General features: G+C 49.1%; 52 protein-coding genes and 1 other RNA gene (2 of these 53 cut by a window edge). 28 read left to right on the top strand and 25 right to left on the bottom strand.

Annotation, left to right across the window (positions count from 1 at the left end; translation table 11 throughout):
- The 4 genes from cyoB to EDF88_RS08435 form a co-directional block, all read right to left on the bottom strand.
- Positions 1-1,276, bottom strand: the 5' portion of a protein-coding gene (gene cyoB / locus EDF88_RS08450) for a cytochrome o ubiquinol oxidase subunit I (RefSeq protein WP_064516625.1). Its footprint begins 716 nt before the window's first position; only the first 1,276 of its 1,992 coding nucleotides appear in the window; its start codon is at positions 1,274-1,276; its stop codon lies off the left edge, out of view.
- A 19-nt stretch (positions 1,277-1,295) separates the two neighbouring features.
- Complete coding sequence (gene cyoA / locus EDF88_RS08445; RefSeq protein WP_134184044.1) at positions 1,296-2,243, bottom strand: cytochrome o ubiquinol oxidase subunit II; 948 nt, start codon at positions 2,241-2,243, stop codon at positions 1,296-1,298.
- A 474-nt stretch (positions 2,244-2,717) separates the two neighbouring features.
- Positions 2,718-4,193, bottom strand: a complete 1,476-nt coding sequence (gene ampG / locus EDF88_RS08440) for a muropeptide MFS transporter AmpG (RefSeq protein WP_064516629.1) — start codon at positions 4,191-4,193, stop codon at positions 2,718-2,720.
- Between the two features lie 48 nt (positions 4,194-4,241).
- Positions 4,242-4,820, bottom strand: a complete 579-nt coding sequence (locus tag EDF88_RS08435) for a lipoprotein (protein ID WP_034457986.1) — start codon at positions 4,818-4,820, stop codon at positions 4,242-4,244.
- A gap of 305 nt (positions 4,821-5,125) precedes the next feature.
- Here EDF88_RS08435 and bolA point away from each other — a divergent pair, with 305 nt between their 5' ends.
- The 9 genes from bolA to EDF88_RS08385 all read left to right on the top strand — a co-directional run bounded on the left by bolA (position 5,126) and on the right by EDF88_RS08385 (position 15,826).
- Positions 5,126-5,443 carry a transcriptional regulator BolA gene (gene bolA / locus EDF88_RS08430; RefSeq protein WP_064516631.1) on the top strand — a complete coding sequence of 106 codons (318 nt, stop codon included), beginning with the start codon at positions 5,126-5,128 and terminating at the stop codon, positions 5,441-5,443.
- A gap of 356 nt (positions 5,444-5,799) precedes the next feature.
- On the top strand, positions 5,800-7,098 hold the full coding sequence (tig, locus tag EDF88_RS08425) for a trigger factor (protein WP_064516633.1): 1,299 nt from the start codon (positions 5,800-5,802) through the stop codon (positions 7,096-7,098).
- A 320-nt stretch (positions 7,099-7,418) separates the two neighbouring features.
- Positions 7,419-8,042: an ATP-dependent Clp endopeptidase proteolytic subunit ClpP gene (gene clpP / locus EDF88_RS08420; RefSeq protein WP_064516635.1), complete on the top strand. Its 624-nt coding sequence runs from the start codon at positions 7,419-7,421 to the stop codon at positions 8,040-8,042.
- Between the two features lie 133 nt (positions 8,043-8,175).
- The gene (gene clpX, locus EDF88_RS08415) at positions 8,176-9,450 is read left to right on the top strand and encodes an ATP-dependent protease ATP-binding subunit ClpX (RefSeq protein WP_034457994.1); all 1,275 of its coding nucleotides are present in this window, start codon (positions 8,176-8,178) and stop codon (positions 9,448-9,450) included.
- Between the two features lie 251 nt (positions 9,451-9,701).
- Positions 9,702-12,056, top strand: a complete 2,355-nt coding sequence (gene lon, locus EDF88_RS08410; protein ID WP_064516637.1) for an endopeptidase La — start codon at positions 9,702-9,704, stop codon at positions 12,054-12,056.
- A gap of 210 nt (positions 12,057-12,266) precedes the next feature.
- Positions 12,267-12,539: a nucleoid-associated protein HU-beta gene (gene hupB, locus EDF88_RS08405; protein ID WP_034457998.1), complete on the top strand. Its 273-nt coding sequence runs from the start codon at positions 12,267-12,269 to the stop codon at positions 12,537-12,539.
- Between the two features lie 357 nt (positions 12,540-12,896).
- A complete protein-coding gene (ppiD, locus tag EDF88_RS08400; RefSeq protein WP_134184042.1) occupies positions 12,897-14,768 on the top strand; it encodes a peptidylprolyl isomerase in 1,872 nt (623 codons plus the stop codon).
- A gap of 163 nt (positions 14,769-14,931) precedes the next feature.
- Complete coding sequence (locus tag EDF88_RS08390) at positions 14,932-15,303, top strand: helix-hairpin-helix domain-containing protein (protein WP_134184207.1); 372 nt, start codon at positions 14,932-14,934, stop codon at positions 15,301-15,303.
- 124 nt (positions 15,304-15,427) lie between these two features.
- The gene (locus EDF88_RS08385; protein ID WP_134184038.1) at positions 15,428-15,826 is read left to right on the top strand and encodes a YbgC/FadM family acyl-CoA thioesterase; all 399 of its coding nucleotides are present in this window, start codon (positions 15,428-15,430) and stop codon (positions 15,824-15,826) included.
- A gap of 50 nt (positions 15,827-15,876) precedes the next feature.
- Here EDF88_RS08385 and queC read toward each other — a convergent pair whose 3' ends face one another.
- Both queC and EDF88_RS08375 read right to left on the bottom strand, forming a co-directional pair.
- Positions 15,877-16,572, bottom strand: a complete 696-nt coding sequence (gene queC / locus EDF88_RS08380; RefSeq protein WP_134184036.1) for a 7-cyano-7-deazaguanine synthase QueC — start codon at positions 16,570-16,572, stop codon at positions 15,877-15,879.
- A gap of 64 nt (positions 16,573-16,636) precedes the next feature.
- Positions 16,637-18,340 carry an SgrR family transcriptional regulator gene (locus tag EDF88_RS08375; RefSeq protein ID WP_134184034.1) on the bottom strand — a complete coding sequence of 568 codons (1,704 nt, stop codon included), beginning with the start codon at positions 18,338-18,340 and terminating at the stop codon, positions 16,637-16,639.
- 103 nt (positions 18,341-18,443) lie between these two features.
- On the opposite strand from EDF88_RS08375, the gene cof reads away from it, so the two are divergent.
- A complete protein-coding gene (gene cof / locus EDF88_RS08370) occupies positions 18,444-19,265 on the top strand; it encodes an HMP-PP phosphatase (protein ID WP_134184032.1) in 822 nt (273 codons plus the stop codon).
- Between the two features lie 42 nt (positions 19,266-19,307).
- Here the strand turns inward: cof and EDF88_RS08365 are convergent, their stop codons facing one another.
- Positions 19,308-20,357, bottom strand: coding sequence for a PLP-dependent cysteine synthase family protein (locus EDF88_RS08365; protein ID WP_134184030.1), 1,050 nt, complete (start codon positions 20,355-20,357; stop codon positions 19,308-19,310).
- A gap of 114 nt (positions 20,358-20,471) precedes the next feature.
- Between EDF88_RS08365 and EDF88_RS08360 the strand changes: the two genes are divergently transcribed.
- The 5 genes from EDF88_RS08360 (at position 20,472) to amtB (ending at position 26,459) form a co-directional block, all read left to right on the top strand.
- The gene (locus tag EDF88_RS08360) at positions 20,472-20,933 is read left to right on the top strand and encodes an Lrp/AsnC family transcriptional regulator (protein ID WP_064516763.1); all 462 of its coding nucleotides are present in this window, start codon (positions 20,472-20,474) and stop codon (positions 20,931-20,933) included.
- Positions 20,934-20,999: 66 nt separating this feature from the next.
- A complete protein-coding gene (locus EDF88_RS08355; RefSeq protein WP_134184028.1) occupies positions 21,000-22,778 on the top strand; it encodes a SmdA family multidrug ABC transporter permease/ATP-binding protein in 1,779 nt (592 codons plus the stop codon).
- Positions 22,771-24,549, top strand: a complete 1,779-nt coding sequence (locus EDF88_RS08350) for a SmdB family multidrug efflux ABC transporter permease/ATP-binding protein (protein WP_134184026.1) — start codon at positions 22,771-22,773, stop codon at positions 24,547-24,549. The genes EDF88_RS08355 and EDF88_RS08350 overlap by 8 nt, the downstream gene beginning before the upstream one ends.
- 253 nt (positions 24,550-24,802) lie before the next feature.
- Positions 24,803-25,141, top strand: a complete 339-nt coding sequence (gene glnK / locus EDF88_RS08345) for a P-II family nitrogen regulator (RefSeq protein WP_034458018.1) — start codon at positions 24,803-24,805, stop codon at positions 25,139-25,141.
- A 31-nt stretch (positions 25,142-25,172) separates the two neighbouring features.
- Positions 25,173-26,459: an ammonium transporter AmtB gene (gene amtB, locus EDF88_RS08340; RefSeq protein WP_064516657.1), complete on the top strand. Its 1,287-nt coding sequence runs from the start codon at positions 25,173-25,175 to the stop codon at positions 26,457-26,459.
- Positions 26,460-26,569: 110 nt separating this feature from the next.
- On the opposite strand, the gene tesB is transcribed toward amtB, so the two are convergent.
- Positions 26,570-27,430, bottom strand: coding sequence for an acyl-CoA thioesterase II (gene tesB / locus EDF88_RS08335; RefSeq protein ID WP_064516659.1), 861 nt, complete (start codon positions 27,428-27,430; stop codon positions 26,570-26,572).
- Between the two features lie 214 nt (positions 27,431-27,644).
- Here tesB and EDF88_RS08330 point away from each other — a divergent pair, with 214 nt between their 5' ends.
- Positions 27,645-28,220 (top strand): YbaY family lipoprotein, encoded by a 576-nt coding sequence (locus EDF88_RS08330; protein WP_064516661.1) that lies wholly within the window; start codon positions 27,645-27,647, stop codon positions 28,218-28,220.
- Positions 28,221-28,254: 34 nt separating this feature from the next.
- Here EDF88_RS08330 and EDF88_RS08325 read toward each other — a convergent pair whose 3' ends face one another.
- Entirely contained in the window at positions 28,255-28,563 is a 309-nt protein-coding gene (locus EDF88_RS08325; RefSeq protein WP_064516663.1) for an MGMT family protein, read from the bottom strand.
- Positions 28,564-28,734: 171 nt separating this feature from the next.
- Between EDF88_RS08325 and ffs the strand changes: the two genes are divergently transcribed.
- Positions 28,735-28,831: signal recognition particle sRNA small type (gene ffs, locus EDF88_RS08320), an RNA gene on the top strand.
- A 148-nt stretch (positions 28,832-28,979) separates the two neighbouring features.
- On the opposite strand, the gene EDF88_RS08315 is transcribed toward ffs, so the two are convergent.
- Complete coding sequence (locus tag EDF88_RS08315) at positions 28,980-30,956, bottom strand: alkyl sulfatase dimerization domain-containing protein (protein ID WP_134184024.1); 1,977 nt, start codon at positions 30,954-30,956, stop codon at positions 28,980-28,982.
- Positions 30,957-31,190: 234 nt separating this feature from the next.
- On the opposite strand from EDF88_RS08315, the gene EDF88_RS08310 reads away from it, so the two are divergent.
- Positions 31,191-31,829 carry a helix-turn-helix domain-containing protein gene (locus tag EDF88_RS08310; protein WP_064516667.1) on the top strand — a complete coding sequence of 213 codons (639 nt, stop codon included), beginning with the start codon at positions 31,191-31,193 and terminating at the stop codon, positions 31,827-31,829.
- 59 nt (positions 31,830-31,888) lie between these two features.
- Here the strand turns inward: EDF88_RS08310 and EDF88_RS08305 are convergent, their stop codons facing one another.
- On the bottom strand, positions 31,889-33,319 hold the full coding sequence (locus EDF88_RS08305) for a PLP-dependent aminotransferase family protein (RefSeq protein WP_134184022.1): 1,431 nt from the start codon (positions 33,317-33,319) through the stop codon (positions 31,889-31,891).
- Positions 33,320-33,409: 90 nt separating this feature from the next.
- Between EDF88_RS08305 and EDF88_RS08300 the strand changes: the two genes are divergently transcribed.
- From EDF88_RS08300 to EDF88_RS08290, 3 genes are all read left to right on the top strand, one after another.
- Positions 33,410-34,024, top strand: a complete 615-nt coding sequence (locus EDF88_RS08300) for a hypothetical protein (RefSeq protein ID WP_134184205.1) — start codon at positions 33,410-33,412, stop codon at positions 34,022-34,024.
- 34 nt (positions 34,025-34,058) lie between these two features.
- Complete coding sequence (locus EDF88_RS08295; RefSeq protein ID WP_134184019.1) at positions 34,059-34,877, top strand: GNAT family N-acetyltransferase; 819 nt, start codon at positions 34,059-34,061, stop codon at positions 34,875-34,877.
- Positions 34,878-34,973: 96 nt separating this feature from the next.
- Positions 34,974-35,327: a DUF1428 family protein gene (locus tag EDF88_RS08290; RefSeq protein ID WP_134184016.1), complete on the top strand. Its 354-nt coding sequence runs from the start codon at positions 34,974-34,976 to the stop codon at positions 35,325-35,327.
- Between the two features lie 53 nt (positions 35,328-35,380).
- Here EDF88_RS08290 and norW read toward each other — a convergent pair whose 3' ends face one another.
- Positions 35,381-36,514, bottom strand: a complete 1,134-nt coding sequence (gene norW / locus EDF88_RS08285) for an NADH:flavorubredoxin reductase NorW (protein ID WP_134184014.1) — start codon at positions 36,512-36,514, stop codon at positions 35,381-35,383.
- Complete coding sequence (gene norV / locus EDF88_RS08280; protein ID WP_134184012.1) at positions 36,511-37,950, bottom strand: anaerobic nitric oxide reductase flavorubredoxin; 1,440 nt, start codon at positions 37,948-37,950, stop codon at positions 36,511-36,513. Before norV ends, norW begins: the two co-directional genes overlap by 4 nt.
- A 218-nt stretch (positions 37,951-38,168) precedes the next feature.
- Here norV and norR point away from each other — a divergent pair, with 218 nt between their 5' ends.
- Positions 38,169-39,683 (top strand): nitric oxide reductase transcriptional regulator NorR, encoded by a 1,515-nt coding sequence (norR, locus tag EDF88_RS08275; RefSeq protein WP_064516679.1) that lies wholly within the window; start codon positions 38,169-38,171, stop codon positions 39,681-39,683.
- Between the two features lie 5 nt (positions 39,684-39,688).
- Here norR and EDF88_RS08270 read toward each other — a convergent pair whose 3' ends face one another.
- A complete protein-coding gene (locus tag EDF88_RS08270; protein ID WP_134184010.1) occupies positions 39,689-41,260 on the bottom strand; it encodes an EAL domain-containing protein in 1,572 nt (523 codons plus the stop codon).
- A 142-nt stretch (positions 41,261-41,402) separates the two neighbouring features.
- On the opposite strand from EDF88_RS08270, the gene EDF88_RS08265 reads away from it, so the two are divergent.
- A complete protein-coding gene (locus tag EDF88_RS08265; RefSeq protein ID WP_134184008.1) occupies positions 41,403-42,125 on the top strand; it encodes a GntR family transcriptional regulator in 723 nt (240 codons plus the stop codon).
- On the opposite strand, the gene EDF88_RS08260 is transcribed toward EDF88_RS08265, so the two are convergent.
- On the bottom strand, positions 42,113-43,312 hold the full coding sequence (locus tag EDF88_RS08260) for an enolase C-terminal domain-like protein (protein ID WP_134184006.1): 1,200 nt from the start codon (positions 43,310-43,312) through the stop codon (positions 42,113-42,115). The two genes, EDF88_RS08265 and EDF88_RS08260, sit on opposite strands and share 13 nt — an antisense overlap.
- Positions 43,313-43,616: 304 nt before the next feature.
- Between EDF88_RS08260 and EDF88_RS08255 the strand changes: the two genes are divergently transcribed.
- Positions 43,617-44,987: a PTS transporter subunit EIIC gene (locus tag EDF88_RS08255; protein ID WP_134184004.1), complete on the top strand. Its 1,371-nt coding sequence runs from the start codon at positions 43,617-43,619 to the stop codon at positions 44,985-44,987.
- Positions 44,988-45,076: 89 nt separating this feature from the next.
- Here EDF88_RS08255 and EDF88_RS08250 read toward each other — a convergent pair whose 3' ends face one another.
- Genes EDF88_RS08250 through EDF88_RS08235 form a run of 4 tightly spaced genes read right to left on the bottom strand, consistent with a single transcriptional unit; the run spans position 45,077 to position 48,386 of the window.
- Positions 45,077-45,748: a methionine ABC transporter permease gene (locus EDF88_RS08250; RefSeq protein WP_134184002.1), complete on the bottom strand. Its 672-nt coding sequence runs from the start codon at positions 45,746-45,748 to the stop codon at positions 45,077-45,079.
- A complete protein-coding gene (locus tag EDF88_RS08245; protein ID WP_134184000.1) occupies positions 45,733-46,524 on the bottom strand; it encodes an ATP-binding cassette domain-containing protein in 792 nt (263 codons plus the stop codon). The genes EDF88_RS08250 and EDF88_RS08245 overlap by 16 nt, the downstream gene beginning before the upstream one ends.
- Positions 46,521-47,330 carry a MetQ/NlpA family ABC transporter substrate-binding protein gene (locus tag EDF88_RS08240; protein ID WP_034458056.1) on the bottom strand — a complete coding sequence of 270 codons (810 nt, stop codon included), beginning with the start codon at positions 47,328-47,330 and terminating at the stop codon, positions 46,521-46,523. Before EDF88_RS08240 ends, EDF88_RS08245 begins: the two co-directional genes overlap by 4 nt.
- 18 nt (positions 47,331-47,348) lie before the next feature.
- Positions 47,349-48,386: an isopenicillin N synthase family oxygenase gene (locus EDF88_RS08235; RefSeq protein ID WP_134183998.1), complete on the bottom strand. Its 1,038-nt coding sequence runs from the start codon at positions 48,384-48,386 to the stop codon at positions 47,349-47,351.
- A gap of 312 nt (positions 48,387-48,698) precedes the next feature.
- Between EDF88_RS08235 and EDF88_RS08230 the strand changes: the two genes are divergently transcribed.
- Positions 48,699-48,956, top strand: a complete 258-nt coding sequence (locus tag EDF88_RS08230; protein WP_064516693.1) for a type B 50S ribosomal protein L31 — start codon at positions 48,699-48,701, stop codon at positions 48,954-48,956.
- Between the two features lie 3 nt (positions 48,957-48,959).
- Positions 48,960-49,100 (top strand): type B 50S ribosomal protein L36, encoded by a 141-nt coding sequence (ykgO, locus tag EDF88_RS08225; protein WP_034458060.1) that lies wholly within the window; start codon positions 48,960-48,962, stop codon positions 49,098-49,100.
- Positions 49,101-49,143: 43 nt separating this feature from the next.
- Here the strand turns inward: ykgO and EDF88_RS08220 are convergent, their stop codons facing one another.
- From EDF88_RS08220 to acrA, 6 genes are all read right to left on the bottom strand, one after another.
- Positions 49,144-49,602 carry a YlaC family protein gene (locus EDF88_RS08220; RefSeq protein ID WP_134183996.1) on the bottom strand — a complete coding sequence of 153 codons (459 nt, stop codon included), beginning with the start codon at positions 49,600-49,602 and terminating at the stop codon, positions 49,144-49,146.
- Positions 49,603-49,703: 101 nt separating this feature from the next.
- Complete coding sequence (gene maa / locus EDF88_RS08215; RefSeq protein WP_064516698.1) at positions 49,704-50,270, bottom strand: maltose O-acetyltransferase; 567 nt, start codon at positions 50,268-50,270, stop codon at positions 49,704-49,706.
- 322 nt (positions 50,271-50,592) lie between these two features.
- Positions 50,593-50,811, bottom strand: coding sequence for an HHA domain-containing protein (locus EDF88_RS08210; RefSeq protein ID WP_034458066.1), 219 nt, complete (start codon positions 50,809-50,811; stop codon positions 50,593-50,595).
- 30 nt (positions 50,812-50,841) lie between these two features.
- Entirely contained in the window at positions 50,842-51,216 is a 375-nt protein-coding gene (tomB, locus tag EDF88_RS08205) for an Hha toxicity modulator TomB (protein WP_034458068.1), read from the bottom strand.
- 553 nt (positions 51,217-51,769) lie between these two features.
- The gene (acrB, locus tag EDF88_RS08200; RefSeq protein ID WP_134183994.1) at positions 51,770-54,919 is read right to left on the bottom strand and encodes a multidrug efflux RND transporter permease subunit AcrB; all 3,150 of its coding nucleotides are present in this window, start codon (positions 54,917-54,919) and stop codon (positions 51,770-51,772) included.
- A gap of 22 nt (positions 54,920-54,941) precedes the next feature.
- Positions 54,942-56,141 (bottom strand): multidrug efflux RND transporter periplasmic adaptor subunit AcrA, encoded by a 1,200-nt coding sequence (gene acrA, locus EDF88_RS08195; RefSeq protein WP_134183992.1) that lies wholly within the window; start codon positions 56,139-56,141, stop codon positions 54,942-54,944.
- Positions 56,142-56,284: 143 nt separating this feature from the next.
- On the opposite strand from acrA, the gene acrR reads away from it, so the two are divergent.
- Positions 56,285-56,926, top strand: a complete 642-nt coding sequence (gene acrR / locus EDF88_RS08190) for a multidrug efflux transporter transcriptional repressor AcrR (protein WP_064516704.1) — start codon at positions 56,285-56,287, stop codon at positions 56,924-56,926.
- 129 nt (positions 56,927-57,055) lie between these two features.
- On the top strand, positions 57,056-57,671 hold the beginning of the coding sequence (gene mscK / locus EDF88_RS08185; RefSeq protein ID WP_064516706.1) for a mechanosensitive channel MscK. The gene runs 2,765 nt beyond the window's last position; the window shows 616 of its 3,381 coding nt (coding positions 1-616); its start codon is at positions 57,056-57,058; the stop codon falls past the right edge of the window.

The following is a 57,671-nucleotide window of genomic DNA, read 5'->3' as shown; positions in this document are numbered from 1 at the left end:
CGATAATCACGTTATGGAAGTGAGCAATCAGGAACAGGCTGTTGTGCAGTACGAAGTCAGCACCCGGAACCGCTAACAGAACACCGGTCATGCCACCGATAGAGAAGGTGACAACGAAGCCAATAGTCCACAGCATCGCGGAGTTGAACACGATACGGCCTTGATACATGGTGAACAGCCAGTTGAAGATCTTCACCCCAGTCGGGATGGCGATAATCATGGTGGCGATACCGAAGAAGGCGTTTACGTTCGCGCCGCTTCCCATGGTAAAGAAGTGGTGCAGCCAAACGATGAACGACAGTACCGTAATCGCGATGGTCGCCCACACCAGAGAGGTGTAACCGAACAGGCGTTTTTTCGAGAATGTTGCAACCACTTCTGAGAACACACCAAACACCGGCAGCACCAGGATATAAACTTCCGGGTGGCCCCATGCCCAGATGAGGTTGATATACATCATCATGTTGCCACCCATATCATTGGTAAAGAAATGGGTGCCAAGGTAGCGGTCAAGGGTTAACAGTGCGACGGTCACGGTGAAGATTGGGAATGCCGCGATAATCAGTACGTTGGTGCATAGTGAAGCCCAGGTAAATACCGGCATTTTGAACATAGTCATGCCAGGTGTACGCATGTTCAGGATAGTAACGAAGAAGTTAATACCCGTTAATGTCGTACCGATACCTGAGAGCTGTAGTGCCCATATCCAGTAGTCGACGCCGACCCCCGGACTGTACTCTATGCCCGATAGCGGCGGATAAGCCACCCAACCGGTTTGCGCGAATTCACCAACCCCAAGAGACAGGTTAACCAGCACCACACCCACAACGGTGAACCAGAAGCTCAGGTTGTTCAGGAATGGGAAGGCTACGTCACGCGCACCAATCTGCAACGGCACGACAACGTTCATCAGGCCGATAACAAATGGCATCGCCACGAAGAAGATCATAATTACGCCGTGGGCGGTAAAGATCTGGTCGTAGTGATGAGGTGGCAGGAAGCCTGCTTCTCCGGCGGAGGCCAGAACTTGCTGGCTACGCATCATGATGGCGTCTGCAAAGCCACGCAGAAGCATGACGATTGCGACAATCACGTACATTATGCCGAGGCGTTTGTGGTCAACCGAAGTGAACCACTCTTTCCATAAATATTCCCACTTACCGAAGTAAGTGATAGCTGCAACTAGCGCCAGTCCCCCGACGAGAATTGCTGCCACCGTAACCATGATAATGGGTTCATGGTATGGGACTGCATCCAGTGTAAGTTTTCCGAACATCGTATTATTCCTCGGCCCCTTAGTGAGAGGTTTCCGCGTGACTCATGTCCATGCCTTCCATTCCTTCATGCGTTGCGTGCTCGCCTTCCGGTTGGGTCATGTCCATGCTCTTCCCGTGTCCCATGAATTTGTTAATAACGTCTTTAAACAAATCTGGCTTAACAGCGGAGAAGTATTCGACTTTGTTGTATTCGCTAGGCTGCGCCAGTTTCTCGTAAGTCGCCATATCGTTCATGACTTCTGGAGATTGTTTAGCTTTAGCAACCCATTGGTTAAAGGTGTCCATATCTGGGGTGGCGATTGCCTTGAACTTCATCCCAGAGAAACCTTTACCGCTGTAGTTAGACGAAATACCGTCGTAGGTGCCTGCTTCATCAGCAATCAGGTGCAATTTGGTCTGCATACCTGCCATTGCGTAGATTTGGCTGCCCAGGCGCGGAATAAAGAAGGAGTTCATCACTGAGTTAGACGTGATTTTGAATTCCACCGGGGTGTTGGCTGGGAAGGCGATTTCATTCACCGTAGCAATACCTTGCTCTGGATAGATGAAGAACCATTTCCAGTCCATGGCGATAACTTCGATGGTCACCGGCTTCGCATCATGAACAAGCGGTTTGCTTGGCTCAAGAGCGTGTGTGGTTTTCCAGGTTAGTACCGCGAGGAAGATGACGATAAGGATAGGAATCGTCCAGACCACAGCTTCAACTTTGTTCGAGTGCGACCAGTTGGGGCTGTATTTGGCGTTTGTGTTTGAAGCACGATACTTCCAGGCAAAACCGATAGCCATTGCGATAGCGGGTATTACTACTATCAACATCAGCCCGATAGCTGTCAGTATCAATGAACGTTGTTCCAGTCCAATTTGTCCTTTGGGGTCCAGAAGTGCAGAATCACAGCCACTCAGTAAAAAAGTGCCTGTAATTAATGCCATCCATCCCAAACTTTTATTGTATTTCCTGAGTCTCATTTAACGACCTCAATTCCGGGGAGCTCTAATTGTCGTTTAAAGTGTGAAGGCATTTTACGGGAAGGTTACATTACTGTAAACATGAATGGCGTAGTGTCAGTGTGGTGTTACCGGGTTCTGCCGACAATGTCACATAGAATGCAACAAACTGTAAAATATCGAGATAGCCCGCAACCCTGCTGGGTTATAACGAAAACCTATGTTGCTATAAATAGTACAGGTTAATTGGTATAACCAATCATTTTACTAAACATAAATTTAACAAAATAGCATCAATTAACAAACGAAATGAGCTGCAAATTATTTGACCGGCTCGCTGAATCGGTTAAAGGTGCGAAGAAAATAATTTTCCTGCTAATAATGCAAAAAAACTGGCTTGCTTTCGCCAATTAATTCATCACATCAATATTTGCGTGTTAATCGAACGATATAGTTACTAAGCGAAATTTATTATTTTTATTAATCTGACGAATTTTACACTAAAGCTGATTTTCGCAACGCCAGATAATCAAGTATCCCTCCGAGTAAAATCCCACCAACTGCAAACAACGCTCCCCACTCCAGGAACTGAATGTTGAACGCCCAGTTTGTCAGGCCTGTCGCATTGGTAATTAATACCACCAGCCATACAGCTAAGAGGGCACAACCTAACATCAATGCCTGAAGCGCTATACGATAAGCGGAAGAAAATTCGCTTCGCGGAATGAAACTATCGTTATTCTGGGTGTATTCCAGCGTTGTTTTGCAAACCAACAGCAACAGAATGCCTGGAACAGCGGCAATAACAGAGAATAAATAAAAAGTAGGCCAACCTTGCGCTTCAACAAACCAACCGGCAATCGGGCCAACATAAACGCGGCCTACTGCGGATAATGCTGAAAGCAGCGCAAACTGAGTGGCTGAAAACGATTTATTGCACAGTGTCATCAACAGCGCGACAAATGCCGCTGTACCCATGCCACCGCAGAGGTTTTCGAAGAAGACGGCTGCTGCCATGCTGAACATATTCTTATCGGTAATCGAAAGAAGCCAGTAACCAGCATTAGAGACACCCTGCAAAATGCCAAAGATCAGCAATGCGCGGAACAGTGACAGGCGCTGCATTAAAATGCCGCCGTAGAGTGCGCCAATGATTGTGGCAATCAAACCCAGTGTTTTATTCACCATACCGACTTCACCGGCATCAAAACCTACGCCGCGGATCAAAAATGTGGTCGTCAAACTCATGGCGAACGCATCCCCGAGTTTGTACAATACAATCAGCAGCAGAATGAGCCACGCATTGTTGCGGCCAAAGAAATCACGCAGTGGAGCGACCACAGCTTGTTCAAGGCTTTTTGGGACCGGAATGGCATCGGTGGGCTCTGGAGCTAGCAATGTAGCGATGATACAAGGCAGCATCAATGCGGCCATCAACCAGTACATGCCTTGCCAGCCAAGGTATCTATCCGCAAGCCAGAGCGCTAAACCACCCGATACCAGCATTGCCAGGCGATAACCCAACACACTGATTGCTGCACCCGTGCCGCGTTCCTCAGCCGGAAGAACATCCGTTTTCCACGCATCAAAGACGATATCTTGAGATGCCGAGCAGAAAGCAATGACAACAGCCAATGCTGCCATCCAGCGTAACTGCGAGCCGGGTTCAAGGAAACCCATACCTGCAATAGCAACCAGCAACAGAATTTGGGTGATCAGCAACCAACCACGACGACGCCCAAGCAGCGGCGGCGTGTATCTGTCCATAATCGGCGACCACAGAAACTTAAATACATAGGCTTGCCCGACAAGCGAGAAGAAACCAATGGTTTTAAGATCAATGTTCTCGACCGTCATCCATGCTTGTAGCGTGCCGGAGGTGAGGGCGAGTGGAAGACCGGATGCAAAACCTAAAATCAAAAGGATGGCTGACTTAGGTTGTTGGAAGAGACGCAGATAGTGATTGGGCATACTTTGCTCTACAGCCAGCCCGCATGACGCGGGCTGGTGGGGTATTGATTAACGAGCGTTCTGCTTAATAAAGTCGTGAACGCTGGTGTCCTGAGCCATATCAGCAATGGTATCAGTCAATACGGAGTTCACCGCGTTGGCGATATTCTTGTTGGTGGCCTGGAACGCCCCTTCTACGTTATAGCTAGAACGGTAGTTTTTGGTCATCTTGTTGCCATTTTTCGCTGTCGCAATGATCACGATGTCAGCTTTAGTGGCGATGTTGTAGCGCACGCTGCCCTGAGACACGTCAGCAAACAACTGGTTTACGATGATTTGCAGATCAACCGGGCTGTTTGGTCCAACCATGTAACCACGAGCAGTCATCTGTTTTTCCAGCACTTCTTGCAGCAAGAAGCGCAGGTCACGAGATGGAGTCAATGTAACCAGTTGGTTATCACGAGTGACTTTAGCCAGAGCCTGGTCTTTACGTTGATCTGCACCGTTGATGCTGACAGTCACACCCATCAAGCTTGGGTCTTGCTGTGGCAAGCTAATGGTTGGAGAAACATCAATGGTAGTAGGTGGTGTTGCACAGCTGGCCAGCATAAATACGGCGACCAACGGGAATAATAGTTTTTTTAACATGTTCGCTATCTCAATGTACTCAAGGGGCAGGCAGATAAAAAATCACGCCATCATAACACTGCGGTTGCCCAGGGGAAGTAGTTAACGCACGTAATTTCATCGCGTTGCGCTTTTTCTGAGCGGTTGCAAAGCTATCTGACCACTTTGCCCTCGATTAGTGCCGTAATCACATTAATCTACAGGGGCTTGGCTTAGAAAATCAGACGAAAGCTAAATAATTGTTGTAATTCCGTTATTAAAACGGCTAAAAGCGGCTAACATTTAAAGGGATGAGTGGCATCTCTACGTAGTCGAGGAGAAAGTTCATGATGATGCGCGAGCAAATAGAATCAAAATTAAGGGCAGCGTTTGAACCCGTGATCCTGGAAGTTGCGGATGAAAGCTATCGTCACAATGTCCCGGCAGGTTCAGAGAGTCATTTCAAAGTGGTTCTGGTCAGCGACCGTTTTGTGGGTGAGCGTTTTTTAAATCGTCATCGTATGATTTATGGCACTTTGAGTGCAGAACTCTCGTCAACTGTGCATGCGCTGGCACTGCATACCTACACCATTAAGGAATGGGAGGGGTTGCATGACACTCTTCTTGCCTCCCCACCTTGCCGTGGAGCAGGGTCAATCGCCTGAAGTTAACCTTCAGACTTGCAACTGAGGGAACTTTTCCTTTATGTTGCGGTATATGAATCGTGTTTTATAAAACGGCCTGCGGGCCGTTTTGTTTTGTCTGAAATAGCCCTCGTTATTCCAGGGTTTGGGCAAAAAATCCAAAAGAACTGTGAAAAGGGCCGCAGCAACACTGTGTTGCCGTTCTCGACTCACCTTGGTGATGCCGCTATAATGCTGCGTCTTATTTTTCGGAATGTCTTCGGGACGATTCTGACGACAGGGAATGTGATTCTGATACAGAAGGCATCCCGGTTCTGCGGAGTGCAAATGAGCGCTTCCAGAGTTGACCGAGCACTGTGATTTTTTGAGGTAACAAGATGCAAGTTTCAGTTGAAACCACTCAGGGCCTTGGCCGCCGTCTCACGATTACTATCGCTGCAGACAGCATCGAAACCGCTGTAAAAAGCGAGCTGGTCAACGTGGCAAAGAAAGCCCGTATCGACGGTTTCCGTAAAGGAAAAGTGCCGATGACTGTTATCGCACAACGCTATGGCGCTTCTGTTCGCCAGGACGTGTTGGGCGAATTGATGAGCCGCAACTTTGTTGAAGCGATCATCAAAGAAAAAATCAATCCAGCTGGCGCACCGAACTACGTTCCAGGCGAATACAAACTGGGCGAAGACTTTACCTACGCGGTTGAGTTTGAAGTGTACCCAGAAGTTGAGCTGCAGGGTCTGGAAGCAATCGAAGTTGAAAAACCGGTTGTTGAAGTGACTGACGAAGACGTTGATGCAATGCTGGACACCCTGCGTAAGCAACAGGCGACCTGGAAAGATTCAGACGCTGCTGCAACTGCAGAAGACCGCGTAACTATCGATTTCACCGGTTCTGTAGACGGCGAAGTATTCGAAGGCGGCAAAGCATCTGACTTCGTGCTGGCAATGGGCCAGGGTCGTATGATCCCAGGTTTTGAAGACGGTCTGGTTGGTCACAAAGCTGGCGAGGAATTCACTATCGAAGTGACCTTCCCAGAAGATTACCATGCTGAAAACCTGAAAGGTAAAGCGGCTAAGTTCGACATCGTTCTGAAGAAAGTAGAAGAGCGTGAACTGCCAGAATTTACTGAAGAATTCATCAAGCGTTTCGGCGTTGAAGATGGTTCTGTAGCTGGTCTGCGTACCGAAGTTCGTAAAAACATGGATCGTGAGCTGAAAGGCGCAGTGCGTAACCGCATCAAGTCTCAAGCAATCGACGGTCTGGTTAATGCGAACAACATCGACGTTCCAGCAGCACTGATCGACAGCGAAATCGACGTTCTGCGTCGCCAGGCTGCTCAGCGTTTTGGTGGCAACGAGAAACAAGCGCTGGAACTGCCACGTGAACTGTTCGAAGAACAAGCTAAACGTCGTGTAGTTGTTGGCCTGCTGCTGGGCGAAGTAATTCGTACCCATGAGCTGAAAGCTGACGAAGAACGCGTTAAAGGTCTGATCGAAGAAATGGCTTCTGCCTACGAAGATCCGACTGAAGTTGTAGAATTCTACGGCAAAAACAAAGAACTGATGGACAACATGCGTAATGTTGCTCTGGAAGAACAAGCTGTTGAAGCTGTTCTGTCTAAAGCGAAAGTGACTGAGAAAGCCACTAACTTTAGCGAACTGATGAACCAGCAAGCGTAAGCATAATTTTTGGCATCATCGCCAAAATATTGCTGCATCAAGCCCGTCACCTACTGGTGGCGGGCTTTTTTTATCAGTGACTCCCTGAAAACCCATCAATAAAACGCAGTTTCAGGGTTAGCGTAACAAGAAAAGGTTGTTATGCTTGAAACAGGGCAAGCTTATCCCCATAAATAAGGGCATGGCTCGAAAATGGATCCCTGACTGATAATCCGTCCGAATAAGGTAATAGGTGTAAGCAGGAGCGTAGTCTTCTTCTGGCACCTCAAGTAGAATCAGTGCTGCAGGTATCGAAGGCTTAATTATTCCAGGAGACGGAAATGTCATACAGTGGCGAAAGAGATCAATTTGCACCCCATATGGCCCTGGTGCCGATGGTTGTTGAACAGACATCGCGTGGCGAGCGTTCATACGATATCTATTCCCGTCTGCTCAAGGAACGTGTCATCTTTATGACGGGCCAGGTCGAAGACCATATGGCTAACCTGATCGTAGCGCAGATGTTGTTCCTGGAAGCAGAAAACCCAGAAAAAGACATCTATCTCTACATTAACTCACCAGGTGGTGTGATTACCGCTGGTATGTCTATCTACGATACGATGCAATTTATTAAACCAGATGTCAGCACCATCTGTATGGGACAAGCCTGTTCTATGGGTGCATTCCTGCTGACCGCTGGGGCGAAGGGTAAGCGCTTCTGCTTACCGAACTCACGAGTGATGATTCACCAGCCGCTGGGCGGTTATCAGGGCCAGGCTACGGATATTGAAATCCATGCCCGCGAAATCCTGAAAGTGAAAGCTCGTATGAACGAACTTATGGCGCAACACACGGGCAAATCTCTTGAAGAAATAGAGAGAGACACCGAGCGTGACCGTTTCCTCGCAGCAAATGAAGCTGTAGAGTATGGCTTAGTTGACTCAATCCTGACTCACCGTAGCTAACGCCCGAAAATAGTGAGCCGTATACTATTATTGTTATAGCAACGGCTCATAGCGCGCTTACGATTGGCTGCGCCGTAGAATGGCACTTGCGCCGTCCTGTTCGGTGCACAGAAACAAAAAAGAGGTTTTACCGATGACAGATAAGCGCAAAGACGGTTCAGGCAAACTGCTGTACTGCTCTTTTTGCGGCAAAAGCCAGCATGAAGTGCGTAAACTGATTGCCGGGCCGTCAGTGTATATCTGCGATGAGTGTGTCGACTTATGTAACGACATTATTCGCGAAGAGATTAAAGAAGTCGCTCCGCACCGCGAACGTAGTGCGTTGCCGACTCCGCATGAAATCCGTCACCATCTCGATGATTACGTCATCGGTCAGGAACAGGCTAAAAAAGTCCTGGCGGTTGCGGTTTACAACCACTACAAACGTCTGCGTAACGGCGACAGCACCAACGGCATCGAGCTGGGCAAAAGTAACATTCTGCTCATCGGGCCGACGGGTAGCGGGAAAACCCTGCTGGCTGAAACCCTGGCACGTTTACTGGATGTTCCATTCACCATGGCTGATGCCACAACGTTAACCGAAGCCGGTTACGTGGGTGAAGATGTCGAAAACATCATCCAGAAACTGCTGCAGAAATGTGATTACGATGTGCAGAAAGCACAGCGCGGTATCGTGTATATCGATGAGATCGACAAAATCTCCCGCAAATCTGATAACCCGTCCATCACGCGTGATGTGTCTGGTGAAGGTGTGCAGCAGGCGTTGCTGAAACTTATCGAAGGTACTGTTGCGGCGGTTCCACCTCAGGGTGGCCGTAAGCATCCACAGCAAGAGTTCTTGCAGGTTGATACCTCCAAGATTCTGTTTATCTGTGGCGGTGCATTCGCAGGCCTTGATAAAGTTATTGCTAACCGCGTTGAAACCGGTTCAGGCATTGGCTTTGGCGCGACCGTAAAAGGTAAATCTCAGAAGGCGACCGAAGGGCAGTTGTTAGGTCAGGTTGAGCCGGAGGATTTGATCAAATTTGGTCTGATTCCTGAGTTTATCGGCCGTCTGCCAGTCGTTGCTACGCTGACTGAACTGAGCGAAGAAGCTCTGATTCAAATCCTGAAAGAGCCGAAAAACGCCCTGACCAAGCAGTATCAGGCGTTGTTCAATCTGGAAGGTGTGGATCTAGAATTCCGTGACGAAGCGCTGGATGCAATTGCCAAGAAAGCAATGGCACGTAAAACCGGGGCTCGTGGTTTGCGCTCCATCGTAGAAGGCGCATTGCTGGATACCATGTACGATCTTCCTTCTATGGAAGACGTCGAAAAAGTGGTGATTGACGAATCAGTCATCGACGGTCAAAGCAAGCCATTATTAATTTATGGCAAGCCGGAAGCGCAACAAGCATCCGGTGAATAATTCGCCAAAATAACCAGTCAGTTAGTCTAAAAAGGGGGATTTATATCCCCCTTTTGCTTTTCCTTCATTCCTGGCATTGAATGCTCGGGAAACATCCCCATATACTGAATTACTTGTTGGTGATGCCATGATTCCTGTCATCCTTCAAGTGCAGGTGCGTTGTTGACGCCTTCCTGCAAATTGAAAGATTTAAGGTATAAACAGAGGACATCGCCCCATCACCAGGCGGACCTTAACTAAGAGAGAGCTCTATGAATCCTGAGCGTTCTGAACGCATTGAAATCCCCGTATTGCCATTGCGCGATGTGGTGGTTTATCCGCACATGGTAATTCCACTGTTTGTCGGGCGAGAAAAATCCATTCGTTGCCTGGAAGCGGCCATGGATCATGATAAAAAAATCATGCTGGTGGCGCAGAAAGAAGCCTCGACAGATGAGCCAGGTGTAAATGACCTGTTCTCAGTGGGAACCGTCGCATCCATTTTGCAAATGCTGAAACTGCCAGACGGCACGGTAAAAGTGCTGGTTGAGGGTTTACAGCGTGCGCGTATCACCACGCTTTCTGACAACGGTGACCATTTCTCAGCTCAGGCTGAGTACCTGAATTCGCCAGCCATCGAAGAGCGCGAACAGGAAGTGCTGGTGCGCACCGCAATTGGTCAGTTTGAAGGCTATATCAAACTGAACAAAAAAATCCCGCCAGAAGTGCTGACATCGCTGAACAGCATTGACGATCCTGCTCGTCTGGCTGACACCATCGCTGCACATATGCCATTGAAACTGACTGATAAACAGTCCGTTCTTGAGATGTCCGATATTAACGAACGTCTTGAATATCTGATGGCCATGATGGAGTCAGAAATCGATCTGCTGCAGGTTGAGAAACGTATTCGCAACCGCGTTAAAAAGCAGATGGAAAAGAGCCAGCGTGAGTACTATCTGAACGAGCAAATGAAAGCCATTCAGAAAGAACTCGGCGAAATGGACGACACGCCAGATGAAAACGAAGCGCTAAAACGCAAAATCGACGCGGCTAAAATGCCGAAAGAAGCGCGTGAAAAAACCGAAGCGGAACTGCAAAAACTGAAAATGATGTCGCCAATGTCTGCGGAAGCAACCGTGGTTCGTGGCTACATCGATTGGATGGTGCAGGTGCCGTGGAATGCGCGCAGCAAAGTGAAAAAAGATCTGCGTCAGGCGCAGGAAGTCCTCGATACCGATCATTACGGCCTTGAGCGCGTGAAAGATCGTATCCTGGAATACCTCGCAGTCCAGAGCCGCGTTAACAAGCTCAAAGGGCCAATCCTGTGCCTGGTCGGGCCTCCTGGTGTAGGTAAAACTTCACTGGGTCAGTCCATCGCTCGTGCGACCGGACGTAAATATGTGCGCATGGCTTTGGGTGGCGTACGTGATGAAGCGGAAATTCGCGGTCACCGTCGTACTTATATCGGTTCTATGCCAGGTAAACTGATTCAGAAAATGGCGAAAGTGGGCGTTAAAAACCCATTATTCCTGTTGGATGAAATCGACAAAATGTCTTCGGACATGCGTGGCGATCCGGCATCTGCTCTTCTGGAAGTCCTTGATCCAGAACAGAACGTGGCGTTTAACGACCACTATCTGGAAGTGGATTACGATCTGAGCGACGTGATGTTTGTTGCTACGTCTAACTCCATGAACATTCCGGCACCGCTGCTGGACCGTATGGAAGTTATTCGTCTTTCCGGATACACCGAAGACGAGAAGCTGAACATTGCTAAACAGCACCTGTTGACGAAGCAAATTGAACGTAATGCCCTGAAAAAAGGCGAAATTACCGTTCACGATAGCGCTATTACAGGCATCATTCGTTACTACACTCGTGAAGCTGGCGTACGTAGTCTGGAACGTGAAATTTCCAAACTGTGTCGTAAAGCAGTTAAACAACTGCTACTGGATAAATCGCTTAAACACATCGAAATTGACGGTGACAACCTGAAAGATTTCCTTGGTGTTCAGCGTTTTGACTATGGCCGTGCTGACAGCGAAAACCGTGTGGGCCAGGTAACTGGTCTTGCGTGGACCGAAGTGGGTGGCGATCTGCTGACTATCGAAACCGCATGTGTACCGGGCAAAGGCAAGCTGACTTACACCGGTTCTCTGGGTGAAGTTATGCAAGAGTCTATCCAGGCTGCACTAACCGTGGTGCGTGCGCGTGCAGAGAAATTAGGCATCAATGCTGATTTCTATGAAAAACGTGATATCCACGTTCACGTGCCAGAAGGTGCGACGCCGAAAGATGGCCCAAGTGCGGGTATTGCGATGTGTACCGCACTGGTATCTTGCCTGACGGGTAACCCTGTTCGTGCAGATGTGGCTATGACCGGTGAAATTACGTTGCGTGGCCAGGTTCTGCCAATCGGTGGTTTGAAAGAAAAACTGCTGGCGGCACACCGTGGCGGTATCAAAACAGTTCTGATTCCGGATGAAAATAAACGCGATCTGGAAGAGATTCCTGACAACGTTCTCGCCGACCTGGATATTCATCCGGTGAAGCGCATCGAGGAAGTTCTGACCCTTGCATTGCAGAACGAACCTTACGGAATGCAGGTTGTGACCGCAAAATAGTGACCTGACGCATATTCGGTTAATAAAATCAGAGCTGGCTGGTGAATTGTCACTTGCCAGCTTTTTTTTGTATCGCTACTTTAGATCGCTGGTGATGCATGCCATTAACAACGGGTGTTGTAAGGGCATGACAGGCCTGATATAACTGCTGCGCGGTCGCACTTTGAAGGATATTGGTGCGATATAAATTATAAAGAGAGGAAGAGAAGAGTGAATAAATCTCAACTGATAGACAAAATTGCCGCAGGTGCTGATATTTCTAAAGCTGCGGCTGGACGTGCATTAGACGCTGTGATTGCTTCTGTTACCGAATCTCTGCAATCTGGGGAAGACGTGGCACTGGTTGGCTTTGGAACTTTTGCTGTTCGTGAACGTGCTGCCCGTACTGGCCGTAACCCACAAACAGGTAAAGAAATCACCATCGCTGCTGCAAAAGTACCAGGTTTCCGTGCTGGTAAAGCGCTGAAAGAAGCTGTTAACTGATTTATCGCTAGCTAATACCCGTTAGCATTCCAGTTGCAGGTAGGCGGCCTGGGAGCTTATCCCGATGAGCTTACTTCAGTAAGTGATTCGGGTAAGTGAGTACAGCCAACGCCCCAGCAGCTTGAAGGATGATGGGTGTATAGGGCAAGGCTAGTAAAGTTAGGTCAGGGCGCATCGTTAGATGTGCCTTTTTTTATGCCTGATGGCTAATTTTGCGCATGTTTGATGATTTGAACCCGTTTTCTTGTCACAATACCCGCTTGCACGCAGCGGCACAGCAGTACGCATATTCAGGGATGCCCATTTAGCGACTGCGCTGGGTTTACCATTCACACTACAGTGGAGTGTTGTTACACCATGATGGACAATTTACGTACGGCGGCAAACAGCCTCGTAATCAAGATAATTTTCGGGATCATTATCGTGTCATTCATTTTGACTGGCGTGAGTGGCTACTTGATTGGCGGTAGCGCCAACTACGCCGCAAAAGTGAATGGTCAGGAAATTAGCCGTGGTCAGTTTGAAAATGCTGTTGCTAGTGAGCGTAATCGCCAGCAGCAACAGCTTGGCGAACAGTTTTCTGTGCTAGCCGGTAATGAAGGCTACATGAAGCAGATGCGCCAACAGGTGCTGTCGCGCATGATTGATGAAGCGTTAATGGACCAATACGCCAAACATCTTGGTCTTGGCATTAGTGACGAGCAAATCAAACAAGCCATCTTTAAAGAACCTGCATTCCAGAACAACGGAAAATTCGATAACGCGCGTTATATCGCCATCATCGGCAACATGGGTATGACTGCGGATCAATACGCTCAGGCACTGCGTAATCAACTTACCACTCAGCAGCTGATTAATGCTGTTGTGGGTACTGATTTCATGCTGGCGGGTGAAACTGACGAACTGGCAGCACTGGTATCGCAGCAACGTGTGGTTCGTGAAGCCACAATTGATGTAAACGCACTGGCTGCGAAGCAGGAAGTTTCCGAGCAGGAAATCAACTCCAGCTACGAGCAGAACAAAAACAACTACATTGCCCCTGAGCAGTTCAAAGTAAGCTACATCATGCTTGATGCGGCCTCTCAGAATGTTGAAGTAGCCGATACAGATATTCAGGCTTACTACGACCAGCATCAGGACGAGTTCACTCAGCCTCAACGTAACCGTTACAGCGTGATTCAGACTAAAACTGAAGCCGAAGCTAAAGCAGTTCTTGATGAACTGAGCAAAGGCGGTGATTTTGCTACTCTGGCAAAAGAAAAATCAGCTGACATTATCTCTGCCCGTAACGGTGGCGACATGGGTTGGCTTGAGCCAGGCACCACACCTGATGAGCTGAAAAATGCCGGTCTGAAAGACAAAGGCCAGCTTTCTGGTGTGATCAAATCTTCTGTTGGCTTCCTCGTTGTTCGTCTTGATGACATTCAGCCTGCGCAAACTAAACCATTGGCAGAAGTGAAAGACGCTATTGCTGCGAAAGTGAAGCAAGAGAAAGCGGTTGATGCTTACTACGCGTTGCAGCAGAAAGTTAGCGATGCGGCGAGCAATGATAACGAATCTCTGGCGAGTGCTGAGAAAGTCGCTGGTGTTAAAGTTGTCGAGACTGGTTGGTTTGGCCACGACAACTTACCTGCTGAGCTGAACTTCAAACCTGTTTCAGATGCTATTTTCAATGGTGGTCTGGTTGGTGCGAACGGTGCTCCGGGTATGAACTCCGACATCATTACAGTAGATGGTGATCGCGCGTTTGTTATTCGTGTCGCTGAGCACAAAGCTGAAGCTATCAAACCGTTAGCTGAAGTTCGTGAGCAAGTTATCGCACAGGTCAAACATCAGAAAGCTGAGCAACAAGCGAAGCTCGATGCTGACAAACTGCTGAATGCGCTGAAGCTGGGTAAAGGTGATGAAGCTATGAAAGCCGCTGGCTTGAGCTTCGGTGAAGCGAAAACGCTGACCCGTACTGGCCAGGACCCAATCAGCCAGGCTGCTTTCAACCTGCCATTACCGGCAAAAGATAAGCCAGCCTACGGCGTGGCAAATGACATGCAGGGTAATGTGGTTCTGTTAGCTCTGGATCAAGTTAAACCTGGTGACATGCCGGCGGAACAGAAAAAAGCGATGGTTCAGGGCATCACTCAGAACAACGCTCAGATCACTTTCGAAGCGCTGATGACCAACTTGCGCAAAGAAGCGAAAATTAAGATGGGTGACAGCATCGAACAGCAGTAATTAACCTCGAGGTTTCTCGCAGTTAATTGCAACGCTCTGCAACATTCAAAGGCCGCTTTCGCGGCCTTTTCCACATTTGAAGATTGCCATTTGTAGCTGTTTTTTTTCCTGGATAAGGTGGCTTCGCTGTCAACACACAAGGAGGAACAGCATGAAAACAGGAATCAAAAGTGGAATACAAGCCGTGTGCATTGCCGTGGCATTTATTGGTACAAGCATCTGCACTCAAGCTTTGGCGGCCCCAGTTGCTGTCAAAAATGATACGGCCCAAGCTCAACAGCGCAGCGATAAAACCCCTGTAACCCCCGTTGCAACTGCTAAATCGAGTGATGCTGATGATGGCGTGGTAAGTATTAACACGGCGAGCGCAGAAGCTTTGGCACAAGCAATGAAGGGGGTTGGCCTGAAAAAAGCGCAGTCGATAGTGAGTTACCGGGAAGAGTACGGCCCATTCAAGGCACTGGAACAGTTGCAAGAGGTACCAGGGATTGGCAGTGCATTGGTAGAACGTAATCTGTCTCACATTAAGCTTTAACGCTTAGGGCTCCTTGCTCGCGCAGCCGGGAAAGTTTGCTATGCTAAATCACAGGTCATACCAGTTTGGTGTGGCCTGTTACCTCACCTTAATATTAAAACTACAGTGAAAGGGTTTTAGCGCTATGCAAACACAAATCAAAGTTCGGGGTTACCATCTTGATTTCTATCAGCATGTTAACAATGCCCGCTACCTTGAGTTTCTCGAAGAAGCCCGCTGGGAAGGGCTGGAAAATGCGGCAGGATTCCAATGGATGACGGAGCACAACATCGCGTTCATTGTGGTGAATATCAACATCAATTATCGTCGTCCAGCGGTGCTTGGTGATTTGCTACGCATTGAAAGCTCGTTACAACAACTCAATGGTAAAAGTGGTGTTTTGAGCCAGGTGGTTAAACTTGAACCAGAAGGTGAGGTCGTTGCAGATGCGCTACTGACTTTCGTTTGTATCGATTTGAAAACTCAGAAGTCGGTTCCACTGGAAGGGGAACTGCGCGAGAAGTTAGTTCAAATGATGGAGTAATAGAGTCGATGAAGGGGCGTGGCAAGTTAGCGGACCACGCCCACTAATATTTATTTCAGGCCAGTTTTCTTTTTCATTGCTGCCATTACCCCGGGTTTATCCGCCAGGAAATGGTTTAGCCCGTTAGAACGCAGGTTGCAAGCGGCACATTCGCCACAGCCGTCGCCTTTAATGCCGTTATAGCAGGTCAGTGTTTCGCTACGCACCAGATCTAGTTGCTGCCAGTAATCCGCCAACGCCCAGGTTTCTGCTTTATCGAGCCACATCAGGGGTGTTTCAAAGCGAATATCGCGAGCCATACCAAGACTTACGGCATGATTCAGGGCTTTTACGAATTCGTCTCGGCAGTCCGGGTAACCGGAGAAGTCCGTTTCACAAACACCGGTGATTATCGCTTCGGCTTCAACCTGATAAGCGTAAATTGCCGTCAGCGTCAGGAACAAAATATTGCGTCCTGGTACAAAAGTGCTTGGGATACCTTTTTCTTCGGGATCGTATCCTGGCACTGGAATGCTATCGCGCGTCAGGCTGCTGACAGCCAATTCATTCAATAACGTTACATCCAGCACTTTATGCGCACGAGCACCCAGTTTCAGCGCTAGTTCACGGGCAACGTCAATCTCAGCACGGTGGCGCTGGCCATAATCAAATGTCACACAGTGGACTTCATCATACTGCTGTAATGCCTGAATCAGGCAGGTTGTGGAATCCTGGCCACCACTAAAGACGACAACTGCACGTTTCATGAGTAATCCTGTTAAACAGCTAAAAACCTATGGTAACTCGTGGGCTGATGGCTGCCCAGCTTCTTCACGCCATCGTCGGTGGCGGTAACCAGGCTTGGGTAAAATCGAACCAACCCCAGGCGTTAAGTTCGATACCATTAACACCCGGCTGCGCGCTGATTTGGTAGCGGTAATTAAACAGCGGCGAGACTATCGCATCGCGCATTAGTGCGCTGAATACTTCCTGCAAACCGGTGCTGCGTGCGTGTTCATCCGGGTGGATTTGTACGCGGTCGAGCGTTGCCTGCAAATGGGTGTACTGGCTTTCAGTAAGCACCGCAGGCCACAGCACATCGCTGCGTAACCACTGCTCCAACGTGTAGACAGGTGCTTCGCCAATCAGACGGTCACCCATCATTAAATCGGCCTCAGCCAACGCCTCACATCCTGCCCAGTTTTTTGCATCATGAAATATCAGTGTGAGCTCGCAACCCAAATCAGCCAAATGTGTTTTAAGCTGCTGCGCCATGACGTGCAACTCAACGGGCAAATGATAAATCAACGTTAATTGCGGCGGCAGCATGATCGCTTCGGAGAATGGCCATTCGGGGAGTTTCCAACCAGGGATCATCTCACTGCTTGGAGTGATCAGCGACTCATCGACAGGAAGGCTTTCAATCAACCGCTGCTGCTGAATGAGTTGCATCAAAAAGCGTGCCTGCTCCGGTGTTAAATTGCCGTTTTGTTTTACCGCCAGATAGCAAAACCCAAGACTGATACTGTTACTTACAGGCCGTAAATGAACCAACTCGTCTTGCTGACCAATGGCGATCTGCACTGGATGGCGGCAACTGGTGCCCAGTTCGGCGTCGAACAATTGCGGGGTAATCCAGAACTCTACTGCTTTGAGCCGCGGGTGGCTGAGGTGGTAATACTCAAAACTCTCGATGCGCACCAGGTTCTCTTTAAAGCTGTTGATGCGGAATGGTCCACAGCCGATTTGGGTATCTTCAGGATGTGCCAGGCGGCTGCAATAACTGGCTAGACGATGCGCCAGCCAGTAATCGGGAGTGTGCAAAACAAAGCGGATACATTGCGTATGGGCAAGCTCAATGCTTTTCACGCTGATAAACAAACGTCGCATCGCCGGGAGCGTCAATAGCATCATCAGCCGTTGCTGTAACTGCGTGGTTTCCACCGGTTCGCCATTATGCCAGTGCAGTGTCGAGCGAATGAAAAAGTACCAACTCAGGCCATCTTCGGAGACTTGCCAGTGGTGAGCGAGATCGGGCTGCGGTGTCGCGTTGTTCGAGTTGAATCGGGTGAGCCCGGCAAAGACCTGGCCCGCAAGGTGCTGTTCGGCACGACCTGGCAGGAACCCCGGTTGCAACGGTTCTAACGGGCGATAGTAGGGAATACGTAAAGTCGGCGTATCGTTTTGCCATTGCCCACCAAGGAACGGTTGCAGCAATTGGCGCAACTGTTCTGGTGCGATTTGTGCCAGTTCCAGCGCGTTCTGATGCTGCCCTTTGTGGAGTACTTGCTCCATCATTCCGGAGCGCACGCTTTCTGGAGTCACCAGAAAACTCAATGTGCCGCGTTTTCCGCGCCCAGACTGCGCATGCCATGTCAGCCAACCCGCATCTTCAAGTTGATTAAGCAATGTTCGCACATGGCGCTCACTGCAAAAGCAGCGTGCAGCGAGTTCCGCTACCGTCACTTGCTGCGGTTCTCCAGCCGAAGGCTGCCATAAGCGTTGAAATTGATTTAATCGGTTTAACAGTCGCATTGGTGTAAACCCGGAACGATTTTCAGAAAGTATTCACTATTAGTTCCGTATATGCCAGGTGATACTGCCTTCAGTGTTTTAGTTGTCACAAATCGGAGTAAACATGGCTCGTCTGGCTGCATTTGATATGGATGGTACGCTGTTAATGCCCAATCATCTTTTGGGTGAAGAAACCGTACGTACCCTTAACCGTCTGCGGGATGAACGCCAGATAACCCTCGCGTTTGCCACTGGCCGCCATGTGCTGGAAATGCGTCATGTGCTGAGCAAACTCTCCCTTGAAGCGTTTTTGATTACCGGCAATGGCACGCGTATTCACTCAACGCAGGGTGATCTTCTACATCGCCAGGATCTATCTCCTGAGGAGGCGGAAATGGTTATCCACCGGCAGTGGGATACTCAGGCGAGTCTGCATGTGTTTAATGACACCGGTTGGCTGACCCAATATGAAGTCGGCAAAATGCTGAATGCTCACGTTTATAGCGGTTTTAGCCCGAAAATTGTCGATGTCAAACGCATTCCCTCCGATGAAGTCACCAAAATTTGTTTCTGCGCCCCTCACGACGATCTTGTTCGTTTGAAAGTTCAGTTGGATGAGGCTTTGGGCGGGCAAGCATTTTTATGTTTCTCGGCAGTAGATTGCCTGGAAGTGTTACCCGTTGGCTGTAACAAAGGTTCTGCGCTGAATGTGTTGAGCCAGCACCTTGGTTTAACGATGAAAGATTGCATGGCGTTTGGCGACGCGATGAACGACCGCGAAATGCTCTCAAGCGTGGGTCATGGTTTGATCATGGGCAACGCGATGGCGCAACTGAAAGAAGATTTACCGCATTTACCTGTTATTGGTCACTGCAATAAACAGGCTGTTTCGCATTATTTGACGCATTGGCTGGATACACCAAACCTCACTTATTCCCCCGAATGATAAGGCATTAAGCCAGCCGGGCGTTTGCCCGGCTTTTTTTCTTTATCTTTCAAGCAGTTTTTCGATTTCCGCTCGGGCTGGCAGCACATCACCAATATTCGTTTTCACCCACTCTGCGTTGTAATAAGTTTCCAGGTAGCGTTCACCGCTGTCGCAAAGCAGTGTCACAATTGAACCCGAGCGGCCTTCAGTGCGCATACGAGCTGCCAACTGCAGAACGCCCCACATATTGGTGCCAGTTGATGCGCCTACTTTGCGGCCGAGAATCGTTTCCAGCCACTGCATGGTGGCAATGCTTGCGGCATCTGGCACACGCATCATTTCGTCAATTACATCCGGGATAAAAGACGGTTCGCAGCGTGGGCGGCCAATCCCTTCAATTTTGCTGCCAATGGAGCTGCGTAGGCTGCAATCACGTTGCTGCCAGTAATCCATAAAGACTGAGTTTTGTGGGTCGACCACGGTCAATTTTGTTGGATGGCCCTGGTAGCGCAAGTAACGCCCGATGGTCGCCGATGTACCGCCAGTACCTGCGCTCATTACAATGTAATCTGGTACCGGGTGAGGCTCATGTTCCATTTGGCGGAAAATACTGTCGGCAATATTGTTGTTACCGCGCCAGTCAGTCGCACGTTCAGCGTACGTGAACTGGTCCATATAATGGCCATTCAGCTCGCGTTCCAGTATTTCGGAAGCCGCGTAAATTTCACACGCACTTTCCACGAAATGGCAGCGGCCACCGTAAAATTCAATTTGTTCTACTTTACGTTTTGCAGTGCAGGCTGGCATGACGGCAATAAACGGTAACCCTAACAGGCGGGCAAAATAGGCTTCAGAAACCGCAGTTGAACCGGAAGAGGCTTCAATGATCGTGGTGCCTTCTTTGATCCAGCCGTTACACAAACCATATAGAAACAGCGAGCGAGCAAGACGATGCTTGAGGCTACCCGTTGGGTGTGTGCTTTCATCTTTCAGGTAGAGCTGAATACCGGGAAAACCAGGTAGCGACAGGCGAATCAAATGTGTGTCGGCAGAGCGTTGGTAGTCGGCGTTAATTTCGCTAATCGCGTGGTTTACCCAGGTACTGGTCATGGTGATGTCCGTTTGTCTATTTGTGCTTAGAGTAATGCAAATAGAAGATAAAAAAGTTGCCTTTTAGCCTTCATTGGCGATTCAATGGAGAAAAATTTTCTCCTGGATGCTGCCATGTTAGATAAAATTGACCGTAAGCTGCTATCCTTGCTGCAAAACGACTGCACCCTCTCTTTGCAGGCTCTCGCGGATGCCGTTAATCTGACCACCACACCCTGCTGGAAGCGCCTGAAACGTCTTGAAGACGACGGTGTTATCCGGGCAAAAGTAGCATTACTAGACCCGGAAAAACTCGGCCTTGGGCTGACGGCTTTTGTGCTTATCAAAACTCAACAACACAGTAGTGAGTGGTACTGCAAATTTGTTTCGGTCGTTGCGGAAATGCCAGAAGTGTTGGGGTTTTGGCGTATGGCTGGTGAGTACGACTACCTGATGCGTGTGCAGGTAGAAGACATGAAACGGTACGATGATTTTTACAAACGGCTGGTGAACGGCATTCCAGGTTTAACCGATGTGACTTCGAGTTTCGCCATGGAACAGATAAAATACACCACGGCTTTGCCTTTAGAGCGCTAAGTCCCGCGCTCCCGGCCTTCAATTTCTGCCATGCATCGGCAGACGATATCTCAGGAATCTGACTGCGTGCGATTATTTGCTCAATTAAGCTGGTACTTCACCCGCGAGTGGCGACGCTATCTCGGGGCGGTTGCCTTGCTTATTATTATTGCCATCTTGCAGCTTGTGCCGCCAAAACTGGTGGGCGTGATTGTCGATGGTGTTACCCAACAGAGCCTCTCAGGTAATGACGTGCTGATGTGGATTGGTGTGATGCTGGTCATCGCAGTGATCGTCTACATGCTGCGCTATGTCTGGCGCGTGCTGCTTTTTGGGGCGTCTTATCAGTTGGCTGTTGAACTGCGCGAAGATTACTACCGCCAGTTAAGCCGTCAGCATCCCGAATTTTACCTGCGTCACCGCACCGGTGATTTAATGGCGCGCGCAACAAACGATGTTGACCGTGTGGTATTTGCCGCAGGTGAGGGCGTATTAACGCTGGTGGACTCACTCGTGATGGGCTGCGCGGTGTTGATTGTGATGTCGACGCAAATCAGCTGGGAATTGACTCTGCTTGCCTTACTGCCGATGCCGATTATGGCGCTGGTCATCAAACGTTATGGCGACCAGCTACACCAGCGCTTCAAACTGGCACAGGCTGCATTTTCCACGCTGAATGACCGCACCCAGGAAAGCCTGTCCAGCATCCGCATGATCAAAGCATTCGGGCTCGAAGACAGGCAGTCTGCACTGTTCGCTGCCGAAGCCAAAGATGCTGGTGCGAAGAACATGAAAGTCGCCCGTGTGGATGCGCGTTTTGACCCAACTATTTACATCACTATCGGCACTGCAAACCTGCTTGCGATTGGCGGCGGCAGTTGGATGGTAATTCAGGGCACGCTGACACTTGGGCAGCTGACAAGTTTTGTGATGTACCTCGGCCTGATGATTTGGCCGATGCTGGCGCTGGCGTGGATGTTCAATATTGTTGAGCGTGGTAGCGCAGCGTACAGCCGTATTCGCAGCATGTTGGAGGAAGCGCCATCAGTGAAAGATGGCGAGCTAGAAGCGCCTGCCGGGCGCGGCACGGTGGAAGCCAATATTCAGGCGTTCCACTACCCGCAAACTGCGCGACCGACTCTTGAGAACGTTTCGTTTACCCTGAAACCGGGTGAAATGTTGGGCCTGTGTGGGCCAACCGGTGCAGGGAAAAGCACCATTCTGTCGCTTATCCAGCGCCATTTTGACATCGACCAGGGCGAGATTTGCTTCCACGGGATCCCATTGGCGCAGATGCAACTCGACTCCTGGCGCAGCCGTCTGGCCGTAGTAAACCAGACGCCATTCCTGTTCTCTGACACGGTTGCCAGCAATATTGCGCTGGGTAAGCCGGGTGCCACGCAGGAAGAAATCGAACATGTCGCCAGGCTTGCAAGTGTGCATGAAGATATTTTACGTCTGCCACAAGGCTATGAAACCGAAGTGGGCGAGCGTGGTGTGATGCTTTCCGGCGGCCAGAAACAACGTATTTCTATCGCCCGTGCATTGTTGCTCGATGCGGAGATCCTGATCCTTGACGACGCGCTTTCTGCGGTCGATGGGCGCACCGAATACCAGATCCTCCATAACCTGCGCCAGTGGGGCGAAAACCGCACCGTTATCATCAGCGCGCACCGTTTGTCGGCGCTGACCGAAGCCAGTGACATTCTGGTAATGCAACACGGCCAGGTGGTGGAGCGTGGTAATCACGATGCGCTGGTGGGTAAGCCTGGCTGGTATCGCGATATGTATCGCTATCAACAATTGGAAGCGGCGTTGGATGATGCGCCAGAAGCAACGCCAGATGAGGAACCTGCCAATGCGTAAATCAATACAGCAATGGCCAACCATCAAACGCCTGCTGGCTTATGGTTCACCGTGGCGTAAACCGCTCGCAGGAGCGGTTGTGATGCTGTGGATTGCGGCGGCGGCTGAAGTGACTGGTCCGATTCTTGTTAGTTACTTCATTGATAATATGGTTTCTGAACATCGCTTGCCGGTTGCCGCCGTGGCAGGGCTTGCGACGGCGTATTTGCTGCTGTCGATTTCTGCTGCGGGCCTGCACTACTGGCAGGCATTGCTGTTTAACCAGGCAGCCGTTGGCGTAGTGCAAAAATTACGTACTGATGTAATGGATGCTGCACTACGCCAGCCATTAAGCACTTTTGATACCCAACCCGTTGGGCAGTTGATATCTCGCGTCACCAACGATACCGAAGTGATCCGCGATCTCTACGTGACGGTGGTCGCCACCGTATTACGTAGTGCGGCATTGATTGGTGCGATGCTGGTGGCGATGTTTACACTCGACTGGCGTATGGCGACGGTGGCGATTTGCATCTTCCCGGCAGTGATTATCGTGATGTTTATTTATCAGCGATACAGCACGCCGATAGTGCGCCGCGTGCGTAGTTATCTGGCTGATATCAACGATGGCTTCAACGAAGTCATTAATGGCATGAGCGTTATCCAGCAGTTTCGCCAGCAGGCCCGTTTTGGCGAACGCATGAATGCCGCGAGCCGTTCGCACTACATGGCGCGAATGCAGACTCTGCGTCTTGATGGCTTTTTACTGCGCCCGTTGCTGAGCCTGTTCTCTGCAATGGTGCTGTGTGGCTTGCTGATGTTGTTTGGTTTTACCTCGGTTGGCACCATTGAAGTTGGCGTGTTGTACGCATTTATCAACTATCTTGGGCGACTTAACGAGCCGTTAATCGAACTCACCACCCAGCAATCCATGCTGCAACAGGCGGTGGTTGCTGGTGAGCGTGTATTCGAGCTAATGGACGGCAAGCGCCAGGATTACGGCAACGACAAGCGCCCGCTGGAGAGCGGCCATATCGAAGTCGATAACGTCTCTTTTGCTTATCGTGGCGATCGCCTGGTATTGCAGGACATTAATTTGGATGTCCCTGCGCGCAGTTTTGTGGCCCTGGTGGGGCATACGGGCAGTGGGAAAAGTACTCTTGCTAACTTGCTGATGGGTTACTACCCACTCACCAACGGTGAAATCCGTCTGGATGGTCGCCCGCTGGATACCTTGAGTCATAGCGTGCTGCGCCAGGGTGTCGCAATGGTTCAGCAAGACCCGGTGGTGTTGGCGGATTCTTTCTTTGCCAACGTTACGCTTGGGCGTGACATCAGCGAAGATGCCGTCTGGCAGGCGCTGGAGACGGTGCAGCTTGCGGAACTTGCTCGAACCATGGCTGATGGAATTCATACACGGCTGGGCGAGCAAGGGAATAATTTGTCCGTCGGCCAGAAACAGCTACTGGCGCTGGCTCGGGTGCTGGTGGATGCCCCGCAGATTCTGATCCTTGATGAAGCAACCGCAAATATCGACTCTGGCACCGAGCAGGCAATCCAACAAGCTCTGGCAGCTGTCCGTGAGCACACCACGTTGGTCGTTATCGCGCACCGCTTATCGACTATTACCGATGCCGACACGATTCTGGTACTGCACCGCGGTCAGGCTGTAGAGCGTGGCACACATAGCGAATTGCTGGCTGCACAAGGGCGTTACTGGCAGATGTACCAACTACAACTGGCTGGTGAAGAATTAGCCGCTGCCACGCGCGAAGAACCCGAAACCGCGTAATGCACCAAAATCACGCATAAAGCCAATGGTTATCCCCATTGGTGCAGAAGCGAAACGCACCATGCACTAAAATGGTGCGTTTTTATTCTCTAAGAACTTTCTTAATCCCAGTCATCGTAATTTCTCTCCTGACAATCCCCATTTGGCGCAGCTTAGCGCGCTGAAATTATCTCTTTTTCAAATGTGGCATGACCTTTGCTTTATCTAATTTGTATCGCAGAGGCTATTACCCAATTCTGACTGGAGGGGATCTATGAAGCTGGTTACCGTGGTGATCAAACCGTTCAAACTCGAAGACGTTCGTGAAGCATTGTCTTCAATCGGTATTCAAGGGCTGACCGTGACTGAAGTGAAAGGCTTTGGTCGTCAAAAGGGTCATGCAGAGTTGTACCGCGGTGCTGAGTACAGCGTCAATTTCCTGCCTAAAGTGAAAATTGATGTGGCAATTGCCGATGATCAACTCGATGAAGTTATTGATGTCATTAGCAAAGCTGCCTACACCGGCAAAATTGGCGATGGCAAAATTTTCGTTGCTGAGTTGCAACGAGTCGTCCGCATTCGTACCGGCGAAGCCGACGAAGCTGCACTGTAATCGTCTTGCCACTCGTGAAGGGATGGAAAAAATGAAAAAATTAGCCTCTATCTTAGGCGTTGTAGCCCTGGCACTTGCGCCATCAATTGCTCTTGCGGCACCGGCTGTGGTCGATAAAGCAGACAACGCCTTTATGATGATTAGCACCGCATTGGTGCTGTTTATGACAATTCCTGGGCTGGCACTGTTTTACGGCGGCCTGATTCGCTCTAAAAACGTGCTGTCAATGCTGACTCAGATTACGGTTACGTTTGCGCTGGTTTGTGTACTCTGGGTGGTTTACGGTTACTCATTAACCTTCGGTGCCGGCGGGAGTTTCTTCGGTAACTTCGATTGGGTGATGCTCAAAAACATCCAGCTCACCGCGCTGACTGGTTCTTTCTACCAATATATTCATGTTGCGTTCCAGGGTTCCTTCGCCTGTATCACTGTTGGCCTGATTGTTGGCGCACTGGCTGAACGTATTCGCTTCTCGGCTGTGCTTATCTTTGTCGTAATTTGGCTGACGCTTTCATACCTGCCGATTGCACATATGGTATGGGGTGGTGGTTTGCTGGCCACTCACGGCGCGATGGACTTTGCAGGCGGTACAGTGGTTCACATCAACGCCGCAGTAGCAGGCCTGGTGGGTGCATACCTGATTGGCAAACGTGTGGGTTATGGTAAAGAAGCATTCAAACCGCATAACCTGCCGATGGTATTTACCGGTACAGCAATTCTCTATTTCGGTTGGTTCGGCTTCAACGCAGGCTCTGCAAGTGCTGCTAACGAAATTGCTGCATTGGCCTTTGTGAATACTGTTGTTGCAACAGCAGCTGCGGTTCTTGGTTGGGTATTTGGCGAGTGGGCATTGCGTGGCAAACCTTCTTTGCTGGGTGCGTGTTCCGGTGCTATCGCAGGTCTGGTTGGTATCACTCCTGCCTGTGGTTATGTTGGTGTCGGCGGTGCATTGATTATCGGTATCGTTGCTGGTCTGGCTGGCTTGTGGGGCGTGACGTTGCTGAAAAAATGGCTGCGTGTAGATGACCCTTGCGATGTGTTCGGGGTCCACGGCGTGTGCGGTATCGTTGGTTGCATCATGACGGGTATCTTCGCCGCTCCATCCCTTGGCGGTGTGGGTTACGCAGAAGGTGTGACTATGGGCCATCAAGTGCTGGTGCAGTTAGAAAGTATCGGTGTGACGATTCTGTGGTCTGCGGTAGTTGCATTCATCGGCTTCAAAGTTGCCGACCTGACTGTGGGCCTGCGTGTACCTGAAGAGCATGAGCGCGAAGGTCTGGACGTTAACAGCCACGGTGAAAATGCTTACAACGCATAAGTAAGACATGAAATAAAAAAGCGGAGCACAGGCTCCGCTTTTTTTATGCTTTCAGGATTAACCCGGACTAAACCGTAAGTCGGTTAAGCGAAGCGTCAACTGGCACAATCTCAACCGCGCTTGCGCATCACGCCTTCCTGCACCGTTGACGCCACAAGAACGCCATCGCGTGAATAAAACTCACCGCGTACAAATCCACGTGCGCTCGAAGCGGACGTACTTTCCACGCTATACAGTAACCAGTCATTCATATCGAACGGACGATGGAACCACATTGAGTGATCGATTGTGGCAACCTGCATACCCGGCTCCAGGAAACCGACGCCGTGGGGCTGGAGGGCAACCGGCAGGAAGTTAAAATCAGAAGCGTAACCCAGCAAAGATTGGTGGATGCGCAAATCGGCTGGCATTTGGCCATTAGCCCGCATCCACACCTGGCGTACAGGTTCAGCAACGTGGCCCTGCATTGGGTTATGGAACACCACCGGGCGAATCTCTAGCGGCTTTTCACACAAAAACTTCTCTTTGAGCGTTTGCGGCAGCAGCTTTTCAAACGCCATCGCAATTTCAGTTTCTGATTTCAGGTTTTCCGGGGCAGGGGCCGCAGGCATGGTTTTTTGGTGCTCAAAACCTGGCTCCGGTGCCTGGAAAGAGGCCGTCATATAAAAAATAGGTTTGCCATTCTGAATGGCAGCAACGCGACGGGCGCTGAAGCTATTGCCGTCACGCAGGGTTTCCACATCATAAACAATCGGTTTTTGGCTATCGCCTGGGCGCAAAAAGTAACTGTGGAATGAGTGCACAAGACGGTCAACCGGCACGGTTTCTTTAGCGGCATATAACGCCTGGCCAACGACTTGTCCACCGAACACCTGACGTAAACCTAAGTCCTCGCTCTGGCCACGAAAAATACCTTCTTCAATCTTTTCCAGATTGAGTAATGCCAACAAATTGCTGAGCGCCTGACTCATAAAGTGTCCTCAATAAAAAATTAAAATCGTGCAATTGGCCTGATTATAACAGGTTTCCAACATTCGCCACGTAGTGGCCCGACCTGATGATGTGTTTCGGTTTTGGGCAAAAATCAGTTATATGTGCCACACTTAGCGTGATAAGCATGTTTAACCACTCATTACTCGTGGGCCTATGGCCTGCTGATGCATTGATAATAAGGAGAACAAATCAATGAAACTTGTGCACACGTTAAGTGGTTTAGCCATTGCTGTTGCAATGGCGGGATGCGCGCAGAAAAGTGCCGATATCCCAACGCCTGCACCTGCTGCAACGACCTCATCGGCAGCGGCAACGGCGCAGTCTGATATTAGACAGCCTAACGTTTCCGGTACGGTCTGGATTCGTCAAAAAGTTGCATTGCCGCCTGATGCGGTACTCACTGTTACGTTGTCTGATGCCTCTTTGGCGGATGCTCCGTCAAAAGTGTTAGCGCAAAAAGCGGTGCGTACCGAAGGGAAACAGTCGCCATTCAGTTTTGTGCTGCCGTATAACCCGGCTGATATACAGCCGAACGCGCGCATTATCCTGAGTGCGGCTATTACCGTGAACGATAAACTGATGTTTATCACCGATACCATTCAACCGGCTGTTAATCAGGGCGGGACAAAAGTGGATCTGACACTGGTTCCTGTTCAGCAAACAGCGGTTCCAGTTCAGACGAATGGCGGGGCGGTAACAACAGTGCCTTCAACATCACCGACTCAGGTGAACCCTTCTTCAGCGGTTCCTGCACCAACGCAGTTCTGATTGTGATGTTTAAGCGCCTCTACGGAGGCGCTCTTTAGTAATTCCAGCGATAACGTTCCATATTTATATACCCATCTCCAGAAACCATAATGCCTTCTGAAAGCAGGGCTTGTCGTTGGCGTTGCAAATCCGGGCCAGTCAGAGATATCTGTCCATGACGATTGACCACTCGGTGCCAGGGCAGTTTACTACCTTCGGGTAACCGTTTGAGTACGCCTCCCACTTGCCTTGCTGCACGTGGTGATCCGGCCAGGCGTGCTACGTCACCGTATGTTGTGACAAACCCTTCCGGAATAGCGGCGATAATTTGGTAAACCCGGTGTGGGAATGAATCGTTGTCCATAGCAAACTCCAAAACAGCCAGGGTTTAGGATAATCGGCGGTTATCAAACAGGGAAGAAAAACAGCGGGTGCGCAAGAAAGCAACACCTGACCGCGCCTTGCTTGCAATTGCATAGGGCAACATGGATAATGCGCCAGCGCGTTAGGTAACTAGCGCTCTCAATGGGGGCCCTGTTGGTTCTCCCGCAACACTAATTTGTGAATTCGGTCAGGTCCGGAAGGAAGCAGCCGCAGCAGATGACGTGTGTGCCGGGATGTAGCTGGCAGGGCCCCCACCCAATTCTGGCGCATGTAAAATTCAACATGCTTATGCCTTTCTCTGTTCTACTTCGCTCACACTCAAAAAATACAAAACAAAAAACGCCCTGCAACTTGCGTCACAGAGCATCTGGGTTAAAGCGTATCTATGTGTATGGCTTATGGCGTAACGATGTTGAACCAGAAGTTAAACTTGTCCATATAACCAAGCACCTCATCCAGTTTGCCTGCATCACCAGTGATTTTTACGTCACCTTTGTCTTTCGCCTGCTGCAATGTTTCTTCTTTCAAAATAATACGGTTGAGCGTATCGCGGGAAAGATTAATCGTTGCGTCAGCGTTGCTGGCTTCTGAATTTGGCGTGTGGTTAAGCACTCCGTTTTCCAGTTCCAGCTTGTATTTACCGCCCTGGTTGCCAAAGTCGAAGTTCAGCACCGCGTGGGCATTCGCCGCTTTCTCACCGTTGACATGAACAGCCATGTAATCGAAGAACATTTCTGGCGTCATCGCACGAACGGTATCCGGGCTGGCGGTATTTGGCGTAGGGCCTTTAATCACGCCATTACGCAATTCCTGCGCGCCTGTCAGATAGAAGTTACGCCATGGGCCGGATTCCGCCTGATACCCCATCTGTTCCAGCGCATCGGCTTCCAGGTTGCGGGCCGCTTTGTTGGTTGGATCAGCAAATACCACTTTGCTCACGACCTGGGCCACCCAACGGTAATTTCCCTGGCTGTAATCAGATTTCGCTTTTTGCAGAATGCTGTCCGCACCGCCCATGTATTCAACGAATTTTTTCGCGGATTCTTCCGGCGGCAGTTCATCCAGGGTTGCCGGGTTGCCATCGAACCAGCCGAGATAGAACACGTAGGTGGCTTTCACATCGTGACTGACCGAACCGTAATAACCTCGACTCGCCCAGGTTTTCGCCAGTTTCGGTGGCAGTTTGAAGTTCGCGGCGATTTCATCGCGCGTCAGACCTTCGTTTGCCATGCGCAACGTCTGATCGTTGATGAAACGATACATATCGCGCTGGCCTTTCATCAGGTTGACGACGTTATTCTGACCCCAGGTCGGCCAGTGGTGCTGGGCGATAATAATTTCGGCATCGCTGCCCCAGCGGTCAATCGCGGCATTAATGTATTTCGACCATGCCAGTGGATCACGGATTTTCGCGCCGCGCAGAGAATAGGTGTTATGCAGCGTGTGAGTGACATCCTCCGCCGCTTCGATCATTTTCTTCTCTTTGACGTACCACAGCATTTCCGACGGCGCTTCAGAACCCGGAGCCATCATAAAGTCGTAAGTCAGGCCATCGATCACTTCTTCCTGTCCGGTATGCGTGATGTAGTTGGTTGGAGCCAACAATGTCACTGTACCCGCAGAGGTCGTGGTGCCCAGACCCGCGCCCACCTGGCCTTTAGAATTGGCAGGTAGCAAGTTGCCGTACATGTAACTTGCGCGGCGGCTCATGGCGTTACCCGCCATAATGTTTTCGTCGACGGCAGAGCCCATAAAGCCTTGCGGAGCATACAGTTTCACTTTGCCCGCTTTGACATCGGCTTCATCAACCACACCGCGCACGCCGCCGTAGTGGTCAACGTGGCTGTGGGTGAAAATCACCGCCACAACAGGTTTTTTGCCGCGATTTTTGTAATACAGTTCCAAACCGGCTTTCGCGGTTTCAGCAGAAACCAGTGGGTCGACAACGGTAATCCCGGTTTTACCTTCAATGATGGTCATATTAGAAAGGTCGAGATTACGAATCTGATAAACACCGTCGGTCACTTCAAACAGACCGCTGATATTAATCAACTGGGACTGACGCCACAGGCTTGGATTAACCGTCGCTGGCGCTTTGTCACCCTCTTTAATAAAGGCGTATTGCTGTGGATTCCAGATAACATTGCCTTGCTCGCCCTTTATCACATCCTGCGGCAGTGCAGCGATAAAGCCTTTATGAGCATTCACGAAATCGGTGTGATCAGAGAACGGGAGCTGCTGATAAAGCGCTTCATTGGCTTGTTTTGTTGCAGATGTTGCATCGTTAATGGACGCTGGAGTTGCTGCGTTAACTGACAGTGTCGTCAGTAACCCCGCAGCAATCAGGCTTTTGGCTATTAGATTCAATCTCATTAATTCAACCTCTGAAATTAATAAATTCTAAAAGATAGAAGATATTTTTCGGTAATTTAAATAACCTGTGGATTAACACAGGAAATTTTAATGGATGAATTAACCTGGAAGTAGTGCCATATGGGACTACGATTTGTTTTGATATATTGACGAAATTACTCTCTTCATTGTGTACAGACATTTTCTATTGATAGCGCTACACTATAACAATTAATGATATATATAGGATGTGTTATGAGCGCCAGTTTTGAAAATATTCATCGTTGTTATAAATCTCTGGATATAGAGAGTCAGGTTAATGATGTCCGCAGCAATGGCAAAGAGCTCATTTTTGCCGCGACAGATGAATTAGCCATAACGCCCGGCTTTATTTACGTTCCTGTTGAAGGCTCAGTGGCCATTTTACATGCAGAAAGCGAACTCACTATTGGTAATGCCATTGACTATATGCCCATTGGTTTGATGGAGCGGTATTGCCCAATGTTGATTTTTGAATATAAGTGCATGACGTCCGTGAAAGTCGTTGAAATCTCTTATGAGAAATTTGATGAGATTTTCTTTCAGAACGCTGAGAGCATGCAGGCTCTCTCAAGTATTTTGATTTTTATGACTATTTTTTCACTTGATCTGCATGCGGAAAGAAAACAACTGACCAGCTACCAAACCATTAAACCTATGCTTTACCGTTATCTCTACCGTTCCCTCGCTTTTCCAAATGAAACCGAAGGTTTGGCAAGTTTTATTATAAGTCGCACTAAGTTATCCCGTACTCATGTATTCCGAGTGTTGGCCGATTTAAAAGAAGGTGGATATATCACGATGAAAGGTGGCAAGCTGATATCCATTGATAAGGATTTGCCGGATGGTTATTAATCATCTTTTAAAGGGAAAAAGGTTCACATTTTAGTAATGTGAACCGTTAATTTGAAAAATTAAACAACAGATCTTTTCAAACTCTCATTTCTAGTCTGCGCCATATTATCCCAAAGCGGTTTTAACCTTTCGAGAGCGGCTCGCATTTGCGTAGTCTCCAGCGTGAACGGTAGCCGTAAATAACGCTCAAACGCACCTTCAACGCCAAAACGTGGCCCTGCGCCAATCCGGATACCGATACCCTCAGCGCTGGCCGCAAAAACCGTAGCCAGTGGTTTAGGCAGTTCAATCCACCAGGATAAACCGCCTTGCGGTATTACCGTCATTTTCCAGTCCGGGAATAATTCTTTAACGACCTCCGCACAGGCATCACGTTGCTGGCGTAGCATTTCGCGGCGTTGCGGCTGGAAGTTTTCAGCCTCATTAAACAGATTGATGGCGGCTAGCTGTTCGAGTATTGGCGAGCCCAAATCTAACGAATCGCGAATTTGGATCAGTGAGGCTATGGTGCGAGAGCTGGCGCGAATCCAACCCAATCGCAAGCCTCCCCAGAAACTTTTCCCGGCAGACCCCAGCGTGATGATCCGATCTGACGCGTCGAAAGCGGCCAATGGAGGCGGTGGTGGATTGTCATACCACAGGTCTACCATGGTTTCATCGACCACAATGGTGGTACGTGTCCTTGCAGCGATATCAGCTATGGCTGAACGCGTTGCAAAATCCATGCAGTGCCCGGTTGGGTTATGAAAATCAGCCAGCAAATAGGCGAGTCTGGGTGATGTTTGCGCAATGGTTGCGGCTAACCCATCAGTATCCCAGCCATATTCAGTCAGGCTTACGGGAACGGCGTGGCATGAAGCGCCTTTTATTGCTGTGAGTGCCATGGGGTAGGTGGGGTGATCAAGAACTACGCGGTCGCCTGGGCCAGTTAGCAGGCGTAAAACCAGGCCAAAACCACTTAGCGCACCATTCACTATCATAATCTGATCGGCATCCGTTGGCAGTCCACGATCGGCATAGCGTTGTGCAATGACATGACGTAATTCAGGCAAGCCTTGTTGGTTGTACCCAGTGCTACCCAAGTGTTCTGGTAATGCAATCAGTGCATTAGCATAAGCTTGATGAATTTCCGGCCCGGCAGACAGTGCTGCGGTTGAAAGATCCAGTGTGGTGGCACGCCCAGGTAATGGCGAAACGGTTTGCGTGCCTTCTGGCAACATAGTGACGGAACCTGAACCCTGGCGGCTTGCCAAATATCCCTCATCACGTAGTTGTGCCAGCGCAGTTGCCACTGTAGTTCGGCTAATTCCCAGGGCCGTTGCCAGCTCACGCTCCCCTGGTAGGCGGCCATCAAGTGGCAGTCGTCCATCCAGAATCAATAACCGCAGCCCATCTGCCAGTTGCCGATAAACCGGGGTACGTGGTAAATCCTGATGCCAGTTTCCCAGCAATTTCACCAGTGATGATGAGCCCGTTCTGCGCTGTACCATAGCAATCCACTTTGTATTAACTGGACCTTAATATAGTAACCATTTTCCATAATAGTAAAGCCACAAAAGATCTCTGAGGTGAAGATAATGATCGCTCGTCGCTTGCTGCAACTTTACATCGGGCTGGTGCTGTACGGTGTGTCCACGGCTATGTTCGTCCGTGCCAATTTAGGTGCTGACCCCTGGAACGTATTCCACTTAGGAGTGGCCCAAATCTTCTCCCTCAACATTGGCATGGTGATGATAGGTGTCGGGGCATTGGTGTTGTTGCTGTGGATTCCGCTGCGCCAGAAACCGGGATTGGGCACGATAAGCAACGTGATTGTTTTGGGGCTTGCCGCAGATGCGGCATTAGCATTAATGCCGCCGATTGAGTCATTGGTGGCACGAAGCTTCTTGCTCTTTGCCGCTATTTTGGTGAATGCCATCGCTACCGGAATGTACATCGGCGCGGGTTTTGGCTCTGGCCCGCGTGATGGCTTGATGACTGGAATCAATGCCCGTACTGGCTGGTCTGTGCGTAGTGTGCGAACAGCGATTGAGTTGACGGTTTTACTAGCCGGTTGGCTGATGGGAGGCACATTTGGTGTGGGTACAGTGTTGTACGCGCTGGCAATCGGCCCGCTTATCCAACTCTGCTTACCATGGTTCCGTATTGCACCCAAAGCACAAAAAAACCTGGTTGAACCGACCGTCGTACCCTAATGTTGAAGCCAAACCCCCATTGGATGAGGTAGCGATGAATAGCAAGGTAATCAGCAACGCGGCGGCGCACTGGAATAGCCATCAGTTGGCTGAAATTCTTTCCCACTGTTTTGAAGGGTATCTGGTCCCTTTCACTATTGATGGTGAAACTTTTGCTTCACGTTTTAGCGCTGAAGATCTCAGTCTCAATGACAGCCGAGTCTGGACGCAAAATGGTGAGCCAAAAGCGCTGGCGCTCATCACGCGCCGTGGGCAGAGCTGTCGCCTCGCTGCATTCGCGATTCGTCCTGAATTGCGTGGGCAGGGATTTGGCAAACAGTTCATGCAGGAGTTAATTGATGGTGCGCGAGCGCGTGGTGACCGTAACTTTTGGCTGGAAGTTATTGTTGGCAACGAGAGTGGAGTGTCACTGTATGAACGTATGGGGTTTGTTCGCCAGCAGACATTGGTCGGGTTTGATACCATTCAGTCACCGCAGTTTACAGAAACCGGCGAATTGCAGGAAATCGACCCGCTAGTGATGGCGAAAAAAATGATGAGGGATGAAAGCCTGAATCTGCCGTGGTTAAGCGCACCTGAAACGCTATATAAATTACCGGGCAAAGCATTCGTTCTCAATGACACTGCATACGCAATGGTTGCCACAACCCCTAAGCCCAGATTACGGATGCTCTATGTTGACCCGATGGCACGTGGCAAAGGGCAGGCGAAAAAATTGCTTACGCTATTACGTGAACGTTTCCCTGGATTATTCACCGCAACAGCTATTCCTGAGCAACTGGCACCGCTTTATCTGAGCAGTGGCTACCGTCAGGATCCCATTACCCAATATGAGATGCTGCTCAAATTATGAACAGGTAGTGTTCATTCTTAACGACTAAACTTATCAATCGTAATCATCACGGGTGGAAATTATCTACCCGTATTCCCCACACCGTGGAGGTTCACAATGAATTATGTTGATGGTTTTGTTGTTGCTGTACCCGCAGCAAAAAAGGATGAATACAAGCAGTTAGCCGCAAAAGCCGCACCGTTGTTTAAAGAATTCGGTGCGTTACGCGTCGTGGAATGTTGGGCCGACGATGTGCCCGACGGCAAACTCACCGATTTTCGCATGGCGGTGAAAGCCGAAGAGAGCGAAGAAGTGGTGTTTAGCTGGATTGAGTATCCATCAAAAGAAGTGCGGGATGCCGCCAATGCCAGGATGATGTCTGACCCAAGGATGAAAGAGTTTGGCGAGTCGATGCCATTTGATGGCAAACGTATGATCTATGGTGGCTTTGCGCCAATTCTTGACGAGTAACGTCACGCGGGCGGCGCTGACATCATATCTAGCGCCACCCGCATGAACATCCGCTAAACCTGCAATTCCCGTAACAATCCAAACGCCATTTTCATGTGCGCTTCGCTGACAATAAACGCCCGTAACTGCTGTGCTTCGTCATAGCCTTTGGCAATCAGACCCTGCTGCTCGGTGCTGATTTGCCAGGCCAAATCATGGCGTTGCGTTTCACCCGCCAGATGTAGCGGCAACTCCGGCGTTTTCACTTTTACCAGCATCGCGGGGAGATTCAGGCCGTCGGCGGCTCCCAGCAGATTTTTGGCAAGCGTCATGGCGCTGAACTGAATCGGTTGCAGGAACGGCAGCACTTTGCCGTCGATTTCCGCGCAATCACCGAGGGCATAAATATTCGCGTCAGATGTCTGCAACTGGCGGTTCACCTGAATCCCACGGTTTACCGCCAGCCCGGCGTGCTGCGCCAGGTCGACGTTTGGACGCAGGCCAATCGCCGCTACCACGGCATCCACGGTGACTATTCGCCCGTTGCTCAATGCCGCATGAATTCCCTGTGGTGTTTGGCTGAGTGATTCAAGCCGCTGATTAAACAACAGTTCGACGCCCATTTGGTTCAGCCGCTGCTGCAAACGGCTGCTAACCTCCGCAGGCATCAACGAGGCGAGCAGGCTGGCGGCGTTATCCACCAGAATCACCTGCTTCCCAGCGCGGCAAAAATCCATCGCCAGTTCGGTGCCAATCAAACCGCCGCCCAGAATCATCACGCGTTTAGCCTCGCGCAGCGTTGATTCACAGGCCAGATATTCCTGCTGGCTGTTGAGCGTCAGCATCAGCTCTTTGCCTTCAATTGGCGGCAGGAGGGCGCGGGAACCCGTTGCCAGCACCAGTTTGTCGTACTGCCATTGCTGGTCACCGCATTTCACCAGGCGTTCGCGAGTGTCGATACCTGACACCCAACTGTTGGCGTTTAGCGTCAGGTCAAACTGTTCAGCAAATTCACCGGCATGTTGCCGCGTGAGGTCGCAAGCTCGCTGATTCAGGCTGATAACATGGCTGAGATCGGGCTTGTTGTATTCGTCCATGCTGTCGGCGGCAATCATGCGCACCGGTACCTGCGCGTCATGTTTGCGGATATTTTTCACCAGCTGGCGGGCGGCAAAGCCCGAACCGACGATCACAATGCCATGCTTCATTTTGCCTCCGTTGCCAGCACGTCAAATACGTCTTTCCCAAGCGAGCATTCAGGGCACAGGAAGCTGTCCGGCACTTCGCTCCACGGCGTTCCTGGCGCGACATCCTGCATCGGTTCGCCGGTTTGTGGGTCGTAAATCCACTGACAAACACTGCATTGCATTTGTGGGCCTAAATCGGCGCAGGCTGGCTTTTCAACCATGCTTTCTTGCGGTGCTACAAAGGGCGCAGAAGCGAGCGGCGTTAACGCCCACTGGCGGGCAATTTCGCGACCGTGTTCACGACAGATTGCGAGCGCATCGATATCCGGGCGCCATTTCGCTTTTAGGCTTAGTGACATTTCAAAACCGGCATCCTGCAAGCGGGTAGAGAGTCGGTCTACTGCACCGCCACTCCAGCCATGGGAACCGAATGCGCTGGCGCGTTTATTACGAAAACGCAGGCCGGTCATCTCCTCAACCAGGCCTGCAATTTTCGGCATCATCACGTTATTCATCGTGGATGTTCCTGCCAGCACTCCCTTGGAGCGGAACACATTAGTGAGGATCTCGTTTTTATCATGGCGGGCAACGTTGAAAATTTTCACCGTCACGCGCGGATCGACTTCGTTGATCCCTTGGGCAATAGCATCCGCCATCATACGGGTGTTGTTGGACATGGTGTCGTAGAAAATCGTGATGCGATCTTCTTGATAATCAGCCGCCCACTTTAAGTACAACTCCACGATTTGTGTTGGGTTATCGCGCCATACCACACCGTGAGACGTCGCAATCATATCTACCGGCAGATTGAAGCCGAGAATTTCGGTGATTTTGGGAGTGACCAGGCGGCTAAACGGGGTCAGAATGTTGGCGTAGTAGCGCTGGCATTGTTCAAATAGCTCGGCCTGATCGACTTCATCGTTAAACAGATGCTCATCACAATAGTGTTGGCCAAAAGCATCGTTACTAAATAGCACTGCGTCACCGGTCATGTAAGTCATCATGCTGTCAGGCCAGTGCAGCATAGGTGTTTCAACGAAAATCAGTTGCTTGCCGTTGCCGATGTCCAGGCTATCGCCAGTTTTCACTACGTGGAAATTCCACTCCGGGTGATGGTGGTGGCCGTTGATGGAGTCCACGCCGTTGGCGGTACAGTAAATCGGTGTGTTGGGAATGCGTGACATCAATTCCGTCAGCGCACCCGCATGGTCTTCTTCCGCGTGATTGATAATGATGTAATCGAGGCTATTCAGGTCAATTTCGGCAGCCAGGTTCTGCACAAACTCACGGCTGAATTTATGGTCAACAGTGTCGATGAGTACCGTTTTCTCTTCACGGATCAGATAGCTGTTGTAGCTACTGCCTTTCAGCGTTTTGTATTCGGTGCCGTGAAAATCACGCACTTCCCAGTCACGTTGACCAACCCATTGAATGTTGTTTTTAACCTGAATAACCATTTGTCAGTACCTCAAAAAGAATGAAAAAACGGTGCTCGTATTTGAGTTATTACAAATGGCGTGCCAACTTTTTATAATATTGATTAATATGAATATATTTGTTTTTTTTAACTTTTTATTGTCAAAATGACAATTATAATATTAGTCTTTTTGACAATTGAATTGTCTTTTTGACTATCAAGGGCTAAGTTAGCGAGAATCGTCCTCTGGAGCCGCTTATGAGCCTTTCAATTACCTCCCTTGCCAACATTGCCATTGACCTGCAAAGCGGCATTTCTCATCAGGATCGCTTTGCTCGTTTAATTCGCACTTTGCGCCAACTTTTAGGGGGAGATGCCACGGCGCTACTGCGTTATGAAGCGCGGCAGTTTCGCCCGCTGGCAATTGATGGGCTGGCGCAAGATGTGCTTGGTCGACGTTTTGATTTAGATGCCCATCCTCGCCTGGAAGCAATAGCACGGGCAGGGGACGTGGTGCGCTTCCCGGCAGAAAGTGAATTGCCCGATCCTTATGATGGACTCATTCCTGACCACACCGACTTAAAAGTCCATGCCTGTCTTGGGTTACCACTATTTGCCGATCAGAACCTGATAGGTGCATTAACCGTGGATGGTATGGACCCTTTGCAGTTCGATCATTTCAGCGATGAAGAATTGCGCTTAATTAGCGTGTTGGCCGCAGGGGCACTGAATAATGCCTTGTTGATGGAACAGCTTGAAAACCAAACGCCTGCTGTTGTCTCCACTCCCATTACGAGCAAAACCAGCAGTGCCGAGATGGTGGGCTTGTCTGCAGGGATTATGCAGCTTAAGAAAGAGATAGAAATTGTCGCCGGTTCTGACCTGAATGTGCTGATAACTGGGGAAACGGGTGTTGGGAAAGAGCTGGTGGCGCGTGCTATTCACAGTGGGTCGGTACGTGCCGCAAATCCGCTGGTGTATCTCAACTGTGCGGCATTACCGGAAAGCGTGGCGGAAAGTGAACTGTTTGGTCACGTAAAGGGGGCATTTACCGGGGCAATTCATCATCGAACCGGCAAATTTGAAATGGCGGATAACGGCACGCTATTCCTCGATGAAATAGGGGAACTGCCATTAACGCTACAGGCAAAATTGTTGCGAGTTTTACAGTATGGCGATATTCAGCGTGTGGGCGATGACAGCAGCCAAAGGGTAAATGTGCGGGTGCTGGCGGCGACCAATCGTGACTTAAAGCAGCACGTACTAGCAGGTGATTTTCGTGCCGATCTATTCCACCGTTTAAGCGTCTTCCCACTGCACGTTCCACCGCTACGCGAGCGTGGCGATGACATCACTCTATTGGCTGGGTTCTTCTGTGAGCAAAGCCGCGTAAAAATGGGGCTGAAACAGGTCGCCTTAACGGATGGCGCTCGGGAATTACTGCGTCGATACGACTGGCCCGGAAATATTCGCGAGCTGGAGCATGCTCTTTATCGCGCCACTGTGCTTGCGCGCTCCGGTAAACCGGATGGAGAAATCTGGCTGGAACCGCAGCATTTTCAACTGATGGATGTTGAGGCTAAACCTGCAAGTACAGCTGTAGCCCGCGTGGCTGAGGTCGATAACTTGCGGACGGCAACTGATGATTTCCAGCGGCGGATTATTATCAGCACGCTGGAGGCTAATGCGGGGAATTGGGCTGCGAGTGCCCGGCAGTTGCAACTAGATGTCGCTAATTTACACCGCCTGGCGAAACGTCTTGGTGTGAAGTAGTGTTTTCAGGGAATTTTTGATTTCCTGGCACAAGAGCCTGCTACCCACTCGATAAATTCATTTTTAGGCAGGGCTTTACTGAAGAACCAGCCCTGTCCGTACTGCACACCCTGTTTACGCAACCATGCCGCCTGACTGGGGGTTTCAATGCCTTCGGCCACCATCAAAATACCCAGAGCCTTTGCCATTTCAATAATATGCGGAGTGACATTTTTATATTCGAGAGCATCGACGAATGATTTATCTATTTTAAGGATATCTACATCCAGATCTTGTAAATAACTCAGGCTGGAATAACCGGTTCCAAAATCATCAATATAGATGGCGTGCCCGGCCTTTCGATATTGCGCAATAATCGGTGCTGTAATTTTCGGGTCAGAAAAGCCACGTTCAGTAATCTCAAATGCTATCTGTTTTGGATTAACTGAATAACGTGCCAGGTACGGACGAGTGATATCAAGAATATGCAGGCTACGCGCATCCTGAACACCCATGTTCACAGAAATATGATGATGAGGATGCTTGCTTAACCAGTCGCCCAACTCAAGGAAAATGCGCTTAATGACCTGCTCTGTTAATTGTGTTACCAACCCGGTTTGCTCCGCCAGTGGGATAAACACATCCGGGTTTAACATTGAGCCATCTTGTTGCTGCCAACGAATTAAGGCTTCCGCACCGACAATCTCGCCACTTTGAAGATGAACAATAGGTTGATAAACCACGCTAAATTCATTGTTTTTAATAGCATCCATCAGCCTGTTTCGAGGTGATAACAATCGACGCAAAATACTAATCAAGAGTCCACCTGCAGCGAGGCTTATAATTAAGCCCACAGGCAGCCAGATAAACAATTGCTGATACCAGGCGGTCGTCAGGGGTTCCATTGACGCCCAGGCAATCATGGCCAGACCAAGATTATTATCCCGACGAATCACGTAGAAATTGTTGTTGCTTTGAAATTCGTCCGTACCTTGTTTCAGCGCTTCGTGCCATGTCTCGGGGATATATCGGCTGTTGCTGGCAATGATCTGATTATTATGCAGCCCAATCATCGCAATATTTAACGTGTAACTACCAAAGGGGAGAACATCAATAAATGACATTGGGTCAATTAATGCAAGATGAGGCTTTTTGCCGATATATACCATCTTGCGTTGAAAATCGGGTATCGGTGGAGTGGTATACCAAGCGTTAAAACCATGAATGCCCTGACGGTCTGGCTTACCTAATGTAGCACTATGAGTAATGGACTCCAGTGAAGTACACAAAATATGCGCATCTTGCTGGAACATCACTTCTTGCACGTAGCGATATTCAAGAGCGATACGATGCATGGCTTCCGCGTGCGCTTGCGAACATGTATTGTCATTAAAGCGGTTAATATCATTAATCGCAGAAACAGCCTGGTCGATGACTTTGCCGGTGCGAAGCAATGCGTGATCGGCAAACTCTACTAATTCATCGTGAAATGCGTGTTCGGCATTACGATGAGCAAGATAAATGCTTAACAGAATTGGTAGCAAAACTGCCAAAATAAGTACACCGCTTACCAGGCTGATGAGCTTTCGGGATGTCATTCTTTTAGACCCAGTTAAGAGTTAGTTTTTATAATGGTTTTTCATAGACGAGAACAGTCTATCTCACATGAATAGGTGATGTTATGTTTTCCTACCTCTGTAGTGGGATAACCTGTGAAAGCGAGCGTCTGGTGAGCAATAAATGAAGAAAAAAGAGTTTGTTATTCAGGATCTACTGAGCAAAATTTATCAGCGCAACGATAACCAAAGGCGCAAATTACCGCCTGAGCGCCAATTAGCAATGGAATATGATGTCTCGCGTTTCACGATTCGTAAAGCGCTGGAAAAGTTGGTCAGTATTGGGGTCATTGAGATTATTCAGGGCTCCGGGATTTGGATTAATCCGCAGGCAAGAAACAACCCACTGGTTTATAACTCCATCACCGAGAAGCATTTCGACCAGATAGCTTTTCGCATGGTCAATCTGCATAAGAAATTACCCAATCGCGAAGAGCAGCAGGTATTTGGTTTGGGTAAAGATGACTACATTTGGCAATTTTGCCGCCTGCGATATGTCGAAAATCAAAAGATACAAATTGAGATTTCGCGCATGCCGGTACAGGATTTTCCCGATCTGAACCAGCAGGTCATCGAGCGCTCGATTCAACAATATGTGCTGAGTAAAGGGTTGCGGATTTCGCACCTGTTAACCAGTTATCAGGCGGTAGCAGTCAGTAAAGAGCAGGCGGTATTGCTGGAGTGTAAAAAAGGTATCCCGGCGATGCACATCATCAACCGGGGAATTCTTGACGGAGGACGGGTTTTTGAAATCAGCGATATCATTGATATCAATTATTCCTGTACCTACGTTACCCCCTATAACCACGATAATTTGGCCTGGCGGCAGGGCATTCAGGGAGTGTGAATGGCTCCGTTTGGTAAGCGGCTTTGCGTCCACTCATGTGGGCGATATTCCACCGGGAAGGTTTCCGCTTTTTGTTGGTCGAAACCTACGCCAATACCCGGTTTTTCAAGCGGATAAATATAGCCCTTCTCCGCAACCGGGCTGCCTGGAAAGACCGATTCGGTATTTGGCTTATTGGGAATAAATTCCTGAATCGCTGCATTGTGCAGATGGATATTTAAATGGGTATTTACCGCCACGCCAATAGGCGTCATATCCGATGGGCCATGCCATGCCAGGCGTACACCGAATGCCTGACATAGAATAGCGAGCTTCAATGCAGGGGTGATTCCACCAATTTGCGAAACGTGGCAGCGGATAAAATCGATGCGGCGATTAACAATCAAATCATGCCATTCGGCAGGGTTATTAAATAGCTCCCCCAAAGCAAGTGGAACCGAAGAATGCGCGCGAACCTGCTCAAGCCAGGCGCTTTGTTGCGGCGGTAGAATGTCTTCGATAAACCATGGCTGGTATGGCTCAAGAGCTTTTGCCAGTTGCACCGCTTGTTGCGGGAACAGACGCTCATGCACATCGTGAAGTATATGGAACTGGTTGCCGTACTTTTCGCGCAGCGCCTTAAACATTGCCACAGTATTGGCCATGTATTCGTCCTGATCGTAGTAGGCGCCCGGTGTAGGTGTCTTTGTAGCATGCAACCCCTGAGGTGTTCCGCCATAAAACCCTAACTGACAGCGAATGTAGCGATAACCTTGTGCCAAAAGTTTGTCGACTTCCAGATACAAACCTTCAAGCGTTTCACTGGCGGCGTGGCTATATGCCGCGATAGCGTCTTTCGATTTACCGCCCAGAAGTTGGTATAGCGGCATTCCTGCCAGTTGGCCTTTAATATCCCAAAGCGCCATATCGACACCTGCGATAGCGTTATTAATAACCGGTCCGTTGCGCCAGTAAGCGTTGACCATCATCATCTGCCACAGATCTTCAATGTTATTGGCATCGCGCCCTATTAGCAGTGGTTTGAGATATTCATCGACCATTACTTTTACTGCCAGTGGGCGTTGCTGGAAGGTCGCACATCCATGACCTATTACACCCTTATTGGTGGTGACACGCACCGTAATCAGGTTGTGACGGTCAGGGCGGGTAATAAAACATTCAATATTTTCAATAATGGTTGGTTGCACGAGATTACTCCACAGACCTTGTCAATCGCGGTCATTTACTCATCAATTAAAGGCTTCTGTTATTTACTATCACCTTATTTTTATATGTGGGTAAACCATTATTTTTGCTTATTTTTATTGGTCCGTAAAATAGTTGTGTGCAACCTAAAAACCATACCAATTTGTTAGTTTGAGGTGTTTAATGCCCTTTGATAGGCGTAATTGTGATGTTGTTCAAAGTTTATTGGTTTGTTTTGGTTCTTTCGATTCTCTACCATCTCAGGCATTCAACACATAATAATTAGTAATTCTTTGGGAGCGACAGATGGGGACTCGTGATGCCATTAATAATATTATTCACCTTGTAGGTGGTGCGGATAATATTAACAAAGCCTGGCACTGTATGACGCGCTTACGCTTCTCTCTGATTGATGAGAATAAAATTGATCAGTCCGAAATTAAAAAAATCCCCGGTGTATTAGGGGCGCAGATTCAGAGTGACCAATTCCAGATTATTATTGGCCCGCAGGTGAACAGTTGGTACGAACAGCTGAACAGCGCGCTGGAGACATCTGGTGAGCAAATTGCCCCCGCGACTGACAAGAAAGCCCGTAAAAGCCTGGTGTCGATGTTTATGGATACCGTATCGGGCGTATTTGGGCCGATTGTTCCCGCTATCGCTGGCGCCGGGATGATCAAAGGTCTGTTAGCAGGTTTGATTGCGCTTAAATTCGTTTCGGCAAAAAGCGATACGGTAATTGTCATCGATTTAATTGCCAGCGGCGTGTTCTATTTTTTACCGTTTTTCCTCGCTATCTCTGCGGCACGTATCTTTAAAACTAACGAATACCTGGCCGCAGCGGTGGCGGCCTGCCTGATGTATCCATCGCTTATCGAAGCGGCAAAGTTACTGGCAAGTCATGCGTCTAATGCTGTTGATACGTTCTATTTTCTGAACGTGGTGCCTGTTTCGGTATTTAACTACGCCTCGAGCGTGATCCCGGTGATTTTCTCGGTTCTGGCCCTGAGCTACATCCATCGCTGGGTGGACCGGTTTATGCCGGATGTATTGAAAACGGTATTTACTCCGACGCTCACTTTGTTCCTCGCCGCGTTAGTTGCGCTGGTGGTGATCGGGCCGTTGGGGATCTATTTGGGTAAAGCGTTGGCGTGGTTTATTGAAGGGCTGTTTGGTGTATCCGCAAGTTTTGCAGGATTGGTAGTGGGGGCTATTCGCCCGGTAGCTATTTTGACCGGAATGCACCACGCGATGACACCAATCGCGCTGCAAAACTTTACCGACCGCGGCTACGACATGCTTATGCCAATGATGTTTATGGCTAATATGGCGATTGCCGGATCAACGTTTGCCATCTGGAAACAAAGTAAATCTCGCGAAGAAAGAGCGGTGGTTCTGCCTGCGGCTATTTCCGCATTGCTGGGTATTACCGAACCTGCATTGTTTGGTGTTCTGACGCGCTACAAGAAAGCGTTTATCGCCGCCACGATTGCCAGCTCCATCGCCTCGGCATTTATTGCCTTCTTCGGTGTGCGTTTGTATGGCTATATTTTGTCGAGTATTTTCAGCCTGCCGGCTTACATCGGGCCATACTTTATCTTTGCTTTGATGGGAGTGGCACTGGCATTAGGATTGTCATTTACGCTGACTACTTTGCTGGTGCGCGAGAAAGCATAAACGGGATCCACTGCAAATGGTGGATGTCGCTGACGTTAATCCACCCTACGGGTCTTGGAGGCTGGATTAACGTAGCGACATCAAATGCTTTAACGTCGGTGCGCCAGGCGGCGTACCAGACGGTCTCCAATACTTTGTACTAATTGCACCATCGCCACCAGAATGACAACGGTGCCAACCATGACCTGGTCATTAAATCGCTGATAGCCGTAGCGAATTGCGAGGTCTCCCAAACCTCCGCCGCCAATCACACCAGCCATCGATGAAAAACCAATTAGCATTACGATGGTCAGCGTGATCCCTGCAAGTAGAGCAGGCAGCGCTTCGGGCAGCAGTACTTTGCTGATGATATGCCAGACATTTCCTCCCATGGATAAAATGGCCTCAATGCGACCTTTATCGACTTCATCTAACGCGTTTTCTACTACCCGCGCAAAGAAGGGGAAGGCACCAATTGTTATTGGAACCACTGCGGCTGTGCTGCCTAACGTGGTGCCGATAATTATGCGGGTAAAGGGGATCAGCGCAATTAACAGCACAATAAACGGCAGTGAACGACCGACATTCACGACACTACCAATGACCTGATTAAATAGCGGAGCGGGCAATACGCCATCACGGCGAGTGAGGAATAACAACACCCCCAACGGCAATCCAATCAGCACGGTTAAGAGTGCCGCGAGGCTGACCATGTACAGCGTATCCAGTGAACCATCTAACAGTAATGGCCATAAATCATCCCAGTCTAGGCGACTTCGCATAATAGACTCCTTGTCACACCGATACGGCGTAAGAATGCTTGTTCGGCCGCATCTCCAGGGAGCAACGCCTGGCGCAGACGGGAGCTGGGGATGAGCAGTAATTCAGATAACGAGCCACTTTCTATAAGCCTGCCGTTTTCCAGCAATGCTGCGTGGTCGCAGATAGCTTTCACGACTTCCAGTTGATGGGTTATCAGCACAATGGTGACGCCAAGCTTGAGGTTAATATCTTTCAGGAGTGCCAACACGGATGCGGTGGTTTCACTATCTAATGCGCTGGTTGCTTCATCACACAGCAGAACATCAGGATGAGCAGCCAGCGCGCGAGCAATTCCTACACGCTGTTTTTGCCCACCGGATAGCTGTGAAGGAAAAGCCTGTGCTTTATCGCTAAGGCCTACTAACTCGAGTAGTTCAGTGATGCGCTTTTGCCGCTCTTCACGAGGCAGGCCCGCAATTTCTAACGGTACGGCAATGTTGTCCGCCACATTTCGCGCATGAATCAGGTTGAAGTGTTGGAATACCATTCCGGTGCGTTGGCGATGCACTCGCAACTCCCGGTTATTGAGCGTGGTGATATCGACACCTTGCATCAGAATGCGGCCCGAAGTGGGCCGCTCCAACAAATTAAGGCAGCGAATCAAGGTGCTTTTCCCAGCGCCACTGCGCCCTAGAATGCCGTAGATTGCGCCGTCTGGCACAATCAATGAGACATCATCCAGTGCCGGTTGGCCTCCTCCGGCATACACTTTGCTCAGCCGCTCAAGGGTTATCATGACTGTGGCGTAGCAACCGGGATCACTGAGCCATTAAACTGCTTGCGAATAAAGTCAGCAACCTGCGGTGATTGCAGATCTTTCGCCAGCTCCTTGATGCGTGGATCGTTTGCCAGATTTGGGTTGGTAACCAGAATATTGGCATACGGGTTATGAGTGGCACTTTCCAGGCCCAGCGCATCTTTTGACGGCGTTAACCCAGCTTCCAATGCGTAGTTACCATTAATCACGGCTAAATCGACATCATCAAGCGAACGCGGCAGTTGCGGCGCTTCGATTTCAATAATTTTTAGCTTTTTAGGATTGCTGGCGATATCGCGCGGCGTCGCCTGGTTTTGCGCAGCATCTTTAAATTCAGGTTTCAGCGTGATAAGCCCTTTGTCCTGCAATAGATAAAGAGCCCGACTTAGGTTGGTAACGTTATTTGGTAAGGCGATGGTGGCATTTTCCGGCACCGATTTCAGGTCTTTATATTTGTGTGAATAAATCCCCAGTGGCTCGATGTGAACAGTGGCCGCAACGGTGAATTTTTTACCTAACGCTTTCTCCTGGTCGCGTAAATACGGAACATGCTGGAAGTAGTTGGCGTCCACATCGCCGTTGGCCAGTAGTTCGTTGGCATTTACGCCGTTACTGAGCTCAATGACTTTGAGCTTTAAATTAGGATCGAGTTTCTGCACAAAGGCCAGAATTTCTGCGTGTGGTACAGCATCTGCTGCAATACGTAAGGTATCTGCTGCTTGAGCACTGAAAGCCAGAGTCAAAGACAACGCGATCCCTGCCAGTTTAAAAGAGGCATATTTCATGGTGGTTTCCTTCAATATTTAAGCGATGAGTTCAGTGCTGCTACGCAAGACATCCGGGTAATAACGTTCCGCCACGTCGGGATGAGATCGCAGGCGGCCTTTCAGGTAATTCCAACCAACATCACGCAGTAACGGGTTGTGAGGATCGCTTTCCGGGCCATGAGCCTGGCTTGCAAGCTCAGGGGGCAATGTATAAACCGGAACCACGGCATCTAACTGTGCGCCGAGGAAAAATGCGATGGACTGGCGCTCCTGCCCAGGCGGAGGAGAAACCACGCGATGAACCGTGGCGCGCAAGTAGCCATTGGTTGCCAGTTCAAGCAACTCACCAATATTCACCACAAAACTGCCGGGTAGGGGGGCTGCATCTATCCAGTTATCGGGGCTGACTTCAACCTGTAAACCCTGCTGCCTGTCTTGTAGCAGGAAGCTTAGGAAGCCGGAGTCCTTGTGAGCGCCAACACCCTGATTACTATCGGTAGCCTGTTGGCCGGGATAGCGAATCAGCTTGATATGCTCGTTGGGTTTGTTGCCATACAGGTCATCAAAGCTATTAGCCGGTAACTTCAACGCTAATGCAAAAGTGCGTAGTAATTTCAACGCCACAGCGGTCATTTCGCGCTGAAATTGCAACAGAGTCGGCTTGAGAGTTGGCAGCGATTCAGGCCACAGGTTGGGCCCTTGCAGACGCAGCCAGCCAGGCTGTGATGGACTGACGGAAAGTACCGGGCGTTCAGCACCAATATCAAATTGCTCACGCCAGTCAGGTTTTCCACGTGTTAATTCGCTGGCGGCGCGGTTGTAACCACGAAAATGGGGGGAGTGAATCATCGCGACTTTTTGTTTTTCTGCATCAGGCAAAGAGAAAAACAGCTGGGCTTCATCCTGAACAGCCTGTTGCAGTTCCGGGCTGATGCCATGATTAATCAGATAAAAGAAGCCGATGTCACGAGCGGCATGGCGTAGTTGTTCAAGAAAGACTGCACGGTCGGTGTCGGTGCCATCAAGGGCTAAGAGATCGAGTATTGGCAATGCCTGGGTCGTTGTTTTGCTCATTTTGCACTCCACGTAATTCAGATGTTTTCCCGTCACGTTTTGATGTTTTAACCCAACAATAATTTCCACAACGACAGCGCTGACTCATGGTTTATCCCTTCTTGATTGATATGTTGTTCGTGGAAATGACATTGCCGCAACTGCGCCACGCCGCCCAATATTGTTATCTTCTAAGTTATTGCTGGGCGGGGTTCTAAGCTTTTGCAGAATTTGGCAATCAACGGTTATTAAGGTTTGTAGCCAAACAGGCTTGCTTTTTTTTCATTCATCTTTTACTTTACTGTTATGTTATAACATATCTTGGAAAAGAAAATGAAACGTGACATCCATCCTTTCTATCGAACAGTCGTGTTCCACGACACCACCGCCAATGAGTTCTTTAAAGTGGGTTCGACTATCAAGACAGACCGGGAAATTGAGCTTGAGGGTGTGAAATATCCCTATATCACACTGGAGGTTTCATCGGCCTCTCATCCACATTACACGGGTAAACAAAGAACATTCACCAATGAAGGCAGTCCGGCTCGTTTCCAGCAGCGTTTCGGTCGTTTTTTTGGCAAGGGGGAGTAAGAGATGCAGGTTCTAAATTCATTACGTAGTGCAAAGCAACGCCATCCAGATTGCCAGATTGTGAAGCGTAAAGGGCGGCTGTATGTGATTTGCAAAAGTAACCCGCGTTTCAAAGCGGTGCAGGGCGGGAAGAAGCGGCGTTAAGACAAGGGGCATTTCGCCCCTTGTCTCTTATAAGTTGTGAACGTTACGGACGTCCGAGCGAGAAAATATCGTAAAATGAGAGCTCGCCTTTCGTCGCCACCATCTTATGCAGTAGCGATTTTTGTTGTTCGTCAACACCAGGGGAATGCAGGATTTTATCGATCAATGTGGGTGGAACGTTACGCGTGTTGTACCACTCACCGTTATAGCAAACGCGTAAATCCAGCACATCAATGTCGTCATAGCGATAACGGGGATTCACATCAAAAAAGAAAAAGCCGTTTAGCAGCGCAAACAACACAACCAATAGCCAAACCGATCCCGACAGAGTATCCGATTCCAGCATCACCCATAGAGTTGCGAACCAACCTATCCACATGCCAATAAATAACCCCGGATGCTTGCGAATAAAGCTGATGCTAAAACGCGGGCGATTGTCGCGCTTTTCTTCCGCATTGAGTTGTTCGATTGTATCGGTGAGCAGACGCTGAATTTCAGTCATGATGGCCTTCTGAACGGGAACGCGACAGGCAGAGAACTGTTATTTTAAGAAGCCCTGCGAGGGTAAAAAAGTAACAGTTTCGCCATAAAAAACCATAACAGTTAATGTGGCGTGTCAGGCACCATTTTAATCAGCCGAGCTGGGTTTCCTGCAACTACCGAATTCGCCGGAATATCTTTAGTGACGACGGAGCCGGCACCTATCACTACATTATCGCCAATAGTCACACCAGGGTTGATAACCGCGCGCCCGCCAATCCAGACATTATTGCCAATCGTGACAGGTTTACCGAACTCAACACCATTGTTGCGCGTTTCAGCATCCAGCGGATGAGTCGCAGTATAAATATGAACACCTGGAGCCAACATGCAATTCTCACCGATGTGAACAGGACAAACGTCGAGAATCACACAGTCAAAATTGGCGTAGAAGTTTTTGCCGAGGAAAATATTGTAGCCGTAATCACAACGAAACGATGGTTCAATATAGGCATCCAGACTTTGGCCTAATAGTTGTTCGAGCAGTTCACTACGAATGGCTTTTTCATCTGGAGCGGTGTGATTAAAACGGTGAATCAGATGGCGCGCTTTTACGCGGTCATCTCGGAGCTGTTGGTCTGCAGGGCGATAAAATTCGCCTGCAATCATTTTGTTTTTTTCTTCACTCATGGTGATGCCTTTTAAAATAGACAGGACACCCGTTACCCTAAGCGATTAGTTTGTAATTAATGTGGCTATAGCTCCTTTTTGTGACGGTAATCACATGGTTAAATGTGCTATTAACAATCACAAATTAAGGGAAGCGACGGACAGAATGTAGCAAGCCTTACAAAAGAGCGATGAGCAGCTTGTATCTCGAAAGCTGAACAGCCCAGGATAAATATCTATTTAGCACGCTATTAAGTGACAAAAAGAGTTCCTGAATCCATTTGTCGCTGATTACAACAGCATGTCAGTCTGAAACCATAAAGGTAATAACAGTTAAGGGGTATTAGCGGATAAATTTCCATACAGATGGTGGTATTTTATCGTAAAGCTTATTCATGGTCAGTTCAGCCAGACGATGGTCTGCTGCTGAATAAAATACAGCCAACTCATTATCTGGTAATTCGTATTTATTCTTTTCGATTACGCGCTCTAAAGTGTCAATTGTTTGGCAGCGTCGCAGGCGCATCAAATAATCGGTCTTAGTTAGTGGTTTTGTTGTCATGAAATCACCTTATTACATCTTGTAATAGTTCTAAAAGGAGAGGCTTACAGGGTTAGCGCGACTCTCTGTGACGAAACATCGGAATAACCGATTCCCGGACTTACGCCATTTCTGCAAGTCTTGGGCATTGATGCCATAGTTACTGAACAGCATAAATGTATCGTCTAAATATTCGTCAATTTGTTCAATCAATTTACTCTCATCATCGTACTTAATTTTGTAATTAAGTGCGAAAGCAGCAATATGCTCAATCAATTCATTCAACTGCAAGTTAATGGCCGAAGTAGGATCATTAACCCAACCATGATTACTCTCGCCAAGGTTGGTAAGGCAGTCATGATACAGGTTTTCGCAGAGAAATTTAAGCTGCGCGATATCATGCCGTTTTGGTGAGTATTCGTCCATAATGCAGCCCCTTTTTATCGAAGAAAATTTGATAAACAAAACGCCTTGGGGTGGACACACCTGGATGAGGTGGGAATCAATTACAACGATTATTCCATATACGTTTACTATAAATCAATCCGTAGTAGATTTCCTTTCACTATTACGAAAAATTACATTTACAGCAAAGCTGTTTACTCTAACGTAATGTTTATTAAGACTTTCACTTTTTTTAAAAGCATTGTCTGATAAATTAACTTAAGTGAATGTTTAGGAAAGCAGTTTATATTCAATAGGTTAATTTTGTGTTATCGCAATGAATCTTAAACGAGGTGTAAATAAGAGGTTAATTAAGAATCTTCCTAATATATAAGTATGAACCTTCTTGCCTTATCTGCCAGTGAATTTAAGAAATATCTTGTCATCATATTCAACTCCAACTGAGTTTTTATTGCAACATTTAGAAACCTATCGTAGAAAAAGCCAGCAGCTATCGTTATTTATTAATATGACAAATAGGGCCGCAGATATAAAAAAGGCCGCTTGCGCGGCCTTTTAATTGCAGATTTAAGACTTACTTGTGGTGCTCAACAGCGTGAGTGTGTTCGACATCTTCAGACTTACGGCTGAAGCGACGGCGAACTACCACGAAGAACACTGGTACGAAGAAGATAGCCAGGACTGTTGCAGTAACCATCCCGCCCATTACCCCTGTACCTACGGCGTTCTGTGCACCAGAGCCTGCACCGGAGCTGATTACCAGTGGCATTACCCCGAGGATAAACGCCAGTGATGTCATCAGAATTGGACGTAGACGCATACGAACAGCTTCCAGCGTAGCTTCAATTAAGCCTTTGCCTTCTTTCTCCATCAAGTCTTTGGCGAATTCCACGATAAGTATCGCGTTCTTCGCCGACAAGCCAATGGTTGTCAGCAGGCCTACCTGGAAGTACACGTCGTTGGTCAGCCCACGCAGCGTCGCGGCAAGCAGTGCACCGACAACCCCAAGTGGAACAACCAGCATGACCGAGAATGGAATCGACCAGCTCTCGTACAGTGCAGCCAGACACAGGAACACCACTATCAGGGAAATGGCATACAGGGCAGGGGCCTGGTTACCAGATAAACGTTCCTGATAGGACATACCCGTCCAGTCATAACCAATACCGGTTGGCAGTTTGCTGGCCAGTTGTTCCATCAGGTCCATCGCTTCACCGGTACTCTTACCCGGAGCCGCCTGACCAAGGATTTCCATGGACGGTAAACCGTTGTAACGTTCCAGACGCGGTGAGCCGTATTCCCAGTGCGCAGAAGAGAACGCTGAGAATGGCACCATCTGCCCAGTAGAGCCGCGAACATACCAGCTGTTGATATCGCTTGGTAGCATACGGAATGGCGCATCAGCCATCAGGTAAACTTTCTTCACACGACCACGGTCGATGAAGTCGTTCACATAACTACCACCCCATGCAGCACCCAGTGTGGTGTTGATGTCGCTGATAGAAACGCCCAATGCTTGCGCTTTTTCCTGGTCAATATCGATTTTGAACTGCGGCGTATCTTCCAGACCGTTTGGACGCACGCCCACTAACAGATCAGAGTGTTTAGCGACTTCGCCAAACAACTGGTTACGCGCCTGAGTCAGTTTTTCGTGACCAAGGTTTGCCTGGTCAATCAACTGGAAGTCGAAGCCCGTTGCAGTACCCAGTTCAACGATAGCTGGCAGGTTAAATGCGAACACGATGGCATCTTTGATTTTCGAGAACTCGGCACTGGCGCGAGCTGCAATGGCCGGAACCTTGTTCTCTTCACCTGGACGCTCATCCCAATCTTTCAAGGATACGAATGCCAGACCGGTGTTCTGCCCCTGACCAGAGAAGCCAAAGCCGTTAACGGTAAATACGGAGTTAACGTTGTCTTTCTCTTTTTCGAGGTAGTACTTGGTCACATCATCAAGAACGGCTTGTGTACGTTCTTGTGTTGCACCCGCAGGCAGCTGTGCCATGGTCAGGAACACGCCCTGGTCTTCATCTGGCAAGAAGGAACTTGGCAGGCGAATAAACAGGAAGGCCATGCCAACCACAATCAGCAGATAAAGCACTAAGTAACGACCGGTGCTACGCAAAATATTACCGACGCTGTCGGTATAGTGATGCGTGCTCTTGTCGAACATATTGTTAAACCAGCCGAAGAAGCCTTTCTTCTCGTGGTGCTCGCCTTTCGCGATTGGCTTAAGCAGGGTGGCACAAAGTGCTGGTGTCAAAATCATTGCTACCAGTACAGAAAGCACCATTGCCGATACGATGGTAATAGAGAACTGACGATAGATTGCACCTGTAGAACCGCCGAAGAATGCCATTGGTATAAATACCGCCGACAGTACCATCGCGATCCCGACCAGAGCGCCCTGAATCTGCTCCATTGATTTGCGTGTGGCTTCTTTTGGTGGCAATCCTTCTTCCACCATTACACGCTCAACGTTCTCTACTACCACGATGGCATCATCAACCAACAAGCCTATCGCAAGCACCATCCCGAACATCGTTAGGGTGTTTATCGAATAGCCAAAGACGGCAAGGATGGCAAACGTCCCCAGCAGTACCACCGGTACCGCAATCGTTGGAATCAATGTGGCGCGGAAGTTCTGCAAGAACAGATACATTACCAGGAACACCAGCACGATTGCTTCAACGAGGGTTTTTACTACCTCTTTGATAGAGATTTTAACGAATGGCGTGGTGTCATATGGATAAACAACTTTCAGACCCGCAGGGAAGAAGGGCTGTAGTTTTTCCACAGTGGCACGTACCGCATTGGCGGTATCCAGGGCGTTAGCACCGGTTGCCAGCTTGATACCTAAACCAGACGCAGGTTGGCCGTTGAAACGTGCAACAACGTTATAGTTCTCGCCGCCCAACTCAACTTTTGCCACATCTTTAAGCAGAACACGTGAGCCATCCTGATTCACTTTCAGCAGAATTTTGCTGAACTCATCGGCAGATTTTAAACGGGTCTGAGCAATGATTGAGGCGTTAAGTTGTTGACCTTTAACTGGTGGAGTACCACCTAACTGACCTGCTGCTACCTGGGCGTTCTGCGCTTTGATAGCGGCAATAACATCAACCGGCGTGAGCTGGTAATTGTTCAGTTTGTTCGGATCCATCCAGATACGCATCGCGTACTGAGCACCAAACAGCTGAACATCACCGACACCGCGAGTACGGCTGATCGGGTCTTTAATGGTTGCGCCAACGTAGTCCGAAATATCTTCCTGTGTCATGGAGCCATCGGTGTTGATCATACCGAGAACCATCAGGAAGCTACTGGAGGACTTCTCAACGCTAACACCTTGCTGCTGTACTTCTTGAGGAAGCAGTGGCATCGCAAGTTGCAGTTTGTTCTGAACCTGTACCTGGGCGATATCCGCGTCAGTACCAGAATCAAAGGTAATAGTTATGGTTACAGAACCAGAGGAATCACTGGATGAGGACATGTACAGCAGGTTGTCGATACCGTTCATGTTCTGTTCGATAACCTGTGTAACGGTATCCTGTACCGTTTTCGCATCTGCACCTGGATAGTTTGCTGAGATCGAAATTGCCGGTGGCGCAATGGTTGGATATTGCGCGATCGGTAATTTCATGATCGCAAGCCCGCCCGCCAACATAATAATGATGGCGATTACCCAGGCAAAAATCGGGCGATCGATAAAAAACTTAGCCATGTCTTAACGGCTCCTGTTTAAGTTAAGACTTCGTTTGTTCAGACTGTGCGCCAGCGGCTGCTTGATCCTGGCCTTTATTTTCTGCCGCCACTTCCTGCGCTTTCACCTGAACACCGGGTTTCACTTTTTGCAAACCGGTCACAATAACGCGATCACCATCCTTCAACCCACTGGTTACCAGCCATTTGTCGCCGATAGCTTGAGCTGCGGTGATATTGCGTACTTCTACTTTGTCATCTTTACCAATAACCATTGCTGAAGCATCACCACGCGGTGTACGAGTCACACCTTGTTGTGGAACTAACAGTGCGTTTGGATTGGTACCTTCTTCCAGTTGTGCGCGAACAAACATGCCCGGCAGTAACGTTTTATCTGGATTCGGGAAGATAGCTCGCAAAGTGATAGAACCGGTGGTCTGGTCAACCGTCACATCAGAAAACTCTAAAGAGCCTTCTTGTGGGAAAGTGATACCGTCGTTGGTCACTAATTTGACTTTAGCTTTACCGTTTTCTTGTTTCAGTTTGCCTTCAGCCAGCTCTTGCTTAAGGCGCAAGAAATCATTGCTGGATTGGGTTACATCGACATAAATCGGGTCGAGCTGTTGTACGGTTGCCAGTGCAGAAGCTTGTCCGCTAGTCACCAGAGCGCCTTCTGTAACAGAAGACTTACCAATGCGACCGCTAATAGGTGAAGTCACTTTGGTATATGCAAGGTTAATGCGAGCAGTTTCAACGGCGGCTTTAGCAGCCACAACAGATGCGTTTGCCTGTTGAGAATCGGCAAGTGCAGTGTCGTAGTCTTGTTGACTGATGTACTTAGTACCTAACAGTTTCTGATAACGTTTAAGCGTCAGCTGAGCAATATTTGCACTTGCTTGTGCTTTTGCGAGGTCGCCTTTAGCGCTGTCATATGCGGCCTGGTATGTTGCAGGGTCGATTTGATACAGCGAAACGCCAGCCTTGATTTCACTTCCTTCTTCGAAGTTACGTTTCAGGATGATGCCACTGACTTGCGGGCGAACTTCTGCAATACGATAAGCGCTTGTACGGCCAGGAAGCTCTGTAGTTATCTGCAAAGGAGCACTTTTCAGAGTTACCACACCCACTTCCGGGGTATGCGGCGCACTCTGTTTTGTCTCTTTGTCATTACATCCTGTAAGTACTAAGCTGCCTGAGAGCATCAGAATGGCCGCCAGAGGCGTAAACCCTCTGTTTTTGTTCATATGTAAACCTCGAGTGTCCGATTTCAAAGTTGTTCAATGGATCAAATGTCCACAAACCCATTGCTGCGTTTATATTATCGTCGTGCTATGGTACATACATTCACAAATGTATGTAAATCTAACTACCGTTATTTCACCCACTTATGGCACGAAAAACCAAACAACAAGCACTGGAAACACGCCAACACCTTCTGGATGTTGCGATCCGCTTGTTTTCACAATACGGAGTTTCCGCAACTTCGCTTGCAGATATCGCAAAAGCAGCTGGTGTAACCCGTGGTGCAATTTACTGGCATTTCAAAAATAAGTCGGATTTGTTTAATGAAATCTGGGAGCTAACTGAGTCCAGTATTGGCGATTTAGAAACTGAGTATCGGGCAAAATTTCCTGACGATCCACTTTCTGTTGTCAGAGAGTTACTTATTTACATATTACAAGCAACTGTCGCCGATGAACGCCGCCGCTTAATGACCGAAATCATCTTCCATAAGTGCGAGTTTGTAGGTGAACTGGCTGTTTTACAACAGGCCAGACGCGAACTTTATATGGAAGGAAACGAGAGAATTGAGAGCAGTTTGCAGCGTTGTATTGATGCTGAAATGTTACCCAAAAACTTGCGTCTTGCTCACGCCGTTATCTTACTGCGTAGTTATATTACCGGGCTGATTGAAAACTGGCTGGTTGCACCAGATAGTTTTGATCTCCACGGCCAGGCCGAGGACTACGTCGCCATTCTGCTGGAAATGTTTCAAACCTGCCCAACCCTGAGATCCATCCCACAATAAAAATATGCTTATTAGGGTGATTCTGAACATAGTAGACCAAGGTTTTTCCGAAAAGACGTGCTAATCTTGCGGCTCATATTTCGTCTTTAACTCGCCATTCTTCGGCCTGTTCTCAAACACTGTCAAACTATGCCGCAACTCTTGTATTCACTGTATTCACGTCGCGTACCCGCACGTTTTTTGCTCATTGCATTCGTTAGCCTGCTTTGCGTGCTGGCGCAGCCAGCCTGGGCGCAAAAAAATGGTAGCGATCTCCCTAGCCGCGATGAGATTCAAAATCAGCTGTCCGCACTGAATAAGCAAAAGACACTGTCTCCAAATGACAAACTCACCCAACAAGATCTCAATGAGACTCTTGAGGTGCTGGATAAAATTGATCGGGTCAAGGACGAAACGGCAAAACTCCATCAGCAGGTGACGGAAGCACCAAAAGTGCTGCGCAAAGCCACTGATGCGCTCAACGAGATTAAAAACCAACACGCCAATCCGGCCGATGAAGAAGCGGAAATCGAAGCGCTCAGTTTGCGCCAACTTGAGTCTCGCCTGAATGATTTAATGACGGAGTTACAGAACGCGCAAAGCGATTTAGCGACCTGGAATAGCCAACTGATCTCGCTGCAAACGCAACCTGAGCGTGTTCAGAATGCAATGACTGCGGCATCGACTCAGCTTGAAGCGATTCGCAATCGTCTTAATGGTGTAACGCCAGGCGCTGTAGATTTACGACCAAGCCAGCAAACTTTAT

Origin of the sequence: Buttiauxella sp. BIGb0552 (genome assembly GCF_004366275.1) — a bacterium.
Taxonomy (GTDB): domain Bacteria; phylum Pseudomonadota; class Gammaproteobacteria; order Enterobacterales; family Enterobacteriaceae; genus Buttiauxella; species Buttiauxella gaviniae.
This window is presented reverse-complemented; position numbering and strand designations above follow the sequence as displayed.

Coding starts and splice junctions, on each gene's coding strand:
- cyoA (WP_134184044.1), bottom strand. CDS start 2,243: ATGAGACTCAGGAAATACAATAAAAGTTTGGGATGGATGGCATTAATT.
- ampG (WP_064516629.1), bottom strand. CDS start 4,193: ATGCCCAATCACTATCTGCGTCTCTTCCAACAACCTAAGTCAGCCATC.
- EDF88_RS08435 (WP_034457986.1), bottom strand. CDS start 4,820: ATGTTAAAAAAACTATTATTCCCGTTGGTCGCCGTATTTATGCTGGCC.
- bolA (WP_064516631.1), top strand. CDS start 5,126: ATGATGATGCGCGAGCAAATAGAATCAAAATTAAGGGCAGCGTTTGAA.
- tig (WP_064516633.1), top strand. CDS start 5,800: ATGCAAGTTTCAGTTGAAACCACTCAGGGCCTTGGCCGCCGTCTCACG.
- clpP (WP_064516635.1), top strand. CDS start 7,419: ATGTCATACAGTGGCGAAAGAGATCAATTTGCACCCCATATGGCCCTG.
- clpX (WP_034457994.1), top strand. CDS start 8,176: ATGACAGATAAGCGCAAAGACGGTTCAGGCAAACTGCTGTACTGCTCT.
- lon (WP_064516637.1), top strand. CDS start 9,702: ATGAATCCTGAGCGTTCTGAACGCATTGAAATCCCCGTATTGCCATTG.
- ppiD (WP_134184042.1), top strand. CDS start 12,897: ATGATGGACAATTTACGTACGGCGGCAAACAGCCTCGTAATCAAGATA.
- EDF88_RS08385 (WP_134184038.1), top strand. CDS start 15,428: ATGCAAACACAAATCAAAGTTCGGGGTTACCATCTTGATTTCTATCAG.
- queC (WP_134184036.1), bottom strand. CDS start 16,572: ATGAAACGTGCAGTTGTCGTCTTTAGTGGTGGCCAGGATTCCACAACC.
- EDF88_RS08375 (WP_134184034.1), bottom strand. CDS start 18,340: ATGCGACTGTTAAACCGATTAAATCAATTTCAACGCTTATGGCAGCCT.
- cof (WP_134184032.1), top strand. CDS start 18,444: ATGGCTCGTCTGGCTGCATTTGATATGGATGGTACGCTGTTAATGCCC.
- EDF88_RS08365 (WP_134184030.1), bottom strand. CDS start 20,357: ATGACCAGTACCTGGGTAAACCACGCGATTAGCGAAATTAACGCCGAC.
- EDF88_RS08360 (WP_064516763.1), top strand. CDS start 20,472: ATGTTAGATAAAATTGACCGTAAGCTGCTATCCTTGCTGCAAAACGAC.
- EDF88_RS08350 (WP_134184026.1), top strand. CDS start 22,771: ATGCGTAAATCAATACAGCAATGGCCAACCATCAAACGCCTGCTGGCT.
- glnK (WP_034458018.1), top strand. CDS start 24,803: ATGAAGCTGGTTACCGTGGTGATCAAACCGTTCAAACTCGAAGACGTT.
- amtB (WP_064516657.1), top strand. CDS start 25,173: ATGAAAAAATTAGCCTCTATCTTAGGCGTTGTAGCCCTGGCACTTGCG.
- tesB (WP_064516659.1), bottom strand. CDS start 27,430: ATGAGTCAGGCGCTCAGCAATTTGTTGGCATTACTCAATCTGGAAAAG.
- EDF88_RS08330 (WP_064516661.1), top strand. CDS start 27,645: ATGAAACTTGTGCACACGTTAAGTGGTTTAGCCATTGCTGTTGCAATG.
- EDF88_RS08325 (WP_064516663.1), bottom strand. CDS start 28,563: ATGGACAACGATTCATTCCCACACCGGGTTTACCAAATTATCGCCGCT.
- EDF88_RS08315 (WP_134184024.1), bottom strand. CDS start 30,956: ATGAGATTGAATCTAATAGCCAAAAGCCTGATTGCTGCGGGGTTACTG.
- EDF88_RS08310 (WP_064516667.1), top strand. CDS start 31,191: ATGAGCGCCAGTTTTGAAAATATTCATCGTTGTTATAAATCTCTGGAT.
- EDF88_RS08305 (WP_134184022.1), bottom strand. CDS start 33,319: ATGGTACAGCGCAGAACGGGCTCATCATCACTGGTGAAATTGCTGGGA.
- EDF88_RS08295 (WP_134184019.1), top strand. CDS start 34,059: ATGAATAGCAAGGTAATCAGCAACGCGGCGGCGCACTGGAATAGCCAT.
- EDF88_RS08290 (WP_134184016.1), top strand. CDS start 34,974: ATGAATTATGTTGATGGTTTTGTTGTTGCTGTACCCGCAGCAAAAAAG.
- norW (WP_134184014.1), bottom strand. CDS start 36,514: ATGAAGCATGGCATTGTGATCGTCGGTTCGGGCTTTGCCGCCCGCCAG.
- norV (WP_134184012.1), bottom strand. CDS start 37,950: ATGGTTATTCAGGTTAAAAACAACATTCAATGGGTTGGTCAACGTGAC.
- norR (WP_064516679.1), top strand. CDS start 38,169: ATGAGCCTTTCAATTACCTCCCTTGCCAACATTGCCATTGACCTGCAA.
- EDF88_RS08270 (WP_134184010.1), bottom strand. CDS start 41,260: ATGACATCCCGAAAGCTCATCAGCCTGGTAAGCGGTGTACTTATTTTG.
- EDF88_RS08265 (WP_134184008.1), top strand. CDS start 41,403: ATGAAGAAAAAAGAGTTTGTTATTCAGGATCTACTGAGCAAAATTTAT.
- EDF88_RS08255 (WP_134184004.1), top strand. CDS start 43,617: ATGGGGACTCGTGATGCCATTAATAATATTATTCACCTTGTAGGTGGT.
- EDF88_RS08250 (WP_134184002.1), bottom strand. CDS start 45,748: ATGCGAAGTCGCCTAGACTGGGATGATTTATGGCCATTACTGTTAGAT.
- EDF88_RS08245 (WP_134184000.1), bottom strand. CDS start 46,524: ATGATAACCCTTGAGCGGCTGAGCAAAGTGTATGCCGGAGGAGGCCAA.
- EDF88_RS08240 (WP_034458056.1), bottom strand. CDS start 47,330: ATGAAATATGCCTCTTTTAAACTGGCAGGGATCGCGTTGTCTTTGACT.
- EDF88_RS08235 (WP_134183998.1), bottom strand. CDS start 48,386: ATGAGCAAAACAACGACCCAGGCATTGCCAATACTCGATCTCTTAGCC.
- EDF88_RS08230 (WP_064516693.1), top strand. CDS start 48,699: ATGAAACGTGACATCCATCCTTTCTATCGAACAGTCGTGTTCCACGAC.
- ykgO (WP_034458060.1), top strand. CDS start 48,960: ATGCAGGTTCTAAATTCATTACGTAGTGCAAAGCAACGCCATCCAGAT.
- EDF88_RS08220 (WP_134183996.1), bottom strand. CDS start 49,602: ATGACTGAAATTCAGCGTCTGCTCACCGATACAATCGAACAACTCAAT.
- maa (WP_064516698.1), bottom strand. CDS start 50,270: ATGAGTGAAGAAAAAAACAAAATGATTGCAGGCGAATTTTATCGCCCT.
- EDF88_RS08210 (WP_034458066.1), bottom strand. CDS start 50,811: ATGACAACAAAACCACTAACTAAGACCGATTATTTGATGCGCCTGCGA.
- tomB (WP_034458068.1), bottom strand. CDS start 51,216: ATGGACGAATACTCACCAAAACGGCATGATATCGCGCAGCTTAAATTT.
- acrB (WP_134183994.1), bottom strand. CDS start 54,919: ATGGCTAAGTTTTTTATCGATCGCCCGATTTTTGCCTGGGTAATCGCC.
- acrA (WP_134183992.1), bottom strand. CDS start 56,141: ATGAACAAAAACAGAGGGTTTACGCCTCTGGCGGCCATTCTGATGCTC.
- acrR (WP_064516704.1), top strand. CDS start 56,285: ATGGCACGAAAAACCAAACAACAAGCACTGGAAACACGCCAACACCTT.